The organism is Neobacillus sp. NPDC097160 (assembly GCF_044762155.1).
Classification (GTDB): Bacteria; Bacillota; Bacilli; order Bacillales; family Cytobacillaceae; genus Neobacillus.
Genome location: NZ_JBIWDU010000022.1, coordinates 1 through 57671, shown reverse-complemented (window position 1 = coordinate 57671; position 57671 = coordinate 1). Strand labels below are relative to the sequence as shown.

The 57671-nt window shown below is 39.1% G+C and carries 44 protein-coding genes, 1 rRNA gene and 2 riboswitches (1 of these 47 running past the window's edge); of the genes, 40 read left to right on the top strand and 5 right to left on the bottom strand.

What is annotated here, in order from left to right:
• Positions 1-440, top strand: partial view of a glycerophosphodiester phosphodiesterase family protein gene (locus ACIQXV_RS25360; RefSeq protein WP_402963744.1) — the final stretch only. Its footprint begins 1885 nt before the window's first position; only the last 440 of its 2325 coding nucleotides appear in the window; the start codon falls outside the window, past its left edge; its stop codon occupies positions 438-440.
• 64 nt (positions 441-504) lie between these two features.
• Here ACIQXV_RS25360 and ACIQXV_RS25355 read toward each other — a convergent pair whose 3' ends face one another.
• A complete protein-coding gene (locus ACIQXV_RS25355) occupies positions 505-1917 on the bottom strand; it encodes an aminotransferase-like domain-containing protein (RefSeq protein WP_402963741.1) in 1413 nt (470 codons plus the stop codon).
• Positions 1918-2032: 115 nt separating this feature from the next.
• Between ACIQXV_RS25355 and ACIQXV_RS25350 the strand changes: the two genes are divergently transcribed.
• Positions 2033-2956, top strand: a complete 924-nt coding sequence (locus tag ACIQXV_RS25350) for a DMT family transporter (RefSeq protein ID WP_402963738.1) — start codon at positions 2033-2035, stop codon at positions 2954-2956.
• Between the two features lie 597 nt (positions 2957-3553).
• Here ACIQXV_RS25350 and ACIQXV_RS25345 read toward each other — a convergent pair.
• Together ACIQXV_RS25345 and ACIQXV_RS25340 are read right to left on the bottom strand one after the other, a co-directional pair.
• Positions 3554-4648, bottom strand: a complete 1095-nt coding sequence (locus tag ACIQXV_RS25345) for a tetratricopeptide repeat-containing glycosyltransferase family 2 protein (RefSeq protein WP_402963735.1) — start codon at positions 4646-4648, stop codon at positions 3554-3556.
• A 290-nt stretch (positions 4649-4938) separates the two neighbouring features.
• On the bottom strand, positions 4939-6396 hold the full coding sequence (locus ACIQXV_RS25340) for a beta-propeller fold lactonase family protein (protein ID WP_402963732.1): 1458 nt from the start codon (positions 6394-6396) through the stop codon (positions 4939-4941).
• 323 nt (positions 6397-6719) lie between these two features.
• On the opposite strand from ACIQXV_RS25340, the gene ACIQXV_RS25335 reads away from it, so the two are divergent.
• The 20 genes from ACIQXV_RS25335 to ACIQXV_RS25240 all read left to right on the top strand — a co-directional run bounded on the left by ACIQXV_RS25335 (position 6720) and on the right by ACIQXV_RS25240 (position 30779).
• Positions 6720-7814 carry a tetratricopeptide repeat-containing glycosyltransferase family 2 protein gene (locus tag ACIQXV_RS25335; protein ID WP_402963729.1) on the top strand — a complete coding sequence of 365 codons (1095 nt, stop codon included), beginning with the start codon at positions 6720-6722 and terminating at the stop codon, positions 7812-7814.
• A gap of 309 nt (positions 7815-8123) precedes the next feature.
• Positions 8124-9494 (top strand): sugar phosphate nucleotidyltransferase, encoded by a 1371-nt coding sequence (locus tag ACIQXV_RS25330; protein WP_402963847.1) that lies wholly within the window; start codon positions 8124-8126, stop codon positions 9492-9494.
• 16 nt (positions 9495-9510) lie between these two features.
• On the top strand, positions 9511-10236 hold the full coding sequence (locus ACIQXV_RS25325) for a hypothetical protein (protein ID WP_402963726.1): 726 nt from the start codon (positions 9511-9513) through the stop codon (positions 10234-10236).
• 512 nt (positions 10237-10748) lie between these two features.
• Complete coding sequence (locus ACIQXV_RS25320) at positions 10749-11831, top strand: ABC transporter ATP-binding protein (protein ID WP_402963723.1); 1083 nt, start codon at positions 10749-10751, stop codon at positions 11829-11831.
• 21 nt (positions 11832-11852) lie between these two features.
• Positions 11853-12743: a carbohydrate ABC transporter permease gene (locus tag ACIQXV_RS25315; RefSeq protein WP_402963720.1), complete on the top strand. Its 891-nt coding sequence runs from the start codon at positions 11853-11855 to the stop codon at positions 12741-12743.
• Positions 12744-12760: 17 nt separating this feature from the next.
• Positions 12761-13585 carry a carbohydrate ABC transporter permease gene (locus ACIQXV_RS25310; protein ID WP_402963717.1) on the top strand — a complete coding sequence of 275 codons (825 nt, stop codon included), beginning with the start codon at positions 12761-12763 and terminating at the stop codon, positions 13583-13585.
• A 98-nt stretch (positions 13586-13683) separates the two neighbouring features.
• Positions 13684-15000, top strand: a complete 1317-nt coding sequence (locus tag ACIQXV_RS25305) for an ABC transporter substrate-binding protein (RefSeq protein WP_402963714.1) — start codon at positions 13684-13686, stop codon at positions 14998-15000.
• A gap of 101 nt (positions 15001-15101) precedes the next feature.
• Positions 15102-16511 (top strand): MBL fold metallo-hydrolase, encoded by a 1410-nt coding sequence (locus tag ACIQXV_RS25300; protein ID WP_402963711.1) that lies wholly within the window; start codon positions 15102-15104, stop codon positions 16509-16511.
• Between the two features lie 16 nt (positions 16512-16527).
• Positions 16528-18099: a bifunctional metallophosphatase/5'-nucleotidase gene (locus ACIQXV_RS25295; RefSeq protein WP_402963708.1), complete on the top strand. Its 1572-nt coding sequence runs from the start codon at positions 16528-16530 to the stop codon at positions 18097-18099.
• Positions 18100-18496: 397 nt separating this feature from the next.
• The gene (locus ACIQXV_RS25290) at positions 18497-20851 is read left to right on the top strand and encodes an ABC transporter permease (protein WP_402963705.1); all 2355 of its coding nucleotides are present in this window, start codon (positions 18497-18499) and stop codon (positions 20849-20851) included.
• Between the two features lie 155 nt (positions 20852-21006).
• On the top strand, positions 21007-21774 hold the full coding sequence (locus ACIQXV_RS25285) for an ABC transporter ATP-binding protein (protein ID WP_402963702.1): 768 nt from the start codon (positions 21007-21009) through the stop codon (positions 21772-21774).
• A gap of 148 nt (positions 21775-21922) precedes the next feature.
• Complete coding sequence (locus tag ACIQXV_RS25280; protein WP_402963699.1) at positions 21923-22339, top strand: hypothetical protein; 417 nt, start codon at positions 21923-21925, stop codon at positions 22337-22339.
• A 310-nt stretch (positions 22340-22649) separates the two neighbouring features.
• Complete coding sequence (locus tag ACIQXV_RS25275) at positions 22650-23357, top strand: SH3 domain-containing protein (protein ID WP_402963696.1); 708 nt, start codon at positions 22650-22652, stop codon at positions 23355-23357.
• An 812-nt stretch (positions 23358-24169) separates the two neighbouring features.
• Entirely contained in the window at positions 24170-25534 is a 1365-nt protein-coding gene (gene purB, locus ACIQXV_RS25270; RefSeq protein WP_402963693.1) for an adenylosuccinate lyase, read from the top strand.
• On the top strand, positions 25527-26039 hold the full coding sequence (locus tag ACIQXV_RS25265; RefSeq protein WP_402963691.1) for a GNAT family N-acetyltransferase: 513 nt from the start codon (positions 25527-25529) through the stop codon (positions 26037-26039). Before purB ends, ACIQXV_RS25265 begins: the two co-directional genes overlap by 8 nt.
• Before the next feature lie 2 nt (positions 26040-26041).
• Positions 26042-26842 (top strand): amino acid ABC transporter substrate-binding protein, encoded by an 801-nt coding sequence (locus ACIQXV_RS25260; RefSeq protein ID WP_402963844.1) that lies wholly within the window; start codon positions 26042-26044, stop codon positions 26840-26842.
• Positions 26843-26857: 15 nt separating this feature from the next.
• Positions 26858-27535: an amino acid ABC transporter permease gene (locus ACIQXV_RS25255; RefSeq protein ID WP_402963688.1), complete on the top strand. Its 678-nt coding sequence runs from the start codon at positions 26858-26860 to the stop codon at positions 27533-27535.
• 12 nt (positions 27536-27547) lie between these two features.
• On the top strand, positions 27548-28288 hold the full coding sequence (locus ACIQXV_RS25250; RefSeq protein ID WP_402963684.1) for an amino acid ABC transporter ATP-binding protein: 741 nt from the start codon (positions 27548-27550) through the stop codon (positions 28286-28288).
• A 5-nt stretch (positions 28289-28293) separates the two neighbouring features.
• A complete protein-coding gene (locus ACIQXV_RS25245; RefSeq protein WP_402963681.1) occupies positions 28294-29430 on the top strand; it encodes an amidohydrolase in 1137 nt (378 codons plus the stop codon).
• Entirely contained in the window at positions 29427-30779 is a 1353-nt protein-coding gene (locus tag ACIQXV_RS25240) for an MmgE/PrpD family protein (protein ID WP_402963678.1), read from the top strand. Before ACIQXV_RS25245 ends, ACIQXV_RS25240 begins: the two co-directional genes overlap by 4 nt.
• Positions 30780-30869: 90 nt before the next feature.
• Here the strand turns inward: ACIQXV_RS25240 and ACIQXV_RS25235 are convergent, their stop codons facing one another.
• Entirely contained in the window at positions 30870-31781 is a 912-nt protein-coding gene (locus ACIQXV_RS25235) for a helix-turn-helix domain-containing protein (RefSeq protein ID WP_402963675.1), read from the bottom strand.
• Between the two features lie 176 nt (positions 31782-31957).
• Here ACIQXV_RS25235 and ACIQXV_RS25230 point away from each other — a divergent pair, with 176 nt between their 5' ends.
• Positions 31958-34081 (top strand): glycoside hydrolase family 3 protein, encoded by a 2124-nt coding sequence (locus ACIQXV_RS25230; protein ID WP_402963672.1) that lies wholly within the window; start codon positions 31958-31960, stop codon positions 34079-34081.
• A 104-nt stretch (positions 34082-34185) separates the two neighbouring features.
• Here ACIQXV_RS25230 and ACIQXV_RS25225 read toward each other — a convergent pair whose 3' ends face one another.
• A complete protein-coding gene (locus ACIQXV_RS25225; protein ID WP_402963669.1) occupies positions 34186-35544 on the bottom strand; it encodes a sigma-54 interaction domain-containing protein in 1359 nt (452 codons plus the stop codon).
• 366 nt (positions 35545-35910) lie between these two features.
• On the opposite strand from ACIQXV_RS25225, the gene ACIQXV_RS25220 reads away from it, so the two are divergent.
• The 17 genes from ACIQXV_RS25220 to ACIQXV_RS25140 all read left to right on the top strand — a co-directional run.
• The gene (locus ACIQXV_RS25220; protein WP_402963666.1) at positions 35911-36996 is read left to right on the top strand and encodes an aromatic ring-hydroxylating oxygenase subunit alpha; all 1086 of its coding nucleotides are present in this window, start codon (positions 35911-35913) and stop codon (positions 36994-36996) included.
• Complete coding sequence (locus ACIQXV_RS25215) at positions 36993-38441, top strand: aldehyde dehydrogenase family protein (protein ID WP_402963663.1); 1449 nt, start codon at positions 36993-36995, stop codon at positions 38439-38441. Before ACIQXV_RS25220 ends, ACIQXV_RS25215 begins: the two co-directional genes overlap by 4 nt.
• 1 nt (position 38442) lies before the next feature.
• A complete protein-coding gene (locus tag ACIQXV_RS25210; protein ID WP_402963660.1) occupies positions 38443-39570 on the top strand; it encodes a tartrate dehydrogenase in 1128 nt (375 codons plus the stop codon).
• Between the two features lie 151 nt (positions 39571-39721).
• Positions 39722-41284 (top strand): BCCT family transporter, encoded by a 1563-nt coding sequence (locus ACIQXV_RS25205; RefSeq protein ID WP_402963657.1) that lies wholly within the window; start codon positions 39722-39724, stop codon positions 41282-41284.
• 27 nt (positions 41285-41311) lie between these two features.
• The gene (locus ACIQXV_RS25200; RefSeq protein ID WP_402963654.1) at positions 41312-41467 is read left to right on the top strand and encodes a hypothetical protein; all 156 of its coding nucleotides are present in this window, start codon (positions 41312-41314) and stop codon (positions 41465-41467) included.
• Entirely contained in the window at positions 41448-42416 is a 969-nt protein-coding gene (aes, locus tag ACIQXV_RS25195) for an acetyl esterase (RefSeq protein ID WP_402963651.1), read from the top strand. Before ACIQXV_RS25200 ends, aes begins: the two co-directional genes overlap by 20 nt.
• 311 nt (positions 42417-42727) lie before the next feature.
• Positions 42728-43669 (top strand): AAA family ATPase, encoded by a 942-nt coding sequence (locus tag ACIQXV_RS25190; protein ID WP_402963841.1) that lies wholly within the window; start codon positions 42728-42730, stop codon positions 43667-43669.
• 1 nt (position 43670) lies between these two features.
• Positions 43671-44888, top strand: a complete 1218-nt coding sequence (locus tag ACIQXV_RS25185) for a DUF58 domain-containing protein (RefSeq protein WP_402963648.1) — start codon at positions 43671-43673, stop codon at positions 44886-44888.
• Entirely contained in the window at positions 44885-47101 is a 2217-nt protein-coding gene (locus tag ACIQXV_RS25180) for a transglutaminase TgpA family protein (RefSeq protein WP_402963645.1), read from the top strand. The genes ACIQXV_RS25185 and ACIQXV_RS25180 overlap by 4 nt, the downstream gene beginning before the upstream one ends.
• Positions 47102-47204: 103 nt before the next feature.
• Positions 47205-47308: riboswitch (purine riboswitch) on the top strand.
• 150 nt (positions 47309-47458) lie between these two features.
• The gene (guaA, locus tag ACIQXV_RS25175; RefSeq protein ID WP_402963642.1) at positions 47459-48979 is read left to right on the top strand and encodes a glutamine-hydrolyzing GMP synthase; all 1521 of its coding nucleotides are present in this window, start codon (positions 47459-47461) and stop codon (positions 48977-48979) included.
• A gap of 150 nt (positions 48980-49129) precedes the next feature.
• Positions 49130-49231: riboswitch (purine riboswitch) on the top strand.
• Between the two features lie 115 nt (positions 49232-49346).
• Positions 49347-50675, top strand: a complete 1329-nt coding sequence (locus ACIQXV_RS25170) for an NCS2 family permease (RefSeq protein WP_402963639.1) — start codon at positions 49347-49349, stop codon at positions 50673-50675.
• A gap of 136 nt (positions 50676-50811) precedes the next feature.
• Entirely contained in the window at positions 50812-51750 is a 939-nt protein-coding gene (locus ACIQXV_RS25165) for an ABC transporter ATP-binding protein (protein WP_402963839.1), read from the top strand.
• A gap of 11 nt (positions 51751-51761) precedes the next feature.
• Positions 51762-52949 carry an ABC transporter permease gene (locus tag ACIQXV_RS25160; RefSeq protein ID WP_402963636.1) on the top strand — a complete coding sequence of 396 codons (1188 nt, stop codon included), beginning with the start codon at positions 51762-51764 and terminating at the stop codon, positions 52947-52949.
• Complete coding sequence (locus ACIQXV_RS25155; RefSeq protein WP_402963633.1) at positions 52942-54069, top strand: ABC transporter permease; 1128 nt, start codon at positions 52942-52944, stop codon at positions 54067-54069. The genes ACIQXV_RS25160 and ACIQXV_RS25155 overlap by 8 nt, the downstream gene beginning before the upstream one ends.
• Before the next feature lie 111 nt (positions 54070-54180).
• Positions 54181-55023 (top strand): glucose PTS transporter transcription antiterminator GlcT, encoded by an 843-nt coding sequence (glcT, locus tag ACIQXV_RS25150; protein WP_402963630.1) that lies wholly within the window; start codon positions 54181-54183, stop codon positions 55021-55023.
• Between the two features lie 186 nt (positions 55024-55209).
• Positions 55210-57279: a glucose-specific PTS transporter subunit IIBC gene (gene ptsG / locus ACIQXV_RS25145; RefSeq protein ID WP_402963627.1), complete on the top strand. Its 2070-nt coding sequence runs from the start codon at positions 55210-55212 to the stop codon at positions 57277-57279.
• A gap of 310 nt (positions 57280-57589) precedes the next feature.
• Positions 57590-57671: ribosomal RNA gene (locus ACIQXV_RS25140) — 16S ribosomal RNA — on the top strand; the annotation flags it as partial.

The following is a 57671-nucleotide window of genomic DNA, read 5'->3' as shown; positions in this document are numbered from 1 at the left end:
ACTATGGTAGTTTGAATCCGGAGTTCATCCAATACATGCGCCAGCGCGGATTCTTGAATATGCATTGGACGTTTAGAAACGAGGATCCGTTTGGACAAGCATTGGAAGCTGGTGTCGTCGGACCGATCACGGACTATACCCAGTGGTTGACAGATGCCCCGATTCGTTTGGAACTTCCGAACAAAATGGTCAACCTGAAGGTCGGAAAGTCGGCTGCGATTCAGGTGAAAACATTTGTGAACTATCGTGAAGCCAAAACGGAAAATACTCCGACGACGCTCTTTGTGAACAGCGGAGAAACGAAGGTGAAAATCGAGGGTAATACTATTCATGCAATTGAGCCTGGAAAAGTGAATGTGTTTGCGATGCATACATTCAAAATGCTTGGCAAAGAATGGCATCTAGTGTCTGAGCCGATTGAAGTAACGGTGTCAGAGTGATAAGTTAAAAAAATGCGCCTCATTCCATTGGAGGCGCATTTTTTTGTTATCGGTTATTGGTTGATCAAGTCGAAAGAGATTGTGCCACTGCGACAAACCTTTTTACCCCTTCACTTAATTGCTTTTCATTAGCGTAAGAATAGCTTAAACGGATCCAGGATGATAGTTGCTTTAATGGATCACACACTTGACCTGGGACAAAGGATATAGATTGTTCAATGCTTTTTGTTAATAATAATTCTGTTGGAAGGTTATCTGGGAGCTGGACCCATAAATTCAGACCGCCTTTTGGACTGTTCCATTTCCAATCTGTTACCGCTAGCTCTTCCTCCATGATTTCCTTTCGGATCTGCAGGGCGATACGTAGTTTCTCCAAGTGTTGCTGCATTCTAAGTGAGGAAAAGTAATGGAGAAAAATTTTTTGATTGAGAAGTGGTGAGCCATTGTCAGTTAACGACTTTACTGTTATTAGTGATTTCATTAAGGATGATTGACAAATAACAGTCGCAATTCTCAAACCAGGTGAGATATATTTGCAAAAGCTTCGGATATAAATGACTGTCCCGGCAGTATCATATGTGTAAATTGGTGGTGGCGGGGCATGATCAAAATATATGTCGTGATAGGCATCGTCCTCAATTAATAGACAGCGATATTGTTCAGCCAGTTCTACTAATTTCTTGCGCTGCCCGACGGAAACAGTATAACCAGTCGGGTTATGGAATGTTGGGTTGAGATAAAAAAGGCGTGGTTTATATTGTTTAAGATATCGTTCAACCTGCTCAAAATCGTACCCGTCTGGATGGATATCAACCGTTATAATCTGTGCTCCTTGTGCTCTAAAAATATCAATCGCAGCACTATAGCTTGGACGTTCAAATAAGACGGTGTCTCCTGACTTAATAAAAGTTTGAGCAATTAAGTGAATCGCTTGTTGTGAGCCTGAAGTGATTAACAGATCATCGGGATTGAGATGAGTTTTATACTGGTTGATAAAATATTGAGTGAGTGCTTCGCGTAACTCTAAATCCCCTTGCACAGTTGAGTAGGTTGCAAGTACTTTGGGATAAAGGTCGAAAACTTTCTTCACGTAACCTGAAAAATATTGATTTGGCAAAAGATTTGGATCAATTAACGCCTGAGAAAAATGATAGGAAACAGGTGATTGATGGATTTCAGATAAATGATTTTTTTGAACGTATGCAGAAACAATTGGATTGTCCAGATATTCAAGATTTTTCGTCATATTTGCTTGGACAAAATAGCCTACTTTATCTTTTACATAAACCTTGTCATGCTGTTTCAGTAATTGATATGCCTTTAATACAGTTAATCGATGAAGATTCATTTCTGATGCTAATTGCCGAACGGAGGGAAGCTTTTGATGTTCTTTCCATTCATTACGTTCTATTCGGTGCAGTACATAATCATATACCTTCTTAAAAAGAAAATCTTCATTTTGAATCGCGTTGCCCACATCGATTCCTCCTATTCAAAACGATTGTACCACGATCCAATCTAATCTGTTCTATCTTTTCTAATCTGTTCTATTGCCCTTCTTTTATGATAGAAAAAAAGAGGAGGAGTTTTAAATGGTTATTATTAATTATTTCTTCATGTGTTTGATTTTTGGAACGACATTTTTAGCGATTAAAATTGGTGTTGATGCAGGAGTGCCTCCATTTTTATCAGCGGGACTTCGTTTTTTCATTGCTGGTTTGCTGCTATTTAGTATGATGGTTTGGAAAGGAAAAACGACAATATTGTTATTATTTCGGAAAGAGATGTTTTTTACAGGAGTAGGTTTAACATTTGGGACGTTTGCCACCTTATACTGGGCAGAACAGTATGTGACTTCAGGGATTGCAGCTGTCTTATCTGCTACTGCTCCGATGATGATCATTGTTATTCAGACATTCATATTGAAGCAAAAGGAAAATCGAAAATCATTGATTGGTTGTGTCGTTGGAGTCATTGGGGTCACGTTCTTAATCTTACCTAGTTTTTCAATTGTTGTTAGTCCCTTTTGGCTGGTGGGTTGTTTCGCCATAATAATCGGACAAATTTTTTACGCTTCGGGGACGATTTATACGAAGCATGTTATCCGGAAATTTGAAAAGACATCACCGATTGCCTTAAATGCAGCGCAAATGATGCATGGGGGGATTTTGTTAATCATTTTATCAATATTTACCGAGAACATTCAGTCTGATGATCTTTTAAGCCCAGCTTCCATTGGTTCGCTTCTTTATTTAATTATTTTTGGATCAATGATTGCCCATAGCATTTATTATTGGCTTGTCTCACGGACAAATCCCGTTTTTCCTTCCACCTGGCTGTATATCTCACCATTAATTGCCGTAATATTAGGAGTGATCCTTTACCATGAATATATTTCTTGGCTAACAGGCATAGGTGCTTTAACCATTATTGTTGGAACGATTTTAGTCAATTTCAAAACTTTACGAGAGTTGCTTTTAGGGAAGGGAACTGTTCTGCAGGATGTTAAAAATTAGCCTGTTAGATTTTGTTCTGATAAATTATCTCACTTTAATAATAATGATTATGTAAAGAAATGTGCGCTACCAAAATGCTAACATTTTGCTAACTCAATCAAGTGGAAAACGGTAAATTCCCGTTAAAGATGTTACACCTCTGACTTACAAAAATGTTGATATACCGCACTTTCTGCACAAATCGTTAAAGATATTACACACTCTCAACCTACGGGCGGCATGATGTAATAAACATCATAAAGCCTTGATATATAGAGATTTTTAAATGTATGAGGTTTAAATGCTCATATTTTTGCTCATAGTGAGGAAAAAGTTCAACTTCAATAAGCTAAAAGCTCATTAGAGAAGGTCTTTCATCAATTTACTAAATTGGTGGGAGGCCTTTTCTTCCATATTAGTGGTCATATTAATGTTGTTTTGAAGAATTTTCCTTTAAAGAAAATAAGCAGAAAACATTCAAGAAATTAATAAAAACTTGCATATTTTCTGCTTATTAATTATAAATATTTAACAAAAGCCTCCGTTTAAGTACATGTTTCTTCAATGTAAGGAACGGGTTTAAAGAGGAAATTATGATTCTACTTTCTAGATGTGGTTTCATGAATCATTTAAATTTCTGTTTTTCAAGTCTTCTAGTAATTGCATATTTTGGGAAATTCCCTCGTCATCCGGTCTATAATAATGTGCAATTTTGTTATGGTGGTAAGATAATTCATATTCTCCAATCTGAAAGTAGCAAAGACCAAGCTGCATATGTGGTATCCATGTTCGACTCGCCGTATTTTGAATGTTCCAACTACTGTTTTCCTGTGATTCAATTGCCGTTTTATACCAAAATATTGCTTGTGAGAATTGCTTGTTTTCTATAAAATAATAACCTAAGCGGCAGCACGCTTCAGGGCGAGGGATATCATATTCAAATGTTTTAAATGTATATTCCCTCTCTTTTTTTCGATTGCCAAGATGGTAGTAGCAGTCGGCGAGCTTTGAGCAGGCAAAAATTCTGTTTTCGTTTGATAGATTATCAAAGTTCAAGAATTTTAGATAGTATTTAACGGCTTCTTGAAAAAGTCGATGTTGATGTAGCTCCATTGCAAAGTGTAGTGAGTCTCTTGCGGTAAGTTTGTTTCCATCTCGTATTAATTTTTCATATATCTTTATATTTCGATCAGGGTCAGCCGTTTTGTAATTTTTTCGATGCATGACCACGATATCGGAATCGTAAAAGCAACCATTCCTTATTACTAAATCTTCATGAACTGCACCTTCCCACTGATAATTGTTTAACCGCTTTACCAATCGAAAACGCCGCACAGTAAGCGTGACGTTTCCATTGTCATCAAAATCGCAGTGGTATGGCATTGAGACCGCATCTATTTCCGATGAGAGTGATTTTTTAAGTTTGGAAAGCTTCTCGCAGTCTTCGGGCAACAGTATATCGTCCGCATCGAGCCACAGGATGTAGTCCATTGTGGCCTTTGTGTAGGAGAAGTTCCGTGCTGCCGCAAAGTCATGAATCCATTCGAAATCATAGACATTTAGAGTCCACTTGCTGGCTAATTCTTTGGTCCTGTCTGTAGATCCTGTATCGACAATGACAATTTCATCTACGATGTCTCGAACGGATTGTAAGCATCGTTCAAGGGTTTCCTCCTCATTTTTCACAATCATACAAAGACTTATGGTTATCATGTGGACACCTCTCTGGGTTCTCATTTTCTTTCTACACCATATGATTCAAACATTCCAGTTGCAACTGGCATTATCATTTGAATGAATCATCAATTACAGTAAAAAAGAGAAAGACAGCAGCTACTTGTAAGAAGACGAGAGCAACTGCTGTCCTTAAGAAGAACATCCTGGGAGTTCTGTTCCTCTATCAACCTCTAGGGGGTATTACGTCTTCATCAATGGATCGACTTTATATTCCCGTCATTGACCGAGATATTCCCGCTAGCTTCGTTAACCACGTATATCCAGTTTTAAGGATTCACGCCTATGCCGTCCGGACTATTACCTACTCCAATTGTATCGATGACGGTGTTGGTATTCCCACTGATGACCGAGACACTACCAGTTATTCCGGATTCATTCGCCACATAAATTCCGTTCGTTAAAGGATTCACACCTACAGCGGATGGACTCGCACCTACCGGAACGGTGGCTATAACCGTATCGGTACTTCCGTCAATGACTGAGACAGTATCATCCAATTCGTTTGCTACATAAATGCGGTTGGTTACGGGATTCACTCCTAGGGCGACTGGAACACCACCTACTGGAACGGTAGCGAATACGGTATTGGAAAGCCCATCGATAACGGAGACATTGTTACTGTTTGAATTTGCTACATAAATTACGTTAGTTAATCGATCGACGTCTGTGCCAATTGGAGCAACGCCTACCGGAATGGTGGCTATAACCGTTGCGGTATTTCCGTCAATGACTGAGACAGAACCAGTTGCGCCCGCATTGTTTACCACGTAAATTCGATTGGTTGTCGGATTCACACTTACGCCTTCTGGAGCAGCACCTACTGTAACGGTAGCTATTACAGTATTGGTGCTTCCGTCAATGACCGAAACATTGCTATTACTGTTTGCTACGTAAATTAGGTTTGTCACCAGATTTACGCCTACCGCCCTCGGAAAAAGGCCTACTGTAACGGTGGCTATTACAGTGTTAGTACTACCGTCAATGACTGAGACATTATTACTGCCCGAGTTTACTACATAAATTTCGTTTGTTACTGAATTCACGCCTACAGCATTTGGACCAGAACCTACTGCAACAGTAGTTATAATAGTTTCGGTATTTCCGTCAATGACCGAAACATTACCATTGCCGAAGTTTGCCACGTAAATTCGGTTAACAGAGATGGGAATTGTTGGTCCAGTGGCTCCAGTGGCTCCAGTGGCTCCAGTAGCGCCAGTGGCTCCAGTAGCGCCAGTAGCGCCAGTAGCGCCAGTAGCGCCAGTAGCGCCAGTAGCGCCAGTAGCCCCAGTGGCTCCAGTGGCTCCAGTGGCTCCAGTAGCGCCAGTAGCCCCGGTAGCGCCAGTAGCGCCAGTAGCCCCGGTAGCGCCAGTAGCCCCGGTAGCGCCAGTAGCTCCGGTAGCGCCAGTAGCTCCGGTAGCGCCAGTAGCGCCAGTAGCCCCGGTTCTACCAGGAGCGCCAGTAGCTCCAGTTCTACCAGTAGCACCAGCAGCCCCGGTTGCTCCAGTTCTACCAGTAGCACCAGTAGGTCCAGGATCTCCAGTAGGTCCAGGATCACCAGTAGCGCCAATAGCGCCAGTAGCTCTTTGATCTCCAACGGTAACGTTTACTTCAACATTTTGCGTCACATTACATATACAAGTAAAACGCCCACATCTATTACATCTTTTACCAGTATTGCTTGTCCTAGGATTTTGTCCTCTAGTTGAATTATCTTCTATTGACAATTTTTTCATCTCCTTTCTATAAAACTTATATATTTTTATGAAATAAGCATTAGATGAGTGTGGACAAGTAGCCTTTTTTTATTATTTTTCAAAAAATGTGTGTTTGTTTTAGCCTTTTCAAATCCAAAAGACAAAGGGTCCATTTAGTACCCCTTAATGGTTAAATAATATTAAATAAGAAAATCGCCCCCAAGTTCATGTAAATACGGAATTATGGAGGCGGTTTTTTTCTTTTAACTATTTATTAGGGCTGTACACACAAATTAATAGTTAATTTCATAGCATAAAACTAGGTAAAATATTTGTTAAAGGAGCGTTAAAGCTTGATTACTGTTAGCCTTTGCATGATAGTTAAAAATGAAGAGGACACCATAGGCAGATGCTTGGGTTCTGTTAAGGACCTTGTTGATGAAATCGTGATTGTTGATACTGGTTCATCTGATAAAACCAAGGAGATTGTATTTCATTATACAGACCGTGTAATTGACTTCCATTGGATAAATGACTTTGCTGCCGCCCGCAATTTTGCATTTAGTCAAGCAAAAATGGACTACATTTTTTGGTTGGATGCGGATGATGTGCTTCTGGAAGAGGATCGACAGAAATTTTTATCATTAAAAAAATCCCTTCATCCTTCCATTGACTCTGTAACCATGATTTACAACCTGTCTTTTGATGACAATGGAAATGTCACAGCCAGCCTCAGACGGAATCGCCTTGTAAAAAGGCAAAACAACTTTCAATGGATTGGAGTTGTGCATGAGTATCTGGAGGTTTGGGGAGACATTCTTCACAGCGATGTGGGCGTTACACATAATAGAATCCACCATGATTCAGACAGAAATCTTCGAATCTACGAAAACCGTTTAAATCAGGGTGAACAATTTTCTCCTAGGGATTTGTTTTACTTTGGAAACGAACTGTTTGACCATCATCAAATTGAAAAGGCTATTACATTTTATATACAATTTTTAAACACAAAAAAAGGATGGGTAGAAGATAACATTTCCGCATGTGGCAGGATGGCTGATTGTTACAACGCCTTAGGAGATAAAGAACACGAACTTCACTATCTTCTCAAATCCTTTGAATACGACTCTCCTCGGGCAGAGTTTTGTTGCCGCCTAGGAAACATGGCTTTTGAGGAACATCAGTACGAAAGGGCCATCTTTTGGTATAAGCTGGCGACGCAGCTGGGAAAGCCAAGTGATAACATGGGATTGATCAACCATGCTTTTTGGACATGGCTTCCACATTTAAAATTATGCGTTTGTTATGACCGCTTAGGAAACCATGAACTTGCATATGAACACAATGAGGTTGCCCGGCAGTATGATCCCAATCACCCTAGCATTCTCCATAACAAGCAGTATTTAGAGCCTCTTGTCAAAAAAACAGCCAAAGACGACTGGTTATAGAAGGCTGGGCAAGTAGATAGCCGTTTCCAACCGATGAAAGGTTCAAGTAAATGAATATCACCTATGTTTTGAATCACGTAGAAATATGCGGCAGGGTCAAGAAACTGCTTGAGCACAAATAAACAAGTTTAAAAATCAATCATCCTTTCAATTCGCACGACCCGTGAAATGAGAGCGATGATTGATTTTTTATTTAGAAAGACTAATATGATTGTCCACACCATATATATTTTTTTTTCATACCATAGAAATTAGGGAATTTAGTTGCAAATTGCATATGCAGACTCTACAACTAGATTGGAGTGAAACATTCTGCATCTCATATTATTATCTGGCGGTTCAGGAAAACGTCTTTGGCCTTTATCCAATGATTCACGCTCAAAACAATTTATTAAACTATTACCTTCTGACCATAAACCCATCTCGATGCTTCAACGTATTTGGCAGCAGCTTCAAAGGACACATCTGGCGGAAAATACCGTTATTTCAACTAGTCATTCACAGATGGATATGATCCATAGCCAAATAGATACGGGTGTCCCATTAGTGATTGAACCTAGTAGACGGGATACTTATTCGGCTATTGCTTTATCATCTGTCTATTTATATTCTCTTAAAGGTATAAAGCAGGATGAGATCGTCATTGTCATGCCTGTTGATTCATTGGTAGAAGATAAGTTTTTTGAACAGATAAAATCATTGGAAAGAATAATACAGAATTCTGATGCGGATCTTGTATTAATGGGGATTAAACCTACTTTTCCATCAGAAAAATATGGCTACATTGTTCCATCTGAGTCAACAGAAAAAATTTATCAGACTGTTCGTTGTTTTAAGGAAAAACCTGCTTATGAACATGCGGAAAAACTGATTGCTAGTGGGGCACTTTGGAATTGTGGCGTTTTTGTATTTAGATTGGAGTTCATTTTAAACGGCTTGAAAAAAAGGGGATTACCCTTAAATTATCCAGATCTAGTAAAAGCTTATACGCAATTACCAACCAAGAGTTTTGATAATGAAGTAGTAGAAAATACAAATAGCATCGTTGTAGTGTCCTATGATGGAAATTGGAAGGATCTTGGGACGTGGGATACGCTTACGGAAGAAATGGATGAACCTATAATCGGAAAGGGAAGTATCAGTTCTGATTGTAAAAATGTTCACATTGTCAATGAATTAGATATTCCAGTTTCGGTATTAGGTCTGTCGGATGTAATCGTAGCGGTGAGTCCTGATGGCATTCTAGTTTCAGATAAGAAAGAAAGTGCGAAAGTTAAAGTCATAGCCAATCAGTTCAACAATCGGCCGATGTATGAAGAACGCCGATGGGGTTGGTACCGCGTATTAGATTTTACTAAATTAAATGAAACGAAAGAAGTCTTAACGAAAAGAATCGGAGTAAATTCCGGCAAAAATCTCAGTTATCAAAAGCATTATCACCGTAGTGAAGTTTGGACGATTATAAAAGGGACAGGTATATTTGTATTAAATGGAAATATCAGAGAAATTCACGAGGGAGATGTATTACACATTCCAGCCGGCTCATTACATGCCATTAAAGCGCTAACCGACTTAGAGTTTATTGAAGTCCAAGCAGGAACAGAGCTTATTGAGGAAGATGTTGTGCGTATCTTTATGATATGGGAAGACATTGTAGCCCATTGTAATGGTTCACATTAGAAAGGGGATTAATATATTGGACGCTATAGAATATGTTACGATAGCGATTCTTGCTAAGGATAAAGCTCATGTTTTGCCATTGTATCTTGATTTGATTGAAAAACAAACCTATCCAGCATCTAAAATCAAGCTTTATATACGTACCAATAATAATAACGATCATACTGCAGTAATACTTAAACACTGGATTGAAAAAGTGAAAGATAGGTATTCAGAAATATATATCGATGATAGCGATGTAGAAGAGCGTGTCCAGGACTATGCTCCACATGAGTGGAATTCTATAAGATTTAAAGTTCTGGGACGTATACGCCAAGAATCTATAGATTGGGCTCTAAAAAAAGGGACCCATTATTTTGTCGTGGATTGTGATAATTTCATAGTACCTGAAACACTCGAAATTCTGCTGACTACCCGATTGCCTGTTGTTGGACCCTTATTGAGAAACGGAGATAATCCAAACAGTTTTTACTCCAACTATCATTACATTACGGACGAGTATGGATATTATAAAGATTCCAATTATTATTTCGATATTTTATATGGACGGATAACGGGACTAATTGAAGTAGAAGTAATCCACTGCACGTACTTGGTTCGGCATGAAGTCCTAGATAAAGTCTGCTATGATGATGGAAGCTCTAGATATGAGTATGTAATATTTAGCGATATATTAAGAAAATCGGGAATTCCCCAGTATATAGACAACAGGCGTGAATATGGCAGTGTCACTTTTTCTTAAATGATATCACTTAACAGGGGGTTCCGGGAATAATCGTTTTGAGTGATTTGTAAATAGAAATGGACTTGGGGCTAGAGATGAAAAGGGATTACTACTGTAGCCCTTTTCCTAATTCGATTAACGTAGTTCCTTTAAAATGGCAGGTATCGATAGGTAATTCGTAATTACCTATTGATACCTGCCATTCACTTTACTTATTAGGGATTTTTGGAATACCATTTTCGAATGTAATTTCCTGATTTTCCACCGGCGATTTTCTAATGATTAGCGAGTTTTTGTTTATCATAATCAACTGTTGTAATCCTTATCGCTTATCAGAAGTCCCGCTTTCAACAACAACATAAATGTCCTAAATTGATCAACCATTTATGATGTTTTTTAATTTTAGGCAAACGGTCAAGATTTTATTATACCATAATATTCATTTAATCTGAACATTAAATTCACAAGTACTTAATAAATCCTCGGTACTATTAGGGAGTAAACCAAACTCAACGCGAGGAGGCATTCTGTTGAAAATACAGCTAAGAGATATCACCATGAGATTTGATAATGTTACTGCTGTTGATCGTTTAAATGTAACGATAGAAGAAGGTACGCTTGTATCTTTATTGGGGCCAAGCGGCTGTGGAAAAAGTACTACGTTATTTATGTTAGCAGGCCTTTATCAACCAACCGAAGGTGAACTATATTTTGGCGAACGTCTCGTAAATAAAGTGGAACCAGAAAACCGTGAAATTGGGATGGTGTTTCAGAACTACGCCTTATATCCTCATTTGACTGTTTTCAAGAATATCATGTTCCCATTAAAAATGGCGAAAGTACCAAAAAAGGAAGCAGAAGGTAGAGCTAGAGAAATGGCTGCCCTCGTTCAAATAGATCACTTATTAGATCGTAAACCAAGTCAATTATCAGGTGGACAGCAACAACGTGTGGCAATTGCTCGAGCATTAGTTAAAAAGCCGAAACTACTCCTGTTGGATGAGCCACTGTCCAATTTAGATGCTAGACTACGTTTAGAAATGAGAGAAGAAATCAGACGTATTCAACAAGAAGTTGGAATTACAACCGTTTTTGTTACTCATGATCAAGAAGAAGCCATGAGTATTTCAGATAAAGTTTTACTAATGAAGGATGGAAAAAGACAGCAATTTAGTCCCCCGCAAGATATGTATGACTATCCTGAAAATCAGTTTGTCGCTCAATTTCTGGGGAATCCACCTATTAATATACTATCGGTTAAACTCCGCAATGATTTGCAAACTATCGTTTTACCCGATACGGAGGATACCTATCGATTAGACTCACTTGTAAAAAGTTATGTAGATATTAATGGTGAATTTGAGCTTGGTGTTAGACCAGAAGACCTTTATATAGAATCCGATCTAGCAAAAGCGGGGATCACAGTAGAGGTCATGATGGTTGAGCGAATTGGAAGAGATAATTTATTGTATGCAAGATTGGGACAAACAAACCTGCGTGCCATTGTTTCTCCAGATGTAAAGGTTAATCGAGGAGATATGGTGAAATTAGCTATTCGTCCTGGACGTACTCATTTATTTGATAGGAGCAATGGTAAAAACTTGCTGCAATAAAAAGGATAGGAGGTACTTATTTTGAATGATAAACCAACAATGAAAAAAACAATGAAGGCGATTCTGTATCTTATTCCTGCATTGTTAATCATTGGAACTTTTAGTTTTTATCCAATTATTAAGTCCTTTTTTATGAGTTTTTATACGGATTATGACTATTTTAAAGACCTTGTTTTTGCAAGAGGGTTGGATAACTATACATTTATTTTCCAGGATTCTGAATTTTGGAAGTCGTTACAAAATACGATGATTTTTGTCATCGGTGTTGTTCCGCTTTCTATTATCATTTCATTGGTCATTGCTACATTCTTACATCAAAAAATAAAGTTTCGCGGGTTGTTTCGTACCATTTACTTCATCCCGTTTGTTACATCTGTCGTGGCAGTATCAATTGTTTGGCGCTGGATTTTCCACAGCCAATATGGGGTGCTGAATTATGCCCTTGGTTATTTAGGGATTTCACCGATTAAATGGTTATCCGACCCTGATTGGGCTATGCCTTCCCTTATTATTTTAGCGATATGGAAAGGTCTTGGCTACAATATCATTATTTTCTTATCAGGATTACAAAATATTGATAAGCAATACTATTTAGCCGCTAGAATCGATGGTGCAGGGGCTTGGGAAAGATTTAAGAATATTACGGTCCCATTACTATCGTCGACGACATTTTTTATCTCGATCGTTTCCATTATCAACTCCTTTAAGGTGTTTGATGAAGTCTTTGCTCTCTTTGGTGGGCAACCAGGCCCTGCAGGAAGTGCAGAGACGATTGTTTACTATATTTATAATAAATTTTACGGAGAATGGAACTTTGGGGTTGCCTCAGCAGCGGCCTATGTCTTGTTATTTATTATTTTTATTTTTACTCTGATTCAACTATATGTTGGTAAGAAGAAAGTAAATTATTAACACAAGGGGGGAGAATATTGCAAAAAGAAGCACTTTCTAAAGGTTTTGTTTATCTTTTGTTAATCCTAGGCAGCCTATTGATGCTCTTGCCTTTTATATGGATGATAAGTACCTCCTTAAAAGCAGCAAACGAAGTGATGATTATGCCTCCAAAGTGGATTCCTACTGATATTCAATGGGGCAATTATATAAAAGCGTGGTTCTCAGCTCCTTTTGCTACGTATTCGGTTAATAGTGTGATTGTTCTAGTCGCTAGTACTATAGGTGAGTTGATCACTACTATTCTCGCTGCCTATGCTTTTTCAAGAATTAATTTTTATGGCCGCGATATTATCTTTTCTATTTTGCTAGGAACTATGATGGTCCCAGGTGAAGTCCTATTGATTCCTAATTTTGTCACCTTATCGAATTTAGGGTGGATTGATCATTACCAGGCATTAATCGTTCCATGGTTAGCAAGTGTTTTTTCCATCTTTTTATTGCGGCAATTTTTCCTTTCGATTCCAAAGGAACTTTCCTTTGCTGCAAAAATCGATGGCTGCAGTGATTTTCGTTTTCTTTGGTCAGTCATGGTCCCACTTGCAAAACCAGCATTAATAACGATTGCTATATTAAAAGCGATCGGCAGCTGGAACGCTTTTATGTGGCCTTTAATCGTTACAAGTTCTGAAAATATGCGAACTTTACCTGTGGGATTAATCGCATTTAGTACAGATACCGGTACGAAATATGAATTGTTAATGGCAGCGTCATCCATGATTATATTACCAATGATTATTCTGTATATAATTTTACAAAAATATATCATTGAAGGTGTTGCTAGAGCAGGAATTAAGGGTTAATTCAAAAGATCCTTAAGGAGGTGATACGCACTAAGTGATCCTATTTAAATAAAACGCAATTATCCTATTTTTTATAAAAAATTTGGAGGTTAGACACCGTGAAAAAAATCGTACACGTTTTATTCGTTTGTTTGTTGGCTATTAGTCTTGCTGCGTGTTCAACAGCACCGAAACCATCTAGTACTGAAAAGCAAAAAACAGCAGATATCCCAACGAAGATTGATAAGCCTGTAACCATTGAATTTTGGCATGCTATGACCGGTAACTTAGAGAAGACGTTACAAACGATGACACAGAAATTTAATGATTCACAATCAAACATCACTGTTAAGCTTGTCAATCAAGGGACATATGATGATTTAAACAAAAAGTTAATGGCTGCAGCTAAATCACATACTTCACCTGTAATGGCACAAGCTTATGAAGATTGGATGCAAGATTATATAAATAATAATTTAATCACAGATTTAACCCCATATATTCAAAATAAGACAGTAGGTTGGTCTGATTCTGAACTTAATGACATTGTAAAAGTATTCCGCGACGAAAATAGTTGGAATAATAAATTCTATGGTGTCCCATTTAATAAAAGTACAGAAGTTCTTTACTATAATACAGATATGTTCAAAGAAAATAATTTAAAGGTTCCAACCACTTGGGCAGAACTTGAAAATGCCGCTCAAACATTAACAAAGGGAAATGTAATTGGGATGGGCTTTGAAAATGCAATTGGTCTCAATTTTCCAACTTGGGTTCAACAAGCGGGCGGCCAATTTGTAAATGTTGACAGCAAAAAGGTAACATTCGATTCTGAAGAGGGTAAAAAGGCACTTACTTTCTTAAATGATATGGTTAACAATAAAAAGATTGCAAGACTAGCTGGTGAAGATAAATTTATGTCTGATCCATTTAGCCGTGGTGATGTAGCGATGTATATCGGTTCATCAGCAGGAATCTCTTTCGTAGAAGCTGGTGCGAAAGATAAAATTAATTGGGCAACGGCTCCACTTCCTGCAGGCAAGAAAGCATCAACACAATTCCAAGGTACAAATTTAGTGACTTTCAATTCAGCAGACGATCAACAGAAACTTGCCTCTTGGGAGTTTATGAAATTCCTTTCTAGTAAAGACCAGACTATTTATTGGGCTCAAAACACTGGATATGTACCAGTTCGTGAATCGGCTTTAAATGACTCTGTGTGGTTAAAATATATTGAAGAAAATCCAAAATACGCTGCAGCAGAAAAACAATTTGATGCTGGTTACTTCTTCCCGCATATTAACGGTGCATTTGCAATGAAAAATGCATATTCTACTGAAATTCAAGCAGTATTAGTAGGGAAAAAATCAGTTGATCAGGGACTCCAAGATGCTGTAAAGAATACACAAGATGCTTTAGATAGGGCTAGTAAATAATATAGAAGAAAGAAGAAATGGGGGGCCAGTCAATGGTTCCCTTCTTCATTCAAATAGACATGAGTCAATCATTGAGAATATTTTACGAGGTGACAAATAAAATGGCAAAAAATTTACATCATACCAATATACGATTTTGGGGCGGCTTAAGGACGATTGGTGGAACAGTGGTATCTGTAGAATACAAAAATTCCCGTGTTATTTTTGACTTTGGTCTTACTTATGATCCGGCAACCAATATTTTCGATGGGCAAATTAAAAGGCGTTCACATGGAATGGTGCGTGATAACCTCAGATTAAATTTGATTCCACCTATTGATGGCTTATATGCAGCTGAGAGTTTAGGTTTCTACCAGCGAGACCTTATCCCTGCGGAAGAAAATGGGCAAGAAACAGCAGTCATCATTTCTCATTTACATCTCGATCATATAGGTGCAATGGGATTAATTGCTCCGTCCATTCCTGTGTATTTAACGAAAGAGAGCCAAGAACTTTATCAAGCATTAGAAGTAATTGGGGAAGGCGTTCCAGGTAAACGGGACTACCAATCCTGTGACTATGGTGTATCTTTCTCAATAGGAGAAATCAACATTACTCCTATTCAGGTTGACCATGATATTCTCGGGGCATGTGCATACCATATCCAAACACCAGATGGAGTCATTCTTTATACGGGAGACCTCAGGATTCATGGGAAACACCCGGAACATATTGACCATTTTATAAATGAAGTGAATAGACTCGGACTAGATGCTCTAATCATGGAAGGAACCACATTACGCAGTGTGGAAGAAATGCGCGAAGCAATCGTTGGGAATGATGTCATTCCTGAGGGGATGATAACAGAAGGAAATATTCCTGAAAAAATGAGTGACAGCTTAAAAGAGACAAAAGGGTTAGGAATATTTAACGTTTATCATCGTAATATTGATAGATTAACTGGAATAATAAAAGCAGCACAAGACTCTTCTAGGAAAGCTGTTTTTGAACCAGAGACCGCTTATTTACTAGACAAGTTAACAGATGAGCATGACTTTCTAGTTTATAAGTCAATTGAAACTAAATTTGAAGAACATGCAGGAACATTACCAGAATGGAAATTGAACTTGTTCAATAAGCATGACACAATAAGTGCAGAAATGATTAATAACAATCCTGGTGAATATTATTTGCAAAATACGTATGAAAATGTCCTCGAGTTATTTGATTTAAATGTTGGTGAGGGGATATACATCCATTCAAACGGTGTGCCTTTGGGGGACTTTGATCCCGCTTTTGAAAATCTAAAAAAAATCTTAACTAAATTAAACGTCAACTATGCCTATATTGGTGCAGGAGGACATGCTATTCCTTCACATTTAAAATATATAGTAGATCGAATAGATCCCAAAATCTTAATTCCATTGCACAGCTTTAATCCAGAAAGGTTAAAACCTAAATCTGGAATTCAATTGCTAGTGGATTATGGTGTAGATTATGTTTTAAAAGATCATCAAATAGCTGCAAATTAAGGAGAGGAGTTCACTAATGGAAAAAATGGATCTTGTCATCCTTGAAACAAGTGATGTTCACGGCAACGTTTTCCCGATCAACTATGGTAGTAATCAATCATCCGATGTTGGTTTAGGCAAAATCGCTTCTTTAATCAAAAAGGAGAGAGCAAAAAACCCGCATGTATTATTGATTGACAATGGTGATCTCATTCAAGGAACTCCTTTAACCTATCACTATGCCAAAATCCAATGCAATTGGCCCAATCCAATGATTGTTTTAGCAAATGAATTGAAATATGATGCGGCTGTTTTTGGAAACCATGAATTCAACTATGGTAAAGGCATCCTAGCTTCCACTGTAAATGAATCTAATTTTCCCTGGCTTTCGGCTAATATTGTCAGTAAAGAAACGGGTGAACCTTACTTTGGAAAACCCTATCTAGTGAAAAAGGCAGGAGACATAAAGGTGGGCATTCTTGGTTTAACAACCCAGTATATACCTAACTGGGAACAGCCTCACCATATTGAAGGATTGAGGTTTGAGGATGCTGTTGTAACGGCCAAAAAGTGGGTTAAGACATTAAAGGATGATGAAAAGGTTGATATTGTCGTGGTTTCCTACCATGGAGGGTTTGAATGTGATTTAGAAACGGGAGAGCCAACAGAAACATTGACAGGTGAAAATCAAGGATACCAATTATGTATGGAAGTAGAAGATATTGATGTGCTATTAACTGGTCACCAGCATCGTCAAATTGCTGGCAATATGATTAATGGAGTCATCGTGGTTCAGCCTGGAAAAGATGGAATTGCCCTAGGAAAGGTGACCATACAGCTAGAAAAAGATGAAGTTGGCTGGAAATGTGTGCAAAAGTCCGCTGAATTGCTATCCGTAACTGCTGTTGAAGAAGATATCAGCTTACTGGAAAAGGTGAAGATGTACGAAGACATTACACAGGAATGGTTAGATCAACCGATTGGAAAAATCGAAGGAGATATGATTTTTCGAGATCCAATGGAAATTAGAACAAAGGATAATACCTTAATTGAATTTATCAATCGTGTCCAAATGGAGGTTGCGGGGGTTGATATTTCTAATTCAGCTTTATTTGATAGCATTTCACTTGGGTTTCCAGAGAATGTAACAATGAGAGCAGTTGTTTCAAACTATATCTATCCGAATACCTTAAAGGTAATCCGTATTACGGGACAAGATATGAAAGATGCATTGGAGCAGTCAGCCTCTTATTTTGAACAATATGACGGTGAGGAAATAAAAGTGAATCCTTCATTTATTACACCAAAACCGCAACATTATAATTATGATATGTGGGAGGGAATTGATTATTTGATTGATATCTCAAAGTCTATTGGCGAACGAATTGTAAAGCTGGAGTACAAAGGTAAACCGGTTGAACCTGAGAAAGAATATGATGTCGTCATGAATAACTATCGCGCTGGTGGCGGCGGTAATTATTTTATGTATCAAAACAAACCGGTTATTAAAGAGATCCCAACAGATATTTCAGAAATCATTGCAAACTATATACTTGAAAATAAAATCGTAAAAGCAACCGTAAATCAAAATTGGAGGGTCATTTATTAAATATTGGTGAAATCAGTCATTAGAGCTGATTACTTTTTATATCACGAAAAATCATATTATTCTTTAGTCGCTTACCTTACTCTTTAATAAAGGATACAATTCAAGCTTCTCACGGGTTTTAAACTTGTGGGAAGTTTTTTTGCAGATGAAGCAATAGTTACTCCTTCCGCTTCCTTCCCCCTATTTCGAATATTTTTCTATTAACCTCCCATAGTCAACTTACTAAAATAGGGCTACAGCCTTAGTAAATACTTAGGCTCTAGCAGGTTAATTTAATAAATATCATTTTGTATGATTACTTTAGAACGGTTAATAATCATTTAGTTGAAGTCAACTCAGAAACCTGCATGTAAGAATAATATGAATTCCAAAAAGTATGCAGGAAGGAGAAAAAATAATGTTTTTGAAAATAGTCAAGAATGATTTCCTCAGAAACAAAATTGTAACGTTAACTGTATTTGTATTTATCACGATGGCAGTTATTTTGGCGGCCAGTTCCATTAATAACATTGCCAATCTGATACAGTCAATGTCAGATCTTCAGGAGAGTGCAGTACCAGCTGATATTACGGTGATGCATGCCGGAGAATATGACCAGGCAGAAATCGACCAATTCACTGAACAATACCGTGACCATATAGCGATGCAGGAGACGATGGTTCTTAAGAATATTGATGGAAGCAATATTCATTTTGGTCAAAATCAAACGATGGCTGGAACTATACAGGATATTTCATTTGTTGTACAGAATAAGAAATTTGATTTTATATTGGATCTGGATAATGAAAAGCTGGATGTAAAGGAAGGTTTCGTTGCCGTTCCCATCTATTTCATGGAACAGCATGATTTAAAAATAGGTGATACGATTACGGTGAAAAGCGGCGGGTATGAGAAAGAGTTTGTCATTTCCGATTATGCAAGAGATTTTGAGATGAACTCTTCCCTTACTTCTTCGAAACGGTTTGTGATAAACCAGGCGGACTATGATGAAATGCTTGAAAAGCAGGCAGGGGAACTGGAATATCTGATCGAATTCAAACTGAATGAAAACGGGGATTCGGCTGCTGTTCAGACTGCCTATATCGAATCAGGTCTTCCGGCAAACGGTCCTACAATCGGAGGAAAGATATTTCTGCTGTTTAATGCCATGTCGGATACTGCAATTGCAATGGTCATTATACTTATCAGTATTCTGCTTATTGTGATCGCTTCGCTTTGTATCAGACTTACATTTCTGGCAACAATTGATGAAGATATTAGAGAAATCGGTGTTATGAAAGCAATAGGGATATCCAAAAAAGATATAAAAAAGGTCTATCTTAACAAATACAGAGTCATCTCAGTAGCAGCTGGTATTATCGGTTATCTGCTTTCCTTTGCAGCAGTCAATCTGTTAAACGGTAATATGAGACTTTACATATCTTCCGATTTATCAGGCAGCTTAAAATATGTACTATCGCTTATAGCTCCATTACTTGTATATTTTATGATTGTGATGTACTGCCAGCAAGTACTGAAAAGAATCGATCAGATTTCTGCGGTGGAAGCATTACGAAAAGATTCTATGGAGCGCGGAAATAACCGAAAATACAGTTTCCCGCTGCTAAAGAACAAATTCTTCAGCACCACTATTTACATGGGACTTAGGGATGTATGGAAACGATTCAAATTATACAGGCTGCTGTTTGTTATTTTTATCGTATGTACGTTTATTGTCATACTCCCCTTAAATATATATAACACCATGAATTCACCGGAATTTTCCACATATATGGGAATAGGAAAATACGACATGAGAATCGATCTTCGAAGGACAGATACGATTACAGAAGATTTTAAAAAACTGCAGGAAGAACTGCAGAATGATTCGGATATTGAAAAGTATGCGGCCTACATCACAAGTTCCTATCAGGTCAAAAATACGGAAGGTTCCTGGGACTATATTAATATTGAAATCGGAGATTTTTCCGTATTTCCATTAAAATATTTGGAAGGCAGAGCACCGGAGGGTAAAGGTGAAATTTCGCTTTCCTTTGCCAATGCCGCAAAAGACGGATTGAACAAGAAAGTAGGAGATGAAGTAACCGTCAGGGTTGGCGGGGAAGAACAGATTTTATCAGTCACGGGTATTTATCAGGATATTACAAATGGGGGAAAAACAGCAAAGGCGCATACGAGTCTTGGGGTAAATGAAAAGGCAGTCCTTTGGTATATTGTGAGCATGGATATGTCCCAAGGCGTTGATAAACGCGTGAAAATGGACTACTACCAGAAGGCTTACGATTCTGCGCAGGTAAATGATATCAAAGAATATACTAGCCAGACTCTTGGAAATATCATTGATCAGATGAGCCTGATTGTTATAGGCGGAATCGGAATAGCAGTAATCATTGCTGTATTGATCACTGCATTATTCCTTCGGATGTTATTATCAAAGGATATGTCTCAGATTGCCATCATGCGAAGTGTGGGATTAACTTCTAAAAGTATTCAACATCAATATATGGCAGGAACTATGATGGTACTCATATCGGGAATCATAGTTGGAGTACTGGCTGCGAATTTTCTAGGGGAATTTCTTGTAAGTATGGCAATGTCCTCTATGGGAGCTGCAAAAATTGAATTAGTTCAAGTTGCATGGCAGACTTGGCTGCTATGTCCGTTAGCACTAATTGTAGTCGTTGGATTGACTATTTCTGTGTGCTGTAAGGTAACAGTAGAAGATGATTTATCTGTCGTTTTAAGAAGTTAGAACGGATGAAAAAGGTCGGGGTTGAGGAGTATCTCCGAAGATGGAAGAAGCCTACTGTGTGAAGGCACCGATGCAGAAAAGAATGCAGATTCCTGAAAAGAAGCATTCCTGGAAGCTAGACTTTGATTTTAATATTTGGCATTGGAGGAATATATATGAGCAGAATATTAGAAGCAAGAAGTATGAACAAAAAAGTAGCATTAGGAAAAGATACTGAGCTTCTTATCTTAAAGGATATTAACTTGGAGATAGAAAAAGGTGAATTTGTTTCAGTCATGGGGCCATCCGGAAGCGGGAAATCAACACTGCTATATAATATAAGCGGTATGGATAGAATTACTTCTGGTAGTGTGAAATTGAAAGGCCGTGAAATCGGCAGACTCAAAGAAGAAGAACTGGCGAAGATTCGACTGAATAACATGGGTTTTATCTTTCAGGATATTAATCTTTTAAAGAATCTGTCATTGATTGACAATGTTATGTTTCCTGCTCTTGTATCAAAGGATGCGGATAAAGATGCGGTATACCAAAAAGCAAAAAAACTTTTGGAAATGACAGGAATTGAAAAGCTTGCAGATCATAATATCACTCAAGGCTCTGGTGGACAGCTGCAGAGAGTCGGCATCTGCAGAGCATTGATAAATGATCCGGATATCATATTTGGAGACGAGCCGACCGGAGCATTAGATTCCAAATCGACAGCAGAGATTATGTCAATTCTTGCAGAGATTAATAAAAAAGGGACAACCGTAATGCTCGTTACGCATGATGTAAAGGTGGCAGCAAAAACCGAAAAAGTATTGTTTATGGTAGATGGAAATATCGTGGCACAGAAGAAAATGCGTAAATACGATGCGCAGCATGACGATATTAAGGAAAGAGAAGAAAGCATTATGAAATGGTTAGTGGAAAAGGGATTCTAATTGTTCAACCTATTAAAATATCTTTAGAAAGGTATTACAAATGATTTAAATTCTTATATCGAGCACGATTGAAAGGTAATATTCCCCTACACCCAATAATTGGTTATAATGAGTGTATAAAGATTTTTGAGAGCGAGGGGCGGAAAAAATGTACACTTTTCTTACATATTTTGTTTCCCTTATTGTCATTATGATATCAGTATTTACTACACTTGTTTTCAAGAATGAACTAGAGCGAATGTTTCGAGAAAAAAAAAGTGTGCTTCCTTTTCATATATGTAATGTGCTAATTACCTTAATGGTTTCTTTTGGGGCACATGCTGTAATGACCATTTTTATCATTGGGAAAGAATCCAATTTGATACTTCAATTAGTAATCCTCTTGTTTATGATCTTAGCGATATATATTTTAGGGCACTTTGCGTTTGAAAAATATAAATCAGTTTATCGGAAATACATCCCCACTGAGAACAGGAAAGTTGTTGTCCTTAACGAAAAGTACTTAAAAAAGAAAAAACTGCCTTCAAAACTCAAAAACTATAATGCCATTTCGAAGGAAAAATAAATCTAAGGAATTTTAAAATAAGAGGTTTTCCATGAGTTGAGTAAACTTACGGGAAACCTCTTTTTTCATTTCTGAGTTACGTGGAAAGAAACATCTAGGTTAATAGAAAAAGAAAAAAGAATGTTTACATAGATCGTCTTTTATCGTTCACTAAATAGCGGTGGAGAATTTCGAGTAAAACCAGCGTTTTCCTAAATAGAATTCCTTAAGAAGGGGCTTAAATGCCCCTTTTTATGTTTCGTATCGCAGGGCGATATAACTTGCAAATAAATCTAAAAAGCTTCATATTTAATAGAAAAGGAGGTCCGATATGCGACGTGATATACAACCAAATGAACAAGCTTTCTCTTCTAAGGAAGTGGCGGAAGAAATAGGGATTGCAACGCCCACTGTTCGAAAGTATGGCCAAATCTTAGAGCGGAATGGATATGAGTTTTTGAAAGATGGTGATCGACGTATCTTCGTTCAATCCGATATCGGAGCGCTTATAGCGTTACGCGATACGGACAAACCCCTAGACGATACAGCTAAAAACCTTGTGTATCAACAAAAAGAAAGATTAGAAGGATCCATTGAAACAGAGATTGCGATACCCGATACATATGAAAATTCACTTCATGATCCCAATCAATTAAAAGAGGTATTAAAGTATTTAGTCAATGAACTCGCAGCCACACGAGAAATGAATGTCCAACTGACAAACGATATGTCACAGCTTAAAACAACGGTTTCCCGACTCAAGCAAGATCATCATGTTATAAGTTCCAGTATTGGAAATTCAGCGCAAAAAACTAATGCTAAAATTGAAAAATTAACTGAACAACAAAATACCAATTACGAAACATTGCTGCAATTAGAAAAACAAAAAAGTGAACTCTTACAAAAAGAAATACAAAATATGCGGGATGAACAGAAAAAGGAGTGGAGTTCACAAAGTGATTTTAATAAACTTTTAGAAGAAGCGATACAAAAGCCTAAAGAAAAACGGGGTTGGCTTTTCTCCATATTCCGCAAATAAGCTGGTTGAGGCGGATGAGAAATTCAATCAAAAACAAGAGTCAACCTTAATAAAGTTCCTCAAGAACGGGGCGTATCAACTCTTTTTCCGATTCGTATCGCTGGGCGATATAACTATCAAATAACCTATAGAGATACTCGATACGGACAGGCTCCTAGGCAATACTTTAAAAACTTTGTGTATTAAAAAAGAAAGATTAAAAGATACCAATAAAACAGAGATTGCGATACCCAATACATATAAAATTTCCCCCACGACCCCTAACAAGAAGAGGGCTTTTTTTTCGCAAGACAAATTCCATTGTTCCGAATATCGATTCATTAATTTTCAAATTTCAACAAATTCCCGGGAAATATCTACAAATTATGAGTAGATATCGACAAAAATATAAGTATTTCATGCATGCAATCACTAATTTAGCACAAGTCCTGGCATCAGCGTTTAAGAAATATATGAAGCTGCGTACCTGCGTACCTGCGTAATAAGTAGTCCCAATAAACAGCATGGTAGTAACTGTAACGCTCAATAGCGTATTGAACTTATTCTTAAATATAGGAACCTGTTTTTTGATTGTTGATCTTTTAATTGAACGTAAAATGGCATTTTCTAAAAAAAGACTACTTCCTTAAAAAAATGGTAGTCTTTTTTATATTGTTGAAGTATTCATCTTAAAATTATTTATTTTTGAAAAAATAAATTTGTTTACTTATTGAATTATGTTAAAATACATATTATTCATAGTAAAATGATAGGAATAATATTTTTGATAGAAATTTCGAAAGATTTATATTTCCTTCTAGGGGTGTTAACAGATGGGTTCTCATGTATTGGATTTAAGAATGCTGCAAAACAATTTTAGTACAGAAGAAATGCGTTCTGTGTGGAATGATGAAAATAGATTGCAAAAGATTCTTGATGTTGAAGCGGCATTAGCATTGGCAGAGAGTGAACTTGGAGTTATTCCGGAAAGAGCCGGAAGTGTGATAAAAAACGCTGCTAAAATAGAAAACTTTGATATTGAGACAATAGCAAATGAGGCTGCGAAACTAAAACATTCATTAATGGCGACTGTCAATCATTTGCAATCACTATCAGGGGAATATGGAGAATATGTCCATTATGGAGTTACAACGCAGGACGTGACCGATACCGGAACGATCCTCCAGTTGAAAGAGGCCAATGAAATAATCAGGCGGGATACGAAGAAAGTGGCCGAGCTCTTAATAGGACTTGCTTCTAAATACAAGGATACTCCGATGCCTGGAAGAACACATGGAATGCAGGGATTGCCGACTACCTTTGGCTTTAAGCTTGCGGTTGTAATAAGTGAGTTTGAACGTCATTTGGAAAGATTAAAGGCTGCTGAAGCGCGTGTTTTAACTGGAGTACTTGCTGGCGGTGTTGGAACGTATGCTGCATTAGGAAGTATTGGTCCAGAAGTGGAAGAAAAGGCTTTGAAACTTCTGGAACTGAATGCGCCGAATATTTGCTGGCATTCTTCTCGAGACCGCATTTCGGAGTATGGTTCAGTGCTTGGACTCATTAGCGGTTCACTCGGTAAATTGGGGAATGAATTCTACAATTTAATGCGCACAGAGATTGATGAAGTCGAAGAACCGTTTGCCGCAGGGAATGTTGGTTCAACAACAATGCCTCATAAACGAAATCCTGCCATTTTCGAAGGGATTGCGAGTTTAACCAAACCAATCTTACATAGCGTTGCTTTGCTGCATGAATCATTAGTAATGGAACATGAACGGGATGCGATGAGCTGGCGAAGTGAATGGATTGCTTTACCTGAAATTTGTTTATATTTATCCTCCCAGCTAAAAAGCATGATTACTGTGTTACAAGGTCTTGTGGTTAAGCCTGAAAATATGATGAGAAACCTGGAAGTTCAAGGGGGACTTCTCCTATCAGAACGTGTGATGTTTGCATTATCTGAAAAGGTAGGAAAACAAACAGCGCATCATATTGTTTATGAAATAGCAATGGAGTCCACTGAACAAAAGACACCATTTAAAACGCTTCTTATGCAGAATGACAAGGTGAGTGCAGTCCTATCTGAAGAACAAATTACTCAGCTTTTGGATCCTAGTCAGTATACAGGGCTGGCAAGCCAAAAGGTAGATGAGGTCATTGCATCAATCCAAAATGGGGGAAATTTAAGTGAGTAGTTTGACCTTTCATCAAGCGACGAATGAGGATATTCCAGCATTACTTGATTTATCTTTACGAGGCTATGCTTCCATTCGTGAATTAGGCATTTACTTTGCTGCCGCAACAGCCGATGAAGATTTGGTGAAAAAAAATATCAATGAAAATATTTGTTTTTATATGAGAGATGGGGATGAGATGGTTGCGACCGCTTCAATCCGTATGCCATGGAGCAGCCATCATGGGCCTTATGAAATCCCTCACATTTGGTGGGTAGCGGTGGATCCAAAGTATAAACGAAAAGGGTATGCAACCAAAATACTAGATTTTATCGAGTATGACTTTTTGAGGGATCAACTCCATTGCCCGTCTGTTTCCCTTGGAACGGCGAAGGAACATCCTTGGCTTGCTGACATGTATCTAAAACGCGGATACAAAGAGGTCGGCGAAACGGATTTAGGAAAAGGACACATTACGGTTTATTTAGAAAAATTGTTATTAGCAAAATCATATAAGAAAAGGTAGGGATTAAGATGAAAAGAAAATTTGGGTTAATCATTAGTTTGGCACTTTTATTATTATTAGCGGCTTGTGGCGGTGCAAAGGAAACATCAAGTGATAGCGGTGCAAGTAAGGAAAAGAAGGTCATTCGTGCAGGTTCAACGGCACAGAGCTATCCAAATGGATATGAAGAAAATGGAAAACTGGTTGGATTTGATGTGGAAGTACTTGAAAAAGTTGCTGCAAACTTAGACTATAAAGTAGAATGGGTCAAAACTGATTTTGCAGGTTTAATGGGCCAATTGGAAACAGGAAAAATTGATACAGTAGCGAATTTTGTTGCTGTAACAGAAGAAAGAAAAGCAAAATACAATTTCTCAGAACCATATGCCTATGCAGGGGCTACTATTGTTACACATAAAGATAATAAATATGATAGTCTCGAAGATTTAAAAGGAAAAACGGTTTCCGGTGTCCTAGGTTCAAATAATGTTAAAAACCTAGAAAAATTTGATTCTGAAATTATTCCAAAAACATATGAAACACGCGATGGAGCTATGAATGACGCCATCAACAAACGTGTTGATGGCTATGTTAACTCAAAATCATCATTAATTGCTGAAATTGCTAAAGGCAATCTTCCATTAAAGTTTGTTGGCGACCCATTTGTGTATGAAGATATCGCTTTTCCTTTTGTGAAAAATGAAAAAGGCGATCAATTAAGTGAAAAATTTAATGCTGAAATTCAAAAATTACGTGAAGATGGAACTCTTACAAAATTATCGAAGAAATATTTTGCTGATGAAGATATCACAGTTAAGCAATAAATCTGGAGGAACAACATGAATTTAAAACTGGATTTTGGGTATTTAGTCGATATTCTCCCAGAACTTTTGACATTCATACCTCTGACCTTATTTCTTGCTGTGATATCGATGGTCTTTTCAATTATCGGTGGTTTGATTTTAGCCTTAATTACTAGATCGAATATTCCAGTACTAAAACAGTTAGCGACGATATATATTTCGTTTTTCCGTGCCATTCCAACATTGGTGCAGTTGTTTTTAATCTATTACGGATTACCGCAGATTTTTCCAGCTTTTGGTACGATGAATGCCATTACGGCAGCTATTTTGGGGCTTAGCTTAAAACAGTCGGCGTTTTTGGCGGAAATATTCCGTGCTGCGCTTAATTCCGTTGATAAAGGTCAAGTGGAAGGGTGTCTATCTGTTGGAATGACAAAAGCACAAGCCTTTCGCAGAATTGTTTTGCCGCAAGCAGCGCGTAATGCGATTCCTGCGTCCAGCAACGTTTTTATCGGCTTAATAAAAGAAACCTCTCTAGCGTTTACATTAGGAGTCGTTGAATTATTCGCCCAAGGAAAAATCCTGGCGGCAGGGTCGCTTAAATTCTTTGAAACGTATTTAGCGTTAGCGCTGCTCTATTGGTTCATGGTTATTGTATTTACAATGATCCAGCAAATGGTTGAAAAACGAATGGAAAAACCGTATATATCGTAAAGGAGTTTTACCATGATATCTGTTACAAATCTGAAAAAGAGGTTTGGTGAAAATATCGTTCTAAATGGCGTTGATTTACATGTTGACCGGGGCGACGTACTAGCCATTATCGGACCATCCGGATCGGGTAAATCGACATTACTGCGCTGCCTAAATTTATTAGAAATGCCGGACGAAGGCACACTTCATATTGGCGATACAAAAGTGGATGTAACGAAAATGGGCAGAAGGGAAATCCATCAGCTCAGGCAGGAAACAGCCATGGTTTTCCAAAACTATAATCTTTTTAAAAATAAAACGGCTTTGCAAAATGTCACAGAGTCTTTGATCGTTGCGAAGAAAATGGACAAGCAGGAAGCAGAGAAAATAGGAAAAGAGCTTTTAGTCAAGGTTGGTCTTAAGGATAAGTTTCATCAATATCCTGCAACATTATCAGGCGGGCAGCAGCAGCGTGTCGGGATTGCCCGTGCACTTGCTGTGAACCCGCATGCGATTTTATTTGATGAACCGACATCGGCACTTGATCCAGAGTGGGTTTCTGAAGTGCTTCAAGTGATAAAAAATATTGCCCAACAAAAGACAACGATGATTATCGTCACACACGAAATGAAGTTTGCTGAAGAAGTGGCTAATCGGGTGATTTTTATGGCAGATGGGAATATTGTCGAAGAAAATGAACCAAAAGAAATTTTCTATAACCCGAAAAATCAAAGAACGAAACAATTCTTAAAAACATTGGAAAGAGATGATTAATAATCATGAACATGTCTCATGAACTATTAAGTGATTTAATTGAAAAACGAAGATATTTGCATGAGAATCCGGAGCTTGCTTTTGAGGAGTTCAATACAACGGAGAATATTAAAAAGTGGTTAGAAGAACACCATATTCCCATGCTGCCTCTTGAGTTGGAAACAGGCGTAGTCGCAGAGGTAAAAGGTGCATTTGAAGGACCAACCATTGCGATTCGCTCGGATATTGATGCCTTACCGATCAAAGAAGATACGGACGTGCCATTTAAGTCGAAATATGAAGGCAAAATGCATGCATGTGGTCATGATTTCCATACAGCTTCGATTTTAGGAGCTGCAATTCTTTTAAATAGCCAGAAAGAAAAATTGCACGGAACTGTAAGATTTATTTTCCAAGCCGCAGAAGAAGTGGCGCAAGGTGCAAAGAAATTTGTCGAGAAAGGGGCATTAGAAGGCGTCTCGGCAATCTTTGGTATGCACAACAAACCGGATTTACCAGTGGGAACCATCGGAGTGAAGTCTGGGGGACTCATGGCAAGTGTTGATAAATTTGAAATCAAATTTGTGGGGGTAGGCGGTCATGCAGGGATCCCTCATAATGCCATTGATCCGATTGTCATGGCTAGTCAATATGTAACTGCTGTACAATCGATTGTTGCTAGAAGAATGGATTTATTTGATAATGCCGTCATTAGTATTACAAGTATTCATGGCGGTAACACTTGGAACGTTATTCCAGATACTGTTACACTTGAAGGCACGGTTCGTACGTTCCAGCCTAAGGCACGTGAAGCGATTCCTGGTTTAATGAAGAAATTGGCTGAATCCCTTGCTGAAGGAAATGGAGGCTCGGTTGAATTTAACTGGGAAGATTACTTACCGGTCGTCAATAATGACCCTCAATTTGAAGAAATCATTCGAGCGACTGTCGTTGAAAGTGGCTTTGATGTTGTAGATGCTGTGCCGAGCGCGGGTGGAGAAGATTTTGCATTTTACCAAACTTACATTCCAGGCTTTTTTGTTTGGATGGGGGTCGATGGACCACAAGAATGGCATCATCCAAAGTATGATTTAAAAGAAGACGCAATTAAAGTGGCTTCTGAATTTTTCGCTAATTTAGCGGTGAATGTATTAAAAAAATGAGTGATTTAACCAAAGCAATCGTTAAGCTGATTCAAACTACACCGGCCTATGAACAGCTTGGAAGTAAGACGAAAACGAATTTAAAAAAGGGAGTTCTGGATTATTTTATTTCATGTTATGCAAGTGTAAAATTTGATCCAAACTTCCCTAATGTAGTAAATACAGCTATTTATTCGTGCTTTGATGAGGCAGCTGTGGTTGGCACCGGATTAAAGGTTCATCCCTTTGATGCGTGCTTGATTAATGGATATTCAGCACATGCATTAGATTTGGACGATGTTCATTCCGAGATCCGTGGTCATCCTTCTGCGGTTCTTTTGAGTTTGTTACTATCATTGCTAAAAGAAAAGCAAGATACCAACCGCTTCTATCTTGCATACTTAATTGGAATTGATACAATGACACGTTTTGCAAAATTATTGGGCCCTCGGCATTATGAAAAAGGGTTTCATACAACGGCTACAGCGGGAGTTTATGGTGCTGTTGCTGCTGGAGCGTATTATTTAGATTTTCCTGCCGATAAATTTGCTCACGCGCTTAACTTATGTGTATCGAAAATAAGCGGATCTAGAAGTCATTTTGGGACATTGATTAAGCCATTGCATGCCGGTTTGGCGGCCCAAAATGCTTGGCAGATTCTTCATTTTGTTCATCATAATGTGATTGGAAGCGAAAATACGATTCTATCAAAAAATGGTTTGCTTTCGATGTACGTCGAACACGAGCAAGATCCATGGCAACTTTTTGAACAATGGGGAGAGTCATGGGCGGTTGACACCCCTGGTTTATGGTTTAAATTATATCCATGCTGCTCCGCCAATGCCCACGTAATTGATGCTGTGAAGGATATTAAGAAAAAGCAAAAGTTTACGGCGGATGAAGTAGCTTTGGTGGATTTATATTTCCCACCTAGTGGTGATGCAGCTTTAGTGTATACTCGGCCGGAAAATGGTGAGCAAGGGCGGTTTAGTGCGGAATATTGCATAGCATTATTATTATTGGAGAAAGATTTATCAATTGATAATTTTACAGTAAGCAGTATTTCTGAAGATGTCTATGATGAGATGGCAAAGATTCATAGAAAATACGATGATCAGATTCCGAGTAGCGAGAATAGTTACCCAAAGGGCAGATATTGTATAGTAGAAATTTCCCTAAAGAATGGCCAGAAGATCGTTTCCAGAGTTGACGCTCCAACCGGTTCATCAGGAAATCCACTCGAAATGGAAGATTTGTTAAACAAAGCTACAGCATTATTAGGTAACCAGGGCAATCATCTAATCAAACTTCTTTCAGTTGAAGTGGAAGAATGGGTTCAGTTTTTGGAAGGAACTATCGGTGATTTGTAGAAAACGGTATATTTTTGCAAAAATGGCGATACCAAATAAGGTATCGCTTTTTTGTCGCCCTTTTCTCTAAGACCCGTACAATAATAGTTGTTATAAATTTTTATATTCTTTTTGTAATTTTTTCGGAGAAAGATGGTATTCCTTTTTGAAGAGTCTGTAAAAACTCGAATAGTCAGGAAAACCGCATTTCAAGGAGATTTCCTCTATGGAGAGCTGATTTTGCTTAATCATCGTTACCGCAAAAGATAAACGCTTTAATGATACATACCGGTAAAAGGGCAGGTTCATATTTTTTTTGAAATAATGAGAAAAATAGTATTTATTTAAATGAAAATAATTTGATACATTGTCTAAACTTAAATCCGGCTCTGTCAAATGTGACTCAATGTATTCTAGTATCGATACGAACCTTTGGTCCAGTTCATCCTTGTTACTTAGGTTTGGCGTACTACTTGCAGGATCGAAGATGGTTTGAAGTGCTTGAAATAATAGGTAATGTAATGTAAAAGAAAAATGATCTTCGCCATTTTTTATTCGATGAGTCATTTCATGAAGTAAAGAAATGATGTCTTGAAACTTTTTTGAATGCAGATGTAACACATGAGAACCTTGTGTCTTTTGATAAACTATATTCTCTTTCATGGATGGTGCACTAGATAGAAAGTCGTCCATTAAATGCTCACTAACGCTAACAATGATGCGCTCATAAGTATCGAAATTCTTAACAATAGCCTTATGAACAGCATATGGAGGGGTCACCACAACATCCCCCCTCCTTAAGGAATAGGTCTTTCCTTCACAAAAGAATTCACACTCTCCATCTAAAAATACAAGAAGCTCCAAAACATCGTGCCTATGTAATTGGAATAATGACTCTATTTGGGAGAATTTCTCGGCTGATTCGTTATATTTATTGAGCCAATTATGGAATTGATTTTTTTTGCTAAAGTAATTAATTTCAAACCCTTTATTTATGACTGGAATAAGATCAGATTGCTTCATTTGGTGTCATCCTCTTAAATAGCAATATTTACAATATTTTTAGCAATAAACATCATTTATTTTTAACTTTTTGTTGTTATTATAACACTAAAGAAAGAGATACATGGAGTGGAAATGAAAGATAGATTTATCTCAAGGGCATAATGAGAGGTAGACCAAGTTTAGGAGGCATGGATGTGGAATCTAACCAAAAACAACCTAAGTTAGAAGTCAGAGTCAAAAACATCATTGAAGTTGATGGTTTAAAATTTAAAGATTTGAATAACAGTGGGAAACTAGAACCTTATAAGGATTGGCGTTTGAGCCCGAAGGAACGTGCAGAGAACCTTGTCTCATTGATGAATATCGATGAAAAAGTCGGCATGATGCTGATTAATACACGTAAGATGGGACTTTCACAGGAAGATAAGAGTAAGACAAGCCATGATGGAGTGCTAGATGAAGCGATTGTCGAAAAAGGTGAAAATATTTTTGCTGTTTCAAAAATCTATGGTACAACCCAAACGATTGAAAACATGCATTTACGCCACTTCATTTTAAGAGACAATTTTAGTCCTGCTGAAATGGCTGAGTGGGTTAATAAAATGAATGAATTATGTGAGGGAACACGTCTCGGTATTCCATGTTTGATCGCATCGAATTCAAGAAACGAAAATGGAGAATCTATCTTTGGTATGAATGATGCGGTAGGAATCTTTTCTACTTGGCCAGGTACTTTAGGACTTGCTGCAGCAGCTAAAGGAGAAATAAAAAATGGCGGTGATGCATCACTTATCAGCCAATTTGCCAAAATAGCACATGATGAGTGGGAAGCTACCGGTATCAGAAAGGGATATATGTATATGGCTGATACTGCCACAGATCCTAGATGGCAGCGGTCATATGGCACGTTCGGTGAAGATCCGGAATTTATTTCTGATGCTATCGGCCGCATCATTGACGGATTCCAAGGGGAGAACTTGGGTAAACATAGTATTGCGATGACAACAAAGCATTTCCCTGGCGGCGGTGCGAGGGAAAATGGGTTTGATCCACATTATGAAGAAGGAAAGTGGAACTTATACCCAACACCCGGAAGCTTAGAAAAGTACCACTTACCGCCATTCCAGGCTGCGGTAGAACATGGTACTTCATCCATCATGCCATATTATTCAATCCCTCGTATCAATAAGAGTGTGGTTCAAGAATTCGAGGGGGAGGATATTCCTTTCGAAGAGGTTGGCTTTACATTTAATCATTATTTCTTACAGCACATCCTAAGAGGAAAATTAGGATTCAAAGGCTATATCAATAGCGACAGCGGTGTCACCAATAAAATGAGCTGGGGCGTTGAGGATAAGACTGAGGCTGAACGTTTTTCTAAAGCCATCAATGCTGGTACAGACCTTGTTGCGGATACAAATGATATTGAAAATCTTAAATTAGCCATCCAAAATGGATGGATCAGTGAGAAGCGTATTGATGAAGCAAATGTACGCCTCCTTACAGAAATGTTTACTCTAGGATTATTTGATGATCGTACCTATGTTTCAACAGAAAACGCGACAGCAGTGGTTAGCAAACCAGCAAGCTGGGAAGCTGCTTATGAAGCGCATAAAAAGTCGGTAACCGTTCTTAAAAATAGTGATCAGACATTACCTTTAACAGCAGAAAAGCTTAATAATAAAAAGGTTTATGTAGAAGCTTTTCATAAGGAACCAGAACGAGCAGCCGCTTACACGGAGCAGGCAAGGAAAGAATGCCAAGAATTAGGACAGTTTACTTTGACTGATAACTATGAAGAAGCAGACGTGGCTATTTTATTATTAAGTCCAAAATCCGGAGCATATTTTAATGCGACACCGGGACTATTAGAACTTGAACTAGTCGAGAATAAAACACTAACCGCTTTGGACGGGTCTACGTACGAAGAAACTACTTTGAGCAATATGAATCATCTAAAGGAAGTTGCTGACAGTATTCATGTTCGTGGCGGAAAAGTCATTATGACTGTGAATGTCGTTCTGCCTTGGATCCTTGGAAATGTTGAACCTTTGGCAGATGTTTTAATTGCAGGATACGATACATTCTATAAGGCACAGTTTGAGGTGATGGCGGGCAATTTCCGTCCAGTAGGTGTTTTACCGTTAACATTGCCAGCAAGTGAAGCAGTGATTGCTGTTGATGAAAATGGAGATTGTGTGTCAAGAAATGATGTACCTGGCTATGACAAGGACAAATATATGCCTGAAGGACTCACATATGCCTATAAAGATAGCGATGGCAATGTCTATAAACTTGGACATGGGCTAACGTATTAATTCAATGCTCAAAACCTATTGTTATATATTAAAACAACAAAAAAACTCGCCGCTAGCGAGTTTTTTTGTTGTTGCGAACCAAGCTCTTTTATTTGTTAAACGAACTATTCCTCAACATCCCCGCAATACTGATTAATCAGCTTCACAGCCCGCGTTTGGCTTATATTCAAATCTTTTGCAACCTTTCGCGAGCTCTTGTGCTTTTTAAACGATTCGACGATCAATGTTTTCTTCACATGTTCGATGGCTTCATCCAGCGTGGACGGAAGAAGGTATTCTGTTTTTGTGTTGGTGTTATGCAGGATTAGTTCCGGCAGGTCGTCTTTGGTGATGATGGCTTCACTTGTGACGACGAGTCGTTCCAATACATTTTCAAGCTGGCGGATGTTTCCCGGCCACGAATACAGATAAAAAATATCCAGGCATTCCTTCGAGATGATTTTATTCATTTCATACTTTTTATTAAATTTATATAAGAAATTGTACGTTAACGGGACGATATCTTCCCGGCGTTCCCGAAGCGGCGGCAGGAGGATGTCAATAATATTAAGGCGATAAAATAAATCCTCGCGAAACCTATTCGTTTTAACCATTTCGACTAAATCTCGGTTTGTAGCAGCGATAATCCGGACATCGACTTTCTTCAATTCGTTTTTTCCAATCGGAATAAATTGTTTCTCCTGGATAACCTGAAGTAATTTTGCTTGTAAGGATAGGGGCATTTCACCGATTTCATCAAGGAACAAGGTGCCTTGATCGGCTACTTCTAACAAACCTTTTTTTCCATACTTGCTGGCACCAGTAAAGGCCCCTTCCGCATAGCCAAACAACTCTGATTCTAGTAGATCCTCGGGCAGTGCTGCGCAATTTATTTTTAAAAAGGTTTTGTTTGCCCTCTTGCTGCTATCGTGAATGTATTGGGCCAATACCCCTTTTCCTGTTCCAGATTCCCCTTGGATTAAAATCGTTGAGTCGACTTTGGCAATTTTTTCGCACATCTTTAGGATACTTTTCATTTTGTCACAATTCGTAATCGGGTTTAAGCTGGCATTGGCACTATTTATGGGCATCATTTCTTTATCAGTTTTAATACTTTTATAGTTTTGCAATTCTTGTGATGTAATCACAACGAGATCGATTTCATCTTTTTCATTTAGAATGGGAACGGCCGTCGTTAAAAGTTCTGCTCCGATATAGGTTGTCTGTTTAATTGTGACGGGTTCCTTTTGTTTAAAAACCAAAGGAACAATCGAAGGCTTCCAATATCCTTTTTCGAATAGCTCTAAGTTATATTTCCCCATGACATCTGCCGGTTTCAGCCCGTAATGCTTTTCACAGGCGCTATTCACATAAATAACCCGTTGTTCCCCATCAAGGACAAAAATTTCATCAGAGGAATAGTCGAGGATCTTCTTCAGTATCTCCCCAGTAATTTCAAAAGGACTTTGCATGGTAAATAACATAGATTTCGACTCCTCTTATGGTTGATTTGTTTTTAATTCAAGTGAGTTAAAAACAACTCGATTTTCGAAAGGAATGTGAACAAAATGTGTCAACTTCCTAAGTAATGACACTACTTTTAATGTTGGCACAATAATTGCAATAAATAAAAGCGAGTATTGTTAAGATGCTTACTTCATCAGAATAGCTTATTAGATTCATTTAACTAAATATTCAGTATCCTGTAAACAATTATTGCTATATTCACAGTGATAAAAGGAGTTTATAGGGGTGAATTGTTTTAAACTCGATAGGAGTTTAAGGCAATAGTTGAACCGAAACTGTATCATCATTGCGTAAAAATAATCCACTTGAGGGAGAAAAAAAACATGGCAACTTATAATCCGGTACAAAACAAGACGAACAGAATATTTGAAAGAACGTTAACGTATGATCTATACACAGATCCAAAGGTATATCAGCAAGAAATGAATGATGTGTTTGCGAAATCCTGGCAGCTAGTCGGCCATGTGAGCCAAGTAGAAAAAGTAGGTCAATTCTTTACAACGGAAGTTGCCGGCGAACCAATCATTGTCACTCGCGACAAAGACGAAGTCATCCGTGCGTTTTATAATGTCTGCCCGCACCGTGCGACAAAACTTGAAAAAAGCGAGGCAGGAACGAAGAAAATTCTTCAGTGCGGCTACCATGGCTGGACATTCCATTTAGACGGAAAGTTAAACAAGGCACCAAACTTTACTGGTGAAGATGCTCATTGTGTCAGCGACCGCTGCTTACGTTCTGTAAAAATGGAAATAATGGAATCACTTATTTTCGTTAACCTTGATGATAACAGCAAGTCTTTAGTAGAAACTTATGGTGATTTCTTCGAACGCTTATCAAAGTTCCCGTTCTTGGGCGAATTAAAGCGTGTAAACCAGAAGACACGAGTGATTAAGGCAAATTGGAAGGCATTTATTGACAATTATTTAGAGTGTGATCACTGCCATGTGGCACATCCAAGCTTTGTTGCCACCCTAGATATGAAAAACTATCAAATTATTACTTGCCAAAACTATTCCGTGCAGGCTTCCATGGTTAAACCGGACAAGACAATGGGAACAACGGATTTAAATGAGGCAGAAATGCAGGGAGGCGAGTTCTATTGGTTATGGCCGAACTTAATGGTAACGATCTATCCAGGTCCAGGAAATATGGCGACGATTCAAATGATCCCAATTGACCATGAAACAACATTAGGCGTATATACGTACTATTTTAGAGATGAAAACTTAACACAAGAAGAAAAGGATTTAGTCACATTTGCGGAGCAGGTTAGACAAGAAGATGTGGAGTTAGTGGAATTAGAGCAAGTTGGTTTCCGTTCCCGTGCCTTTAACCAAGGGGTGTATTCTTCATCCGAAAAGGCAGTAGTTCAGTTCCATGAAATGGTATTGGAGGCGTTAGGTCGATGACAAATGTACAAACAGTAGAGAAAAGACATTTATTTATTAATGGTGGGGATGTAGAGGCTGCTGAATATGCACCTCTTTACTCTCCTTATTCCGGTGAGAAAATTGCAGAGATTGCCATGGCGGACGAGAAGCTGACAAAGGATGCGGTTAAAGCAGCAGGGGCAGGATTTCAAGTGATTTCGAAAATGCCAGCTTATAAGCGGGCAGCAATTTTAGAAAAAGTGGCGAAGTTATTGGAGGAAAGATTGGACCAAGCGGCAGAAATAATTTCGAAAGAATCTGCTAAGCCGATTACTTTTGCGAAAGGTGAAGTATCCAGGACCATCGAAACGTATAAATTTGCCGCTGAAGAGGCGAAAAGGATTCATGGTGAAACGATACCTTTTGATGCTTCTCCGGGTGGTGTGGGAAGAATCGGTTATACGGTCCGCAAGCCAATCGGGGTCATCGGCGCCATTACACCGTTTAACTTCCCGATGAATTTGGTTGCCCATAAAGTAGGTCCTGCCGTTGCTTCTGGTAACTCCATCGTGTTAAAACCGGCTTCACAAACACCGTTAATTGCGCTGTACATTGCGGAGCTGTTTAAAGAGGCAGGTCTTCCTGACGGTGTGTTAAATGTGGTAACAGGTTCCGGTTCAATTGTTGGCGAAGCCATTATCCGCGATGACCGCGTAGCGATGATTACATTTACCGGCAGTCCGGCAGTAGGAATTGCGATCCGCAATAAAGCGGGATTAAAGAGAACGACACTAGAGCTGGGATCTAACGCAGCTGTCATTTTGGATAAAGATACGAATGTTGATCAAGTTGTTGAACGCCATGTAACAGGTGCTTTCTCTAACCAAGGTCAAGTGTGTATTTCCCTGCAACGCGTTTATGCCCATGAAAAGGTGTACAACCAATTTGTAGAAAAATTTGTCGTTGCTGCAAAACAATTAAAAATAGGTGATCCGCTAGATCCTGAAACCTATATTTCAGCGTTAATTTCCAAAAAGGAAACAGAACGTGCGTTAGGGTGGATTGAAGAAGCGAAACAAAATGGCGCTGAAGTGTTAACCGGAGGCAAATTATCGGCAGAAGGAGTATTAGAGCCAACTATCATTACAAACGTTGATCCAAAGCAGAAGGTTTCCTGCCAGGAAGTTTTTGCACCAGTGGTAATTGTTAATAAGGTACGTTCTGTTGAAGAAGCAATCGACTACGTGAATGATTCTAGATACGGTCTGCAAGCCGGGGTTTATACGAAAAATGTAGATAAAGCATTGCTTGCAAGTGATGTTCTTGAAGTTGGGGCTGTCATGATTAATGACATTCCAACATTCCGTGTTGACCATATGCCATACGGCGGGGTAAAGGAGAGCGGAACGGGACGTGAGGGAATTAAATATGCAGTGGAAGAAATGACGGAATTGAAATTAGTTGTTTGGAACCGAGGTGAATAAGATGGGGGCATATAAAATTGCAGTGATTGCCGGGGATGGAATCGGCCCTGAGGTACTCCAAGAAGGAATCAAAGTTTTAGATACAATTGCTGAACTTGATGATACACTTCAGTTTGAATACACCCACTTTCCATGGGGATGTGAGTATTATACCCAGCATGGTGTGATGATGGATGAAGACGGGATTGAGAAATTAAAAGATTTTGATGCTATTTTTCTAGGTGCAGTCGGATTCCCGGGTGTCCCTGACCATATTTCTTTATGGGATTTACTTTTAAAAATTAGAAAGAGTTTTGATCAATATATTAATATTCGCCCGATTAAGTTAATCAAGGGCGCCCCATGTCCGTTAAAAAACGTGAAGCGGGAAGATGTCGACATGCTGTTTATCCGCGAAAACAGCGAGGGTGAATACGCTGGTGCAGGAGATTGGTTATTCAAGGGGCAGGAGAATGAAGTTGTTTTACAAACCGGAGTATTTTCTCGCAAAGGAACAGAAAGAGTAATCCGCTATGCATTTGAAACGGCGAGAAAAGAAGGGAAATCACTTACAAGCATTAGTAAGGGAAATGCCTTAAATTATTCTATGGTGTTCTGGGATCAAGTGTTTGAGGAAGTTGCAAAAGAATACCCAGACGTCAAAATAGCCTCATACCTTGTCGATGCAGCGGCGATGTTGATGATTACCGACCCAAAGAGATTTGAAGTGGTTGTTACCTCCAACCTATTCGGTGATATATTAACAGACTTAGGTGCAGCTTTGGCTGGAGGAATTGGACTAGCAGCTGGTGCGAATATTAATCCGAAAAAAACATATCCATCCATGTTTGAGCCGATTCACGGTTCAGCACCGGATATCGCTGGAAAAGGTTTCGCCAACCCATTAGCGGCGATTTGGTCGGCCAGCCAGCTGCTGGACTTTTTAGGGTATGAGAAATACGGAAAATTGGTGCTTGCGGCGATCGAGGAGCTTCTCGTGGAAGGTAATGTGGCGACGCCTGATATGGAGGGAACATCCAATACATCTGAAGTTGGTGACCGGGTGGCGAAAATCATCAAAAATATTCAAAATATTCCGCTTAATAATTCAGGACAATTAAGTGAAGTAGGTATTAATATTGTTTTATAAGGTGATAAAATTATAGATTTAGATACCTTAATTATCGATCGCTAATAACAAAATTATGATGGTTAATAGGTTAATCAATATAATGAATTAACCTATTAACTAATATATTTAATCTTCCCAAATAGCCCACTTAAATATAGGAGATGAAATTATGCAAGGAGAGACTGTTGTTAAAAAGAGTATTGTAAAAAAAACAAAGATTTTCACACCTATTTTCATTATTTCCGCTTTAATTACCGCATTTTTTTCTATCTTTTCGTTAATTAGCCCAAGTACACTTGCGAAAATTATGACGTTTATTCAGTCGCTATTTGCCACACAGTATGGGTGGACAGCCATGTTAATTCCTATTTTATGTATGGGATTTTTAGTGGTATTAGGAATTTCTAAATACGGCAATATCGTCATTGGCGGCAAAGATGCAAAGCCGGATTATAATATTTTTTCGTGGCTAGCAATGTTATTTACATCCTCTATTGGTATTGGAATCATATATTTTGGTGTGAACGAGCCACTCTATGCCTATTATTTAGCACCGAGCAGCACGGAGGCTCCAAATAAAATGGAAGCAGCTAGAGAGGCAATGGGGACCGCACTTTACCATTGGGGTGTTTCTGTATGGGCTATTTTTAGTGTCGTGGGATTAGTCATGGCATACTTTGTTTCCAAACATAACACTCGCTATTTACCTGGTGATGTCATTGAAAAAAGTTTCGGCAGGAGGAAATGGGTGCCTGCAACAAAAAACACGATGAATATCTTAGCCATTGTATGCTCGGCGATGACAATTGCGGCGACAATGGGGTTAGGAAGTGTACAGATTTCTACCGGGATGAATCAATTGATTAACATTGGCAGTTCTCTCAAAGGAGCCCTTCCGTATCTGGTATTAATCATTTTGCTTATCGTGTGTTTTTTTGCATCAACAACGAAGAAAGTCGGTAAGGGAATGCAAGTATTAGGGGATTGGAATGTCTATTTAGCCATTTTAATTTTACTTTTTGCCATATTTTTTGGACCAACTCGCTATATTTTAAATCAAGTTGTCCAATTACTAGGAACCTATATTGATCAACTGATCCCAAGAAATTTCGATATGTTTTTATTTAGTAAGGACCCTACTTATTCGACCACATGGGATGTTGCCAATAATATGTGGTGGATTTCATGGACACCTTTTATGGGGGTATTTATTGCCTCTATTTCAAAAGGCAGAACGATTCGCCAATTTGCCTTCGCAACAATGACAATACCGGTCCTATTTATGTTGGTTTGGCATGCTGCGTTTGGCGGAATTGCCCTTTTAGATGCAGTTTTGGGAACTGGAAAAATAGCTAAGCACGCTATGGAAAGTCCGGATATGACCTTCTTTGCTATTCTACAGACTATGCCTTGGCCAAAATTAACCTCTATTGCAACCATCGTACTTTTGATTATGTTTATTTCAACAACCGTGACAAGTGCGGCCTTATCACTAGCAAGAATGACAGATGTAGAAGGAAAAGAAGCAGCCCCTGTTAGAAGTGCCGTATGGGTTATACTCATGACCATTATCGCTTTAACAGGTATTTTTGCTACTACTTTAGGTGGAAATGATGCATTAAATGCAGTGAAATCTTTGGCTACTACACTTTCGTATCCCTATCTGTTTTTCTTTATCTTAATGATTACTGCATTCATGAAACAACTAATGAAAGATAAACCACAAATATAAGTTTATGTTGAGGGAGGATGAACGAAGATGGATTTGTATTATTTACATGGCTGGGAACTGATTGCTGAAAAGGTTTTACAAATTGGAATGTTACTTTTTATCATGTGGAACGTTAAGCTGTTACTTTTTGAAAAAAATAACAACATTGAAGGAGATCACAAAGATGGAAACGAACAAATATAATGCATACCAAATGATGACTCCTAAAATGCTTGAAACATTAACAAAACAAAATGAACTTGTTAAGGATGCATTTTCAACTGATGTAACTTTTGAAGAAATGCGTGAAAACTATTCTGAAGAAAGAAAGTATTGGAACGAAGGTGGCCCTGAACCAATAAGAACCATTGATATGGAGTTAGAAGGACCACACGGATCTATTGCAATTCGTTTCCACTATCCAAAGAGTAGGGCTGGAAAAGGGGCGATTGTTTATATTCATGGTGGCGGTTTCGTAGTAGGAAATCTTGACACACATAGTAAAATTATGCGCTTATTAATGGAGGAAACAGAATCAGTTGTCATTGGAATTGACTACCATTTAGCTCCTGAATTTAAATACCCAACTCAAGTCGAAGAGTGTGCCTTCTTAGTCGAGTGGTTACGGAGTCATTCGGAAGAATATGATATCGATAGGAATGATATTTCCTTTGCTGGGGATTCAGGTGGAGCCAATTTATCCTTAGCAGCGGCTTTATATTTAAGGGATACAAGGGCAGATGTTTCTTATATACGTGGTTTACTTCTTTATTACGGTGCTTATGGACTAACTGATTCGAAATCAATGCGCTTACTTGGCGGCGATTACGATGGATTAAGTCGTAAAGATTTAAATGCGTATACAAAAATGTATATAGGTGACGAAAATGCAGATTTACGTTACTTTGACTGTTTTTCAAATGATTTAACTAAAGGAGTGCCTCCTTGTTATATTGCATGTGGAGATTTAGATCCGCTTTTGGATGACAGTAAATTATTATATGATATATTAACATATAATAATGTAAAAGCAGAATTGGAAGAATTTAAAGGCGTGATCCATGCTTTCTTACACCATTCCCGTATTCTTCCGGAATCTATAAAGGCAATTCAACATGGTGCAAATTTCTATAAATCATTAGCTGAATTGTAGTAATTATATTCAGGTATCTTCACATATTCTCATAGTTTTTTAAGGGGCTTCCCTATAAGTCAATATTTCGACTTTTGGATGTCACTAATAGAAAGACTGACCTATCATTTTTTGGAGGTCAGTCTTTTTATTTCCTATGACCTCCATGGTTCACAAGCATTTCTAATTCTTTTCTAGTAAATAATGCGCTATTTTTGAATATCTTATGACAATTTTAACAGGAGTTTTCCAGAAAAAAGTAGAATACATAGATAGCATGCAAAAAACGGTATAGACCCGCTTGAGGAGGAATCCACTTGTCACATGAACAAATGAATCCAACGACAGATAAAATAATCGCCAATATTGAAAAGGTGATGATAGGAAAAAGAAACGTTGCGGAATTGAGCCTTGTTGCCTTGCTTGCCGGCGGCCATGTGCTTCTCGAGGACGTGCCTGGTGTTGGGAAAACGATGATGGTGCGAGCCCTTGCGAAATCGGTTAATGCCAACTTCCGCAGAATTCAATTCACCCCAGACCTGTTGCCATCCGATGTCACGGGCGTTTCCATTTATAATCCGAAAGAGATGGAATTTCAATTTCGCCCAGGTCCTTTAATGGGCAACATTATTCTCGCTGATGAAATCAACCGGACATCGCCAAAGACGCAATCTGCGCTTTTAGAAGGAATGGAGGAAGCTAGCGTCACGATTGATGGTGTGACCCATAAACTGCATAAGCCGTTTTTCGTGATGGCGACACAAAATCCGATTGAATATGAAGGCACCTACCCGCTTCCGGAAGCACAGCTCGACCGCTTTTTATTAAAAATGAAAATGGGCTACCCTGATTTGGATGAAGAAATCGAAGTCCTCAATCGCGCCCAAAAGGTGCCGCCAATCGAGGATTTATACCCTGTTATCGATCTTGAAGGTCTGCTCACCCTGCAAAAAGAAATTAAAGACGTTTTCGTCGATGATACGATAAAGCGCTATATTGTTGATATTGTAAACCGGACAAGGGGACATGGCAGTGTCTATCTTGGAGCAAGTCCGAGGGGTTCCATTGCCCTCATGAAAGCAGCCCAGGCCTATGCCTATATGTATGGCCGTGAGTTTGTCCTGCCAGATGATATACAATATTTAGCTCCTTTTGTGTTATCACATCGAATTATTCTTAAATCAGAAGCAAAGTTTGAAGGGATTTCTGCAGAGGATGTAGTAAACCGGGTGGTTGCGAGGGTGCCTGTACCGGTCCGAAGGTTAGTGAAATAAAATGAAAAAACTATGGATTTCATTCAAAAAGGTATGGAAGTTTATCCTATTACTCTTTTTGATTCTCCTAACCTTCTCGTATGCGATGTTCCAAGGGGGATTTGTCAGCTGGTTTCTCTTTTATAGCTTTCTGCCATTTGCCATTTACTGTGTCGCGCTTTCGTTCTATTCCTTAAATGAGCTTGAGGTAACAAGGGTGCTGCCGAAATCGGATTACAATGCCGGGGAAGCTTTGAAGGTGACAGTAACCGTGAAGCGCTCAAATGCTTTTCCGTTATTTTATTTGCTCATCGAAGACCAGTTAGATGATGTGTTGAAATATGCCCCGCAGCGAAAGAAAGCAAAGGCACTCATCCTTCCCGGCCTCAAAAAGGAATTTTCCTATGACTATATCATTGATGAGCTGCCGAGAGGGGAACACCTTTTCACCTCTTTTACGTTAAAAATTGGTGATTCGCTTGGATTATTTGAAAAAGAGAGGACCGTTGAGGCTGCAGGAAAAATCATTGTTTATCCTGCCTACTCAGACCTTTTATATCGACCGTTTGAAAATCAGTATGATCAAGGGTTAACCGCATCAAGGGAACGTGTGCAGCGCGATACGACAATGGCAGTTGGTGTAAGGGATTATCAGCCGGGGGACCGCTTTTCCTGGATCAACTGGAAAGCTTCTGCCAAGCGGAACGAAATTATGACAAAGGAATTTGAGCAGCGGCAATCCCATGATGTCTTTGTTGTCATGGACTGTGTACCTGATAAGTGTTTTGAACCGGTCGTGTCCTTTACTGCTTCGCTAGTACGAGCCATTTTGAAAAAGGGGGCGCAAACCGGGCTGTTAACCATCAGTAAAGAACGAGCAACGTTTCCCATTAGAGGCGGAGAACAGCATCTTCAGCAGCTTTTTTATCATTTGGCAAAAATTGAGGCAAAAAGTTTACGGCCATTTGAAAAAGTGTTGGAGACAGAGGGACTTTTCATCCAACAAACGGTCTCGTTTATGCTCGTTACGGCGCAATTAACAAAACCTTTGATTGAAAAAGCAAGCTTTCTTGGAAAAAGAAAAGGCTCCATTACAATTTTTCTCATTAAAGGTCAAACGGAATCGCCATCAGAAAATGAACGCTCCCTTGTTGCAATTGCAAATGCACGGGGGGTTCGAGTGGTCATGGTCCATGAGGGTGATTATAAAGCAGCCTTTTCGGAGGTGGTTGCACGATGATGAAAAGGAATTTTCCCTCCTTTCTATTATATACGCTCAGCTTTTTCCTTTTGTGGGAATGGCTACGGCCGGTTAAACAGTTAACGGATACGAATAATCTTGAAACATTTATTGTCTTCTTACTGCTCTCTTTTGCCGTTTCTTTTTTTCGTATCAAAGGGATTTGGCAATCTATTATTAAGCTATTATTTATCTTGTTTTCGATCAATCGATTCCATTATGATGAAGGATTCTTTCACCTTAGCTGGGTAAAGTCGTTCATCACCGATATTGCCAATAATATCGGGCTGCTAGCGGGCAGGCAATGGAACGACCTGTCCAATGAATTCCGAACGCTGTTGTTTTTTATCCTGCTTTGGTTAATGGTGTACTTAATTGATTATTGGCTCTTGAACCGTCAGCGGATTTTTATCTTTTTCTTTATGACCTTGGTTTATATTACCGTTTTGGACACGTTTACGCCTTATAATGCGAAAGTGGCGATTGTTCGAACGGTTGTGGCGGGATTTGCGGTGATGGGCATGCTGACCTTTTACCGGATTATTCAGAAGGAAAAGGTAAGCTGTGAGTCATCCTATTTTCGAAAATGGATGGCGCCACTGGCGGTGATGATTGCTGTTAGTGTGGCAGTAGGAATTACGGCACCTAAAGCGGCACCAATATGGCCGGATCCGGTTCCTTTTTTTACAGCAAATAATCCGAAAGACGGCGCGAGCGGCAATGGGGCAGGCCAGCATCGAATTGGCTATGGTACGAATGATGGAGCACTTGGCGGTCCGTTTATTGCCGACGGCAGTCCGGTTTTTAAGTATGAGGCGGATGGAAAGAACTATTGGAAGATGGAAACAAAGGATATGTATACGGGAAAAGGCTGGAACGCTTCTGGTGCAACGCCCATTTCATATAGACAGGAGGATCTTGTGCCTGTATATTCGATTCCCGATACAGTGGAAACTATTAAGGAATCTGCTAGTGTTATGATGCATGAAAAGTATCGCTACAACTTTATCATGTACCCTGCTGGAATACAGAAAATCTTGACGATAGAGCCGTCTGATCCAAATGGCAATCGATTCTTGGTAGACACAACCAACGAGAGGATAAGCTTTTACAATAAAAATCAAGAGCCTGTTGTACCCCATGGCTTTTCTGTTGACTTTGAGATTCCGAAATATAAGGCAAAAGATTTAAAGCAAACAACAAGTATGGATACGTCAACTTTTTTTTATCAGAAGTATACGAATTTACCGGTAGGATTACCTCCAAGAATCTATGAATTAGCAGAAGAAATTACTGCCGGAAAAACGAATTGGTTTGACAAAGCGAAAGCAGTGGAAAGCTTCTTTGGCAATACGGAATACAGCTATGACCAAAAGAATGTCGCAGTGCCTGGCACCAATGACGATTATGTTGACCAATTTTTGTTTGAGACAAAGCGGGGCTATTGTGATAATTTTTCAACTTCGATGGCGGTTATGCTAAGGACGCTGGGGATTCCAACTCGCTGGGTTAAAGGATACACCGGCGGAGATTTCCTTGAATACAGTGTGGATGACACATCAAAACAATATTACGAAGTGACGAACAATAATGCCCATTCCTGGGTAGAGGTCTTTTTTCCAAATCAAGGCTGGGTGCCATTTGAACCAACAAAGGGATTTTCCAATGATATTTTAATCAATTATGAAGCAGCTGATGGTACATCCTCTTCTAATGAACAGACGACACCGCCGTCTGTGAAAAAACCACAGAAGGATCAGTTGGATGAACCGAAAACAGTGGAGAAGGAAGACAAGTCCTTTGATATGAAAACGCTTTGGGAAAAAGCAAAATTGATGGTGAAAAATAATTGGAAAAAGACTGTTCTCATTCTCGTAATCCTTACAGTCATTTCGGTATTTCTTTATCGAATCCGCGGCAAGTGGCTTCCATACGGGTTATTGCTGCTATATAAATTCAAGAAAAAGGATAAAAGTATCGATGCAGCTTATTTGATTTTATTAACTCAGCTAGACCGCTATGGATTAAAACGGAAGGAAAACCAAACATTAAGGAATTATGCGCGCTATATCGATTCGTTCTTTTCAACGCGGGAGATGACCCGATTGACTCACTTTTATGAACAATATATGTATCATCAACATCTTCCAAAAGGAACATGGAAAGAGTCACGTAAATTATGGGAAAATTTAATTAAAAAGACAATCGCTTGACCGGAAAAACAACCTATTGATACAATATGTACTAATTCAATGTCTAGCTCCAGGCGTCATCGGCTCGAAATCACAAGCTGATAGGCAGGCGCCTTGCGCTTTTCTAAATATGGTTCGTTTCCTTCATATATCCTCGAAAATATGGTTCGAGAGTCTCTACCGGGTCACCACTGAAATGGCCTGACTATGAAGGCAGAATTTTTCTGTCGGTGATTTTGCGAGATAACTAGAATTCTGCCTTCCTGATATTTTTTCGGAGGGAAGAATTCTAGTTTTTTTTATTAATTTTTTCCATTGTGGTAAAGCTAGTAATAACTTTTAAAAATTGAGGTGGCTGCTTTGACGGAGAAGCAAAATATGATTGTTGTTTTAGATTTTGGAAGTCAATATAATCAGTTGATTACACGCCGGATTCGTGAGTTCGGTGTCTATAGTGAATTACATCCGCATACGATTACGGCAGAAGAAATTCGCAAAATGAATCCGAAGGGAATTATTTTCTCAGGCGGACCGAATAGTGTTTATGATGAAAATTCATTCCGCTGTGATGAAGCTATTTTTGAAATGGGTTTGCCGATTCTCGGAATTTGCTACGGGATGCAGCTCATGACCGTCCATTTTAAAGGGAAGGTTGAAAAAGCACAGCACCGTGAATATGGCAAAGCCATGATATCGGTCGAGCAGGAATCAGCCCTTTTTACGGGTCTGCCAGCTGAACAGACGGTATGGATGAGCCATGGAGACTTGGTTGTCGAGCCTCCTGAAGGGTTCTCTGTTGATGGCACAAGCCCGTCCTGTCCAATTTCATCGATGAGCGATGCGGAACGAAAGCTTTACGCTGTACAATTTCACCCAGAAGTGCGCCATTCAGTTTATGGCAATGAACTGCTTAAGAATTTCGTCTTTAATGTTTGCGGCGCTAGCGGTAATTGGTCAATGGAAAATTTCATTGAGATGGAACTGGCGAAGATCCGCGAGACTGTGGGCGATAAAAAGGTTCTCTGTGCTTTGAGTGGCGGGGTGGACTCCTCTGTTGTTGCTGTTCTCATCCATAAAGCAATTGGTGACCAGTTAACTTGTATTTTTGTTGATCACGGTCTACTTCGGAAAAATGAAGCGGATAGCGTGATGAAGACTTTCTCTGAAGGCTTCCATATGAACGTCATCAAAGTGGATGCCAAAGATCGATTCTTATCGAAGCTTGAAGGTGTTTCTGATCCGGAGAAAAAGCGGAAAATTATTGGCAACGAGTTTATTTATGTATTTGATGATGAAGCGACAAAGCTTAAAGGTATCGAATTTTTAGCACAAGGAACACTTTACACAGATATCATTGAAAGCGGCACAGCAACAGCACAAACGATTAAATCCCATCATAATGTTGGCGGGCTTCCGGAAGATATGCAGTTTAAATTAATTGAACCATTGAGCACCTTGTTTAAAGATGAGGTTCGCGCGCTTGGCACGGAGCTTGGTATTCCGGATGATATCGTTTGGAGACAGCCGTTCCCTGGTCCGGGTCTTGGGATTCGCGTGCTTGGAGCGATTTCTGATGATAAACTTGAAATTGTTCGTGAGTCGGATTGGATCCTCCGTGAAGAAATTAAAAAAGCCGGGCTTGACCGCGAAATTTGGCAATACTTCACAGTTCTGCCGGACATTCGCAGTGTTGGTGTCATGGGGGATACCAGAACCTATGATTACACAATTGGCATCCGCGCGGTCACTTCCATCGATGGCATGACCTCCGATTGGGCTAGGATTCCTTGGGATGTACTTGAAGTCATCTCAACTCGTATTGTTAACGAGGTAGCACATGTCAATCGGGTGGTTTATGATATTACCTCTAAACCGCCAGCAACGATTGAATGGGAATAACAAAAGCGTAAGCGCCATAGAGCTGGTTGGTTCTCGAAGTTCTTAGAATTAATTCATAACCCGAAATACGAACGATTACAAATTTCATTTGATAATCGTTCGTATTTTTGTTGACGAAACGGTTTATTGCTCTTATAATAAAAGGGAAATGAATAGGTTGTCGAATCACGTCGTATAATATTGGGAATATGGCCCAAAAGTTTCTACCGAGCCACCGTAAATGGCTTGACTACGAGGCAGGTTTTGAATTAAGAGGCAATCTTTTTTCCTCTATTTATTGCACATGCCTAAAGTCAGACGCTCCGGTAGAACATATCGTGAGCGTTTTTTTGCGTAAAGAATGAATAGATTTATAGGGGGAAGAGACATGCAGAAATATTTTGAGTTTGAGAAATATGGTACGAATTATCGAAGAGAAATTATTGGTGGGTTTACCACCTTCTTGGCAATGGCCTATATACTGGTGGTTAACCCATTAACATTATCACTGGCGGCGGTTAAAGATTTCCCGGATGCCTTAAGAATGGATCATGGTGCTGTATTTGTTGCTACTGCCTTAGCCTCTGCAATCGGTTCTATTATCATGGGACTGATAGGGAAATATCCATTGGCATTAGCACCTGGGATGGGATTAAACGCCTTTTTTGCCTTTACGGTTGTGTTAGGCAGCGGGATTCCATGGCAGCATGCACTGGGTGCGGTATTGATTTCCGGTGTGTTTTTCTTCTTGCTTACGTTAACAGGACTTCGTGAAAAAATTATCAATGCGATTCCGATTGATTTAAAGCATGCAGTTGGAGCAGGGATTGGCTTATTTATTACTTTTGTTGGTTTACAAAGTGCACAAATTATTGTCAATAATGATGCCACACTTGTTGGATTAGGGGATTTGACAGCAGGCGGTCCGCTACTCGCAATTTTTGGAATTGTCGTAACTGTCATTATGATGACACGTGGCATTAAGGGTGCCGTATTTTATGGGATGATTTTGACGGCTATTGTTGGAATAATTTTTGGCGAAATTAAAATGCCACATCAAGTAGTCGGACAAGTTCCTAGTTTAGCGCCCACCTTTGGGGCTGCATTTTCTGCCTTTGGCGAGAGTTCATTTTATACAACAACGATGCTTGGAATTATCTTAACGTTTTTGTTTGTTGATTTCTTTGATAATGCCGGGACCTTGGTTGCGGTTGCCAGCCAAGCAGGATTAATGAAGGATAACAAGCTTCCTCGTGCAGGAAGGGCGCTGATTTCTGATTCCGTTGCCACTAGTGTTGGGGCGGTTCTTGGAACATCGACAACCACTTCTTTCGTTGAGTCAACAGCGGGGGTTGCGGCAGGTGCAAGAACTGGATTTGCTTCGTTAGTAACCGGTGCCTTATTTATTTTATCGCTCTTCTTCTTTCCGTTATTATCGGTCATAACAGCACCCGTCACAACACCAGCTTTGGTCATTGTAGGGGTATTGATGGTTTCTTCTTTAGGTAAAATTGACTGGAAACGGTTTGAAATTGCTGTTCCGGCATTTTTAACAATGGTAACGATGCCTCTCACCTATAGTATTGCGACAGGGATTGCAATGGGTTTTATCTTCTACCCGATTACAATGATGGTTAAAGGGAAAACCAAGGAAATTCACCCTATTATGTATTTATTCTTTGTCGTTTTTGTCTTATATTTTATCTTCTTGAAATAGTGGTTGATCGGGAACTGTGGTTGGGTCGCAGTTCCTTTTTTTATTTTTAAAAAAGACACAATTTTACAAATTTCGCCATCTCGCTTCTGTATGATGTTAGGTGATGATTGAAATAGGGAGTGGTTGCTTAATGAACATGCTAACCGTTCAGGATTTGCGAAAAAGCTTTGGTGATTTTGAGGCTGTAAAGGGTGTTTCGTTTGCAGTAGAAAAAGGTGAGTCTTATGGGCTTCTTGGGCCAAATGGAGCGGGAAAATCAACCTCAATTCATATGATTACCGGATTGTTTCCGCCCACTTCAGGTGAAATTCGGATTAAGGACATCGACGTGATCAAAAACCCGAAGCAAGCCCAAAAATGGATTGGGGTTGTCCCGCAGGAAATTGCACTCTATCAAACGATGTCGGCGCGGGAGAATTTAAAGTTCTGGGGAAGAATGTATGATTTATCCGGCAATGAGCTGGAAAAGAGTGTGGACCAGGTGCTTGAGATTATCGGTTTAACGGAGAGGGCGAAGGATAAGGTGGAGACCTTTTCCGGGGGGATGAAGCGGCGTGTCAATATCGGTGCAGCAATTTTACATAAACCGGAATTGTTAATCATGGATGAGCCGACAGTCGGAATCGATCCGCAATCGAGAAATCATATTTTAGAAACGGTCAAGCGCTTAAACAGTGAAGGAATGACGATTATTTATACCAGTCATTATATGGAGGAAGTCGAATACCTTTGTGAACGGATTGGAATTGTTGACCACGGTCAATTAATTGCTTCCGGTACTTTACGTGAGCTGAGAGAGACTATTGGTGATCATTCGCGCATCATTCTATCAATCGATAAAGAAAGTGCTAATGTGGAGAGGATTACCCAGACCGTGACAAGCCTTTTTTCAGAGCAAACGGTTCAAGTTCAAGAAAACCAAGTAACAGTCTTTCATAAAGAACCACAATTGATATTAAGCGATTTTATTCAGTCGGTGACAAAAACGGGTACAAAAATTACCTCTGTAGATATCGTAGAACCGAACCTCGAAAGTGTCTTTTTGCATTTAACCGGACGAAATTTACGGAATTAGGGGTGGGGACGATGAAATTTTGGTGGCTTTCATGGAAGGATTTATTACTTGTTGCTCGTGATAAAAAGGCTTTTTTAACCCTCATTTTGATGCCACTACTGTTAATTGCAATTTTAGGCTCAGCCTTTGGAAATATGATGAAGGAAGACGAAGAGATTACGATTAAAAAGTTTACTCTAGGGGTCGTCAATTTAGATCAAGGTCAGTTGAGTAAAGTGCTAACCGACGAAGTCTTTTCCAAAAGTTTATCCAAACAAATTCAAGTGAAATATTATCAAGAAGATGAGTTATACCGCAAAATAAAAGACCACAAGTTGACTGTGGGAATCGTGATTGAAAAAGACTTCACCCAATCATTAATGACCGGAAAAGGTACAAAAGTAAAACTTTTATCGGTGCCTGACACCGTTATTCATACAACCATCGTTCAAAATGTGATTGAGCAGTTTTCTCGTACGATCCCAATTGAAGCTGTGGCTTCGCAAATGGCCCAGCCTGTTCAGGGGGGGAATCCAAGCGGAGCTATTCAAGAAGGATATGGCAAGAAACCGCTTTTAAAAGAAACAACTATTGATGCCAAAACGAAGCCGGTCAGTTCATTTCAGTATTACGCTGCAGCCATGGGCGTGATGTTTTTGTTAATGACAGTCGTCCAAGGTGTTTCTACAATGATTCTCGAAAAAGAACAAGATGTGTTTCAACGTTTGCTCCTTACGAATTTAACGTATCCAAATTATCTTTTCGGAAAAATGCTCGGGTTAATCATTATTTGTTTGACACAGGCTTTTATCATCATTGCCGGAACACGGCTCATTTTTGGTGTTGATTGGGGCCCATCCATTTCCGGAATTGCTATCATGACATTGGCGTTTGTCGTGAATGCCAGCGGACTCGGTGTATTAGCAGGTTCATTTATTAAAACGGAACAGGCGTTCAATGTTGCCGGTATGTTTGGCACGCAAATTATGGCTGCACTGGGCGGGAGTATGGTCCCACTGTACGTTTTTCCGGATTGGGTTGTATTCGTTACGAAGTTTTTGCCGAATGGGCTTGCCTTACAGACCTATTTAGACTTAATGTCCGGTGCAGCATTTACGAAGATTCTACCGGCAATCGGCGGGTCAATTGGCTTAGGTTTGCTCTTTTTCGCAATTGGATTAATTCGCCTTTCATTGGAAAGGAGAGGTAAATATGCGTAAAATCTGGACGATACTAATATTTCATGTGAAGGAGTTTTTTAAAACCCCAGGGGCAGTGGTGCTCATGTTTGTGATGCCTGCACTATTTAGTTGGATTTTCGGCGGCATTTCGGTGAACTCGGAACAAAACAAACCTATTGTTAATGTAGTTCTCACTGATACTGAGGTCACCCAAGGGATTTTAAGTCTTTTAAAACAGGATGATCATTTTGACTGGAAAACTGTAACACGAAAACATGCTGAAAAAAACGTCTCCGCTCAGGATGCTGTTGCGGCTGTGGTGATACCTGACGATATTGGTCAGAGAATTACAGAAAGGAAACCGTTATTTGACATAATCGTGCAGCGGAAAAGCGAGAATTATCTTGCGTTATCTTCTCATTTAGAAGGGACTGCAGGACTTGTTCTCCGTTCTTATCAGGCGACTTCGAGCTTAGAAAACGGCGCTTTTCCAAAGGTGCTTGAAGCCATCTCGTCGAATAAAGGTGTGACAGTCGAAAAGGAAATTATCCAAAAAGATACGAATGATTCTGAGGCAATTAATTTGATGTTTGTTGGTTTTGCGATCATGTTTATGATGTTTGGTCTTTCCGGGGCAGCTTCCACGATTCTCGATGAACGCATTGGCGGCACCTGGGGAAGGCTGATCATATCTCCGGTTAGTAAGCTGCAAATTAGTTTAGGCTATTTACTAGCATATTTCTTTATGGGATGGATTCAGTTTGCCGTACTAATGGCCGCCATGAATGTTATGTTTGATACATCCTGGGGCAGGTTAACCTATTTAATCCCATTTGCTTCACTTGTTATCCTATGTGTTGTAGGCTTTGGTCTCATGCTTGCCGGACTTGTCAAAACAAAGCAGCAGGCCTCGGCAATCGGTGCAGTTTTAATTGTAAGCACCTGTATGCTTGGTGGTGTCTACTGGCCAATTGATGTGGTACCGGATATCATGCAGAAAATTGCCTTGGCCGTTCCGCAAACATGGGCGATGTCAGGTTTTAAAGAAATCATAAGCGGCAGCCTGCACGCAGGAACGTTACTGAAGGACACGGCAGCATTGCTTGGATTTAGCGCATTGTTCTTTTTTATTGGCTTAAGGGGAATGAAATTTGAATGATTTCCCAGTTGTTTTTTCGAAAAGCTGTCGAACTTTGTCGTTGACTTCCTTTCCTACCTCTTATAACATGAAATTACTAATGGTATGAAGGTAGGAATGGGGGGATAGGGTTTGGCAAACTTATTAATTGATAAAGTTTTAAACAACAATGTGTTAATCGCCGAACACCCTTCCTATGAAGAAGTTGTTTTAATTGGTAAAGGTATTGGGTTCAATCGAAAAAGGGGAGACTTTATCGATACGGATGCGGTCGAAAAGCTGTTTGTTTTAAAAAATGAAAAAGAACAAGAAAATTATATAAAGCTTCTGCCATTTATCGACAATGACTTTTTAGAAGTTATTATTACTGCCATTGACTTAATTAAGCAAAGGACCCATTCTGTGTTAAATGAACATATTCATGTGGCGCTGACAGACCATTTAATGTTTGCTTTGACAAGAGCTTCACAGGGAATGGATATGAAAAATCCCTTTTTAGTTGAGACAAAGGCACTTTACCGCCATGAGTATGAAGTAGCGGCAGAAGTTGTTCATCACATTAAGGAAAAGACAGGCATCGATCTTCCTGTTGGAGAGATTGGATTTATTGCCCTCCACATCCATAGCGCGATTACGAATAAAAATCTATCTGATGTGAATCAACACTCACAGCTTGTCAGCAGGCTAGTTGAAATGGTTGAGGAACAATTTGAATTTGACATCGATAAAGAAAGTATAGATTATATAAGGCTCGTTCGTCACCTTCGATTCGCTATTGATCGGGTAACAAAAGGCGAGAAAGTAGAGGAACCAGAAAAAATTGCTTCCCTATTGAAAGAAGAATATCCAGTGTGCTATAATCTCTCATGGAAGCTCATTAAAGTGATGCAGCAATCGTTAAAATTGAAAGTCTTTGATGCAGAGGCCGTTTATCTAACGATGCATTTGCAAAGGCTTCAAAACAAATTTAAATAGCTATTATTTTTTACGTGTTACTGATTCGATCAGGCATGAGTAAAAAGGATAATTGAAATGAAGTTTTAGGGGTAATGTATACCTATAACTTCTTTCGATTGAACTTTTACTCATGCCTTTTTTTGTTGTTTTTTTACCAATCATGTAAACGCTTTATGAGCAAAACGAAAATTAGGAGGTACAATTATGTTTAAAAATGCATTCGGCGTACTACAAAAAGTCGGTAAAGCCTTAATGTTACCGGTAGCGCTTTTACCAGCGGCAGGGATTTTGCTCGCATTAGGTGCAGCACTTAGAAATCCAGCCCTTTTAGATTTAGCTCCATTTTTAAATAACAGCGGTGTCGATATGGTCGCTTCTGTTATGCAAAATGCCGGGGATATTGTCTTCGGAAACTTGCCGCTCTTGTTTGCAGTCGGTGTTGCGGTCGGATTAGCTGGAGGAGAAGGTACGGCAGGGCTTGCGGCAATCATTGGTTACATGATTATGAACGTAACCATGGGTACAGTATTAGGTATTGATGCAAAGGACCTTAATGCTACGAGCTATGTAAGTGTACTAGGGGTTCCAACCCTTCAAACAGGAGTGTTTGGCGGGATTATCGTTGGTATTGTTGCAGCATCCTTATACAATAAATTCTATGAGATTGAATTGCCATCATATTTAGGTTTTTTTGCCGGTAAACGTTTTGTTCCGATTGTAACTGCAGGAACAGCCATTGTTTTGGGACTTATTATGCTGATCATTTGGCCGCCAATCCAATCAGGATTGAATGCCTTCTCGAACAACATGGTCAATGCGAACTTAACACTTTCAGCTTTTGTTTTTGGGGTTATTGAACGTTCGTTAATTCCTTTTGGATTACACCATATTTTCTATTCTCCATTCTGGTTTGAATTTGGCAGTTACACAGATAAAGCTGGACAGGTTATTCATGGTGACCAACATATCTTTATGGCCCAAATTAAAGATCATGTGAAAAATCTTACTGCAGGTACGTTTATGACAGGTAAATTCCCATTCATGATGTTTGGGCTGCCAGCTGCGGCGTTAGCAATCTATCATGAAGCAAAGCCAGAAAAGAAAGTGTTCGTCGGTGGTTTAATGGCATCAGCTGCCTTGACTTCCTTCTTAACGGGTATCACAGAACCAATTGAATTCTCTTTCCTTTTCGTTGCACCAATTTTATTTGGTATCCACGCAGTCTTTGCAGGGTTATCGTTTATGGTTATGCATTTATTAGATGTAAAAATCGGAATGACTTTCTCGGGTGGATTAATTGACTATATCTTATTTGGTTTAATCAACCCACAAACACATGCTTGGATCGTCATTCCGGTTGGACTTGTCTTTGCGGTTATTTATTACTTCGGATTCCGCTTTGCCATCCGTAAGTTTAATTTAAAAACGCCTGGCCGTGAGTTAGAAGAGGAAGAAAATCAAGCACCAACAGGTAAAGCGAATTCTGGCGATTTAGCCGGTAACATCTTAGATGCGATGGGCGGAAAAGAAAACATTGCCCACCTAGATGCCTGTATTACACGTCTCCGTGTCTCAGTAAATGATATTCAGAATGTAGATAAGGCCCAATTGAAAAAGTTAGGGGCTGCCGGTGTACTTGAGGTAGGTAACAACATTCAAGCGATCTTTGGACCACGTTCTGAAACGATCAAAGGTCAAATGAAAGATATAATAGAAGGAAAGCGTCCTCGTACCACAGTTGTTAATGCGCCGGAAAAAGGTGTTGAACAACAGATAGAAGAAATAAATCCGGAAGCATTACAAACGGAACGTAAGGTTGATGATGTGTTTGTTGCACCGTTAAAAGGCGAAATCAAACCAATTACAGAAGTGCCGGATCAAGTTTTTGCTGGAAAAATGATGGGTGACGGTTTTGCGATTGTACCTGAAGAAGGTATGGTTGTTTCACCTGTTGATGGAAAAATCGTTAATCTATTCCCGACCAAGCATGCGATTGGCATCCTATCTGACAGCGGCCGTGAAATATTAATCCATGTTGGGATTGATACGGTTAACTTAAAAGGTCAAGGATTTGAGACATTAGTTTCCGAAAATGACCGCATTGAAAAAGGACAGCCATTATTAAAAGTCGATTTAGACTATGTAAAAGCAAATGCAACATCTACAATTACACCAATCGTGTTTACCAACCTAGCTGAGGGTGAAAAGGTGGTAATTGAAAAACAAGGTCTTGTCGATCTAAAACAAGAAGGTATAGTTAAGATTATAAAATAAGAAAAAGCCGGCCATTGTGTCGGCTCTTTCTTATTTGTTTAAAAAAGTATAATTAGTTGTTGACGTTCTATGCACGTGATGTTATTATATTAAAGCAGTCGTTAATGACGAGTTAACAACACTAAGATGTTAAAAACATTTAAAAAAGAGTTGACTTACGAAAGACGACATGATATAGTAATAGAGTTGCTTCTGAGGGAAGTAACGAACTTGCTCTTTGAAAACTAAACAAACAAAAACGTCAACAAACAATATTTATTCGTTTCATTTTTGAAACGAAGCCAACGTAACTTTTTAGAGCTAATCAACTTTCTTGGAGAGTTTGATCCTGGCTCAGGACGAACGCTGGCGGCGTGCCTAATACATGCAAGTCGAGCGAATCTTTGGGAGCT

What these genes read in the sequence shown, in the direction of transcription:
- ACIQXV_RS25350 (WP_402963738.1), top strand. Translation starts at nt 2,033, where the DNA reads ATGGTTATTATTAATTATTTCTTCATGTGTTTGATTTTTGGAACGACA.
- ACIQXV_RS25345 (WP_402963735.1), bottom strand. Translation starts at nt 4,648, where the DNA reads ATGATAACCATAAGTCTTTGTATGATTGTGAAAAATGAGGAGGAAACC.
- ACIQXV_RS25300 (WP_402963711.1), top strand. Translation starts at nt 15,102, where the DNA reads ATGGCAAAAAATTTACATCATACCAATATACGATTTTGGGGCGGCTTA.
- ACIQXV_RS25295 (WP_402963708.1), top strand. Translation starts at nt 16,528, where the DNA reads ATGGAAAAAATGGATCTTGTCATCCTTGAAACAAGTGATGTTCACGGC.
- ACIQXV_RS25290 (WP_402963705.1), top strand. Translation starts at nt 18,497, where the DNA reads ATGTTTTTGAAAATAGTCAAGAATGATTTCCTCAGAAACAAAATTGTA.
- ACIQXV_RS25285 (WP_402963702.1), top strand. Translation starts at nt 21,007, where the DNA reads ATGAGCAGAATATTAGAAGCAAGAAGTATGAACAAAAAAGTAGCATTA.
- ACIQXV_RS25280 (WP_402963699.1), top strand. Translation starts at nt 21,923, where the DNA reads ATGTACACTTTTCTTACATATTTTGTTTCCCTTATTGTCATTATGATA.
- ACIQXV_RS25275 (WP_402963696.1), top strand. Translation starts at nt 22,650, where the DNA reads ATGCGACGTGATATACAACCAAATGAACAAGCTTTCTCTTCTAAGGAA.
- purB (WP_402963693.1), top strand. Translation starts at nt 24,170, where the DNA reads ATGGGTTCTCATGTATTGGATTTAAGAATGCTGCAAAACAATTTTAGT.
- ACIQXV_RS25255 (WP_402963688.1), top strand. Translation starts at nt 26,858, where the DNA reads ATGAATTTAAAACTGGATTTTGGGTATTTAGTCGATATTCTCCCAGAA.
- ACIQXV_RS25250 (WP_402963684.1), top strand. Translation starts at nt 27,548, where the DNA reads ATGATATCTGTTACAAATCTGAAAAAGAGGTTTGGTGAAAATATCGTT.
- ACIQXV_RS25245 (WP_402963681.1), top strand. Translation starts at nt 28,294, where the DNA reads ATGAACATGTCTCATGAACTATTAAGTGATTTAATTGAAAAACGAAGA.
- ACIQXV_RS25240 (WP_402963678.1), top strand. Translation starts at nt 29,427, where the DNA reads ATGAGTGATTTAACCAAAGCAATCGTTAAGCTGATTCAAACTACACCG.
- ACIQXV_RS25235 (WP_402963675.1), bottom strand. Translation starts at nt 31,781, where the DNA reads ATGAAGCAATCTGATCTTATTCCAGTCATAAATAAAGGGTTTGAAATT.
- ACIQXV_RS25225 (WP_402963669.1), bottom strand. Translation starts at nt 35,544, where the DNA reads ATGTTATTTACCATGCAAAGTCCTTTTGAAATTACTGGGGAGATACTG.
- ACIQXV_RS25220 (WP_402963666.1), top strand. Translation starts at nt 35,911, where the DNA reads ATGGCAACTTATAATCCGGTACAAAACAAGACGAACAGAATATTTGAA.
- ACIQXV_RS25215 (WP_402963663.1), top strand. Translation starts at nt 36,993, where the DNA reads ATGACAAATGTACAAACAGTAGAGAAAAGACATTTATTTATTAATGGT.
- ACIQXV_RS25210 (WP_402963660.1), top strand. Translation starts at nt 38,443, where the DNA reads ATGGGGGCATATAAAATTGCAGTGATTGCCGGGGATGGAATCGGCCCT.
- ACIQXV_RS25205 (WP_402963657.1), top strand. Translation starts at nt 39,722, where the DNA reads ATGCAAGGAGAGACTGTTGTTAAAAAGAGTATTGTAAAAAAAACAAAG.
- ACIQXV_RS25200 (WP_402963654.1), top strand. Translation starts at nt 41,312, where the DNA reads ATGGATTTGTATTATTTACATGGCTGGGAACTGATTGCTGAAAAGGTT.
- aes (WP_402963651.1), top strand. Translation starts at nt 41,448, where the DNA reads ATGGAAACGAACAAATATAATGCATACCAAATGATGACTCCTAAAATG.
- ACIQXV_RS25190 (WP_402963841.1), top strand. Translation starts at nt 42,728, where the DNA reads ATGAATCCAACGACAGATAAAATAATCGCCAATATTGAAAAGGTGATG.
- ACIQXV_RS25185 (WP_402963648.1), top strand. Translation starts at nt 43,671, where the DNA reads ATGAAAAAACTATGGATTTCATTCAAAAAGGTATGGAAGTTTATCCTA.
- ACIQXV_RS25180 (WP_402963645.1), top strand. Translation starts at nt 44,885, where the DNA reads ATGATGAAAAGGAATTTTCCCTCCTTTCTATTATATACGCTCAGCTTT.
- guaA (WP_402963642.1), top strand. Translation starts at nt 47,459, where the DNA reads ATGATTGTTGTTTTAGATTTTGGAAGTCAATATAATCAGTTGATTACA.
- ACIQXV_RS25170 (WP_402963639.1), top strand. Translation starts at nt 49,347, where the DNA reads ATGCAGAAATATTTTGAGTTTGAGAAATATGGTACGAATTATCGAAGA.
- ACIQXV_RS25165 (WP_402963839.1), top strand. Translation starts at nt 50,812, where the DNA reads ATGCTAACCGTTCAGGATTTGCGAAAAAGCTTTGGTGATTTTGAGGCT.
- ACIQXV_RS25160 (WP_402963636.1), top strand. Translation starts at nt 51,762, where the DNA reads ATGAAATTTTGGTGGCTTTCATGGAAGGATTTATTACTTGTTGCTCGT.
- ACIQXV_RS25155 (WP_402963633.1), top strand. Translation starts at nt 52,942, where the DNA reads ATGCGTAAAATCTGGACGATACTAATATTTCATGTGAAGGAGTTTTTT.
- ptsG (WP_402963627.1), top strand. Translation starts at nt 55,210, where the DNA reads ATGTTTAAAAATGCATTCGGCGTACTACAAAAAGTCGGTAAAGCCTTA.